Origin of the sequence: Collinsella sp. TF07-1 (assembly GCF_003437235.1) — a bacterium.
Taxonomy (GTDB): domain Bacteria; phylum Actinomycetota; class Coriobacteriia; order Coriobacteriales; family Coriobacteriaceae; genus Collinsella.
In genome coordinates this window covers 51,336-107,292 of sequence record NZ_QSRV01000002.1, presented here as the reverse complement: position 1 = coordinate 107,292, position 55,957 = coordinate 51,336, and the positions used below count along the sequence as shown (strand labels likewise).

Annotated in this window: 57 protein-coding genes and 1 tRNA gene; 45 read left to right on the top strand and 13 right to left on the bottom strand. The window is 59.3% G+C overall.

Features of this window, described 5'->3' with window-relative positions:
• The first annotated feature begins 116 nt into the window (after positions 1-116).
• The 3 genes from DXC67_RS01450 to nhaA all read left to right on the top strand — a co-directional run bounded on the left by DXC67_RS01450 (position 117) and on the right by nhaA (position 3,786).
• Positions 117-1,070: an ROK family protein gene (locus DXC67_RS01450; RefSeq protein WP_233503120.1), complete on the top strand. Its 954-nt coding sequence runs from the start codon at positions 117-119 to the stop codon at positions 1,068-1,070.
• Between the two features lie 166 nt (positions 1,071-1,236).
• Positions 1,237-2,160, top strand: a complete 924-nt coding sequence (locus DXC67_RS01445; protein ID WP_006235927.1) for a manganese-dependent inorganic pyrophosphatase — start codon at positions 1,237-1,239, stop codon at positions 2,158-2,160.
• 267 nt (positions 2,161-2,427) lie between these two features.
• Positions 2,428-3,786: a Na+/H+ antiporter NhaA gene (nhaA, locus tag DXC67_RS01440; RefSeq protein WP_117637073.1), complete on the top strand. Its 1,359-nt coding sequence runs from the start codon at positions 2,428-2,430 to the stop codon at positions 3,784-3,786.
• A gap of 373 nt (positions 3,787-4,159) precedes the next feature.
• Here nhaA and DXC67_RS01435 read toward each other — a convergent pair whose 3' ends face one another.
• A complete protein-coding gene (locus DXC67_RS01435) occupies positions 4,160-4,414 on the bottom strand; it encodes a hypothetical protein (RefSeq protein WP_022093864.1) in 255 nt (84 codons plus the stop codon).
• Positions 4,415-4,563: 149 nt separating this feature from the next.
• Here DXC67_RS01435 and DXC67_RS01430 point away from each other — a divergent pair, with 149 nt between their 5' ends.
• From DXC67_RS01430 to DXC67_RS01400, 7 genes are all read left to right on the top strand, one after another.
• Positions 4,564-5,868 carry an aminotransferase class I/II-fold pyridoxal phosphate-dependent enzyme gene (locus DXC67_RS01430; protein WP_117637072.1) on the top strand — a complete coding sequence of 435 codons (1,305 nt, stop codon included), beginning with the start codon at positions 4,564-4,566 and terminating at the stop codon, positions 5,866-5,868.
• A 65-nt stretch (positions 5,869-5,933) separates the two neighbouring features.
• On the top strand, positions 5,934-6,248 hold the full coding sequence (locus tag DXC67_RS01425) for an STAS domain-containing protein (RefSeq protein ID WP_089572422.1): 315 nt from the start codon (positions 5,934-5,936) through the stop codon (positions 6,246-6,248).
• A 153-nt stretch (positions 6,249-6,401) separates the two neighbouring features.
• Positions 6,402-6,974 (top strand): twin-arginine translocase TatA/TatE family subunit, encoded by a 573-nt coding sequence (locus DXC67_RS01420; protein ID WP_158551263.1) that lies wholly within the window; start codon positions 6,402-6,404, stop codon positions 6,972-6,974.
• Positions 6,974-7,765 carry a twin-arginine translocase subunit TatC gene (gene tatC / locus DXC67_RS01415; protein WP_055285525.1) on the top strand — a complete coding sequence of 264 codons (792 nt, stop codon included), beginning with the start codon at positions 6,974-6,976 and terminating at the stop codon, positions 7,763-7,765. The genes DXC67_RS01420 and tatC overlap by 1 nt, the downstream gene beginning before the upstream one ends.
• Positions 7,766-7,771: 6 nt before the next feature.
• Complete coding sequence (hypA, locus tag DXC67_RS01410) at positions 7,772-8,128, top strand: hydrogenase maturation nickel metallochaperone HypA (protein WP_022093859.1); 357 nt, start codon at positions 7,772-7,774, stop codon at positions 8,126-8,128.
• 55 nt (positions 8,129-8,183) lie between these two features.
• Positions 8,184-8,867: a hydrogenase nickel incorporation protein HypB gene (gene hypB / locus DXC67_RS01405; protein ID WP_117637070.1), complete on the top strand. Its 684-nt coding sequence runs from the start codon at positions 8,184-8,186 to the stop codon at positions 8,865-8,867.
• Between the two features lie 54 nt (positions 8,868-8,921).
• Positions 8,922-11,516 carry a DNA topoisomerase I gene (locus DXC67_RS01400; protein ID WP_117637069.1) on the top strand — a complete coding sequence of 865 codons (2,595 nt, stop codon included), beginning with the start codon at positions 8,922-8,924 and terminating at the stop codon, positions 11,514-11,516.
• 151 nt (positions 11,517-11,667) lie between these two features.
• On the opposite strand, the gene DXC67_RS01395 is transcribed toward DXC67_RS01400, so the two are convergent.
• Complete coding sequence (locus DXC67_RS01395; protein ID WP_117637068.1) at positions 11,668-12,651, bottom strand: zinc-ribbon domain-containing protein; 984 nt, start codon at positions 12,649-12,651, stop codon at positions 11,668-11,670.
• Positions 12,652-12,857: 206 nt separating this feature from the next.
• Between DXC67_RS01395 and tmk the strand changes: the two genes are divergently transcribed.
• From tmk to DXC67_RS01330, 13 genes are all read left to right on the top strand, one after another.
• Positions 12,858-13,541, top strand: coding sequence for a dTMP kinase (gene tmk, locus DXC67_RS01390; RefSeq protein WP_117637067.1), 684 nt, complete (start codon positions 12,858-12,860; stop codon positions 13,539-13,541).
• Position 13,542: 1 nt separating this feature from the next.
• Positions 13,543-14,670, top strand: a complete 1,128-nt coding sequence (locus DXC67_RS01385) for an ATP-binding protein (protein ID WP_117637066.1) — start codon at positions 13,543-13,545, stop codon at positions 14,668-14,670.
• Positions 14,661-16,361 (top strand): regulatory iron-sulfur-containing complex subunit RicT, encoded by a 1,701-nt coding sequence (locus DXC67_RS01380; protein WP_117629902.1) that lies wholly within the window; start codon positions 14,661-14,663, stop codon positions 16,359-16,361. The genes DXC67_RS01385 and DXC67_RS01380 overlap by 10 nt, the downstream gene beginning before the upstream one ends.
• A gap of 102 nt (positions 16,362-16,463) precedes the next feature.
• Entirely contained in the window at positions 16,464-17,270 is an 807-nt protein-coding gene (locus tag DXC67_RS01375; RefSeq protein WP_233503119.1) for a ComF family protein, read from the top strand.
• A 10-nt stretch (positions 17,271-17,280) separates the two neighbouring features.
• Complete coding sequence (locus DXC67_RS01370) at positions 17,281-18,390, top strand: hypothetical protein (protein ID WP_147327733.1); 1,110 nt, start codon at positions 17,281-17,283, stop codon at positions 18,388-18,390.
• 731 nt (positions 18,391-19,121) lie between these two features.
• The gene (locus DXC67_RS01365) at positions 19,122-20,147 is read left to right on the top strand and encodes an ABC transporter substrate-binding protein (protein ID WP_233503126.1); all 1,026 of its coding nucleotides are present in this window, start codon (positions 19,122-19,124) and stop codon (positions 20,145-20,147) included.
• Between the two features lie 317 nt (positions 20,148-20,464).
• Positions 20,465-21,049 (top strand): ribosome hibernation-promoting factor, HPF/YfiA family, encoded by a 585-nt coding sequence (hpf, locus tag DXC67_RS01360; protein WP_035137685.1) that lies wholly within the window; start codon positions 20,465-20,467, stop codon positions 21,047-21,049.
• A gap of 79 nt (positions 21,050-21,128) precedes the next feature.
• The gene (locus tag DXC67_RS01355) at positions 21,129-22,082 is read left to right on the top strand and encodes a DegV family protein (protein WP_117637062.1); all 954 of its coding nucleotides are present in this window, start codon (positions 21,129-21,131) and stop codon (positions 22,080-22,082) included.
• A 98-nt stretch (positions 22,083-22,180) separates the two neighbouring features.
• Entirely contained in the window at positions 22,181-23,260 is a 1,080-nt protein-coding gene (locus tag DXC67_RS01350; protein WP_117637061.1) for an NAD(P)-dependent oxidoreductase, read from the top strand.
• A gap of 5 nt (positions 23,261-23,265) precedes the next feature.
• Positions 23,266-23,694, top strand: a complete 429-nt coding sequence (locus tag DXC67_RS01345) for a hypothetical protein (RefSeq protein ID WP_055310425.1) — start codon at positions 23,266-23,268, stop codon at positions 23,692-23,694.
• Positions 23,695-23,709: 15 nt separating this feature from the next.
• Positions 23,710-24,408, top strand: a complete 699-nt coding sequence (locus DXC67_RS01340; RefSeq protein WP_117637060.1) for a hypothetical protein — start codon at positions 23,710-23,712, stop codon at positions 24,406-24,408.
• A 6-nt stretch (positions 24,409-24,414) separates the two neighbouring features.
• Entirely contained in the window at positions 24,415-25,500 is a 1,086-nt protein-coding gene (locus tag DXC67_RS01335; RefSeq protein ID WP_117637059.1) for an isocitrate/isopropylmalate dehydrogenase family protein, read from the top strand.
• 126 nt (positions 25,501-25,626) lie between these two features.
• Positions 25,627-26,709: a hypothetical protein gene (locus DXC67_RS01330; RefSeq protein ID WP_117637058.1), complete on the top strand. Its 1,083-nt coding sequence runs from the start codon at positions 25,627-25,629 to the stop codon at positions 26,707-26,709.
• A 109-nt stretch (positions 26,710-26,818) separates the two neighbouring features.
• Here DXC67_RS01330 and DXC67_RS01325 read toward each other — a convergent pair whose 3' ends face one another.
• Positions 26,819-27,058, bottom strand: a complete 240-nt coding sequence (locus DXC67_RS01325) for a helix-turn-helix transcriptional regulator (RefSeq protein WP_117637057.1) — start codon at positions 27,056-27,058, stop codon at positions 26,819-26,821.
• A gap of 9 nt (positions 27,059-27,067) precedes the next feature.
• Positions 27,068-27,706, bottom strand: a complete 639-nt coding sequence (locus tag DXC67_RS01320) for a DUF2975 domain-containing protein (RefSeq protein WP_117637056.1) — start codon at positions 27,704-27,706, stop codon at positions 27,068-27,070.
• A 708-nt stretch (positions 27,707-28,414) separates the two neighbouring features.
• Here DXC67_RS01320 and DXC67_RS01315 point away from each other — a divergent pair.
• The 8 genes from DXC67_RS01315 (at position 28,415) to nagA (ending at position 35,106) form a co-directional block, all read left to right on the top strand.
• On the top strand, positions 28,415-28,858 hold the full coding sequence (locus DXC67_RS01315; protein ID WP_117564748.1) for a PTS fructose transporter subunit IIA: 444 nt from the start codon (positions 28,415-28,417) through the stop codon (positions 28,856-28,858).
• A complete protein-coding gene (yajC, locus tag DXC67_RS01310; protein ID WP_117583566.1) occupies positions 28,858-29,139 on the top strand; it encodes a preprotein translocase subunit YajC in 282 nt (93 codons plus the stop codon). The genes DXC67_RS01315 and yajC overlap by 1 nt, the downstream gene beginning before the upstream one ends.
• A gap of 36 nt (positions 29,140-29,175) precedes the next feature.
• Entirely contained in the window at positions 29,176-29,658 is a 483-nt protein-coding gene (gene agaV / locus DXC67_RS01305) for a PTS N-acetylgalactosamine transporter subunit IIB (protein WP_089572404.1), read from the top strand.
• 90 nt (positions 29,659-29,748) lie between these two features.
• On the top strand, positions 29,749-30,549 hold the full coding sequence (locus DXC67_RS01300; RefSeq protein ID WP_089572403.1) for a PTS sugar transporter subunit IIC: 801 nt from the start codon (positions 29,749-29,751) through the stop codon (positions 30,547-30,549).
• A complete protein-coding gene (locus tag DXC67_RS01295) occupies positions 30,539-31,621 on the top strand; it encodes a PTS system mannose/fructose/sorbose family transporter subunit IID (RefSeq protein ID WP_055251210.1) in 1,083 nt (360 codons plus the stop codon). The genes DXC67_RS01300 and DXC67_RS01295 overlap by 11 nt, the downstream gene beginning before the upstream one ends.
• A gap of 185 nt (positions 31,622-31,806) precedes the next feature.
• Complete coding sequence (locus DXC67_RS01290; RefSeq protein ID WP_117564750.1) at positions 31,807-32,538, top strand: GntR family transcriptional regulator; 732 nt, start codon at positions 31,807-31,809, stop codon at positions 32,536-32,538.
• 114 nt (positions 32,539-32,652) lie between these two features.
• Entirely contained in the window at positions 32,653-33,819 is a 1,167-nt protein-coding gene (locus DXC67_RS01285) for an SIS domain-containing protein (protein WP_117637055.1), read from the top strand.
• A gap of 117 nt (positions 33,820-33,936) precedes the next feature.
• Entirely contained in the window at positions 33,937-35,106 is a 1,170-nt protein-coding gene (gene nagA / locus DXC67_RS01280; protein ID WP_022094606.1) for an N-acetylglucosamine-6-phosphate deacetylase, read from the top strand.
• Between the two features lie 75 nt (positions 35,107-35,181).
• On the opposite strand, the gene DXC67_RS01275 is transcribed toward nagA, so the two are convergent.
• Positions 35,182-35,766 (bottom strand): flavodoxin domain-containing protein, encoded by a 585-nt coding sequence (locus DXC67_RS01275; RefSeq protein WP_233503118.1) that lies wholly within the window; start codon positions 35,764-35,766, stop codon positions 35,182-35,184.
• Positions 35,767-35,921: 155 nt separating this feature from the next.
• Here DXC67_RS01275 and DXC67_RS01270 point away from each other — a divergent pair, with 155 nt between their 5' ends.
• The 3 genes from DXC67_RS01270 (at position 35,922) to DXC67_RS01255 (ending at position 38,469) form a co-directional block, all read left to right on the top strand.
• Entirely contained in the window at positions 35,922-36,803 is an 882-nt protein-coding gene (locus tag DXC67_RS01270; RefSeq protein ID WP_117637054.1) for an aldose 1-epimerase family protein, read from the top strand.
• 59 nt (positions 36,804-36,862) lie between these two features.
• On the top strand, positions 36,863-37,798 hold the full coding sequence (locus tag DXC67_RS01265; RefSeq protein WP_117637053.1) for a hexose kinase: 936 nt from the start codon (positions 36,863-36,865) through the stop codon (positions 37,796-37,798).
• 197 nt (positions 37,799-37,995) lie between these two features.
• A complete protein-coding gene (locus DXC67_RS01255; RefSeq protein ID WP_117637052.1) occupies positions 37,996-38,469 on the top strand; it encodes a YhcH/YjgK/YiaL family protein in 474 nt (157 codons plus the stop codon).
• 135 nt (positions 38,470-38,604) lie between these two features.
• On the opposite strand, the gene DXC67_RS01250 is transcribed toward DXC67_RS01255, so the two are convergent.
• From DXC67_RS01250 to DXC67_RS01240, 3 genes are all read right to left on the bottom strand, one after another.
• Entirely contained in the window at positions 38,605-38,970 is a 366-nt protein-coding gene (locus DXC67_RS01250; protein ID WP_117564756.1) for a hypothetical protein, read from the bottom strand.
• A 14-nt stretch (positions 38,971-38,984) separates the two neighbouring features.
• Complete coding sequence (locus DXC67_RS01245) at positions 38,985-39,494, bottom strand: hypothetical protein (RefSeq protein ID WP_117637051.1); 510 nt, start codon at positions 39,492-39,494, stop codon at positions 38,985-38,987.
• 257 nt (positions 39,495-39,751) lie between these two features.
• Positions 39,752-39,827 (bottom strand) — tRNA-Thr (locus DXC67_RS01240).
• A gap of 207 nt (positions 39,828-40,034) precedes the next feature.
• On the opposite strand from DXC67_RS01240, the gene DXC67_RS01235 reads away from it, so the two are divergent.
• Complete coding sequence (locus DXC67_RS01235; RefSeq protein ID WP_117637050.1) at positions 40,035-40,517, top strand: PTS sugar transporter subunit IIB; 483 nt, start codon at positions 40,035-40,037, stop codon at positions 40,515-40,517.
• A 326-nt stretch (positions 40,518-40,843) separates the two neighbouring features.
• Here DXC67_RS01235 and DXC67_RS01230 read toward each other — a convergent pair whose 3' ends face one another.
• Positions 40,844-41,896, bottom strand: a complete 1,053-nt coding sequence (locus DXC67_RS01230) for an aldose epimerase family protein (RefSeq protein WP_117637049.1) — start codon at positions 41,894-41,896, stop codon at positions 40,844-40,846.
• A gap of 206 nt (positions 41,897-42,102) precedes the next feature.
• Between DXC67_RS01230 and DXC67_RS01225 the strand changes: the two genes are divergently transcribed.
• Complete coding sequence (locus tag DXC67_RS01225) at positions 42,103-42,867, top strand: DeoR/GlpR family DNA-binding transcription regulator (RefSeq protein ID WP_233503117.1); 765 nt, start codon at positions 42,103-42,105, stop codon at positions 42,865-42,867.
• A 14-nt stretch (positions 42,868-42,881) separates the two neighbouring features.
• On the opposite strand, the gene DXC67_RS01220 is transcribed toward DXC67_RS01225, so the two are convergent.
• Entirely contained in the window at positions 42,882-43,187 is a 306-nt protein-coding gene (locus DXC67_RS01220) for a type II toxin-antitoxin system RelE/ParE family toxin (RefSeq protein WP_117637048.1), read from the bottom strand.
• Complete coding sequence (locus DXC67_RS01215; RefSeq protein ID WP_117637047.1) at positions 43,177-43,443, bottom strand: type II toxin-antitoxin system Phd/YefM family antitoxin; 267 nt, start codon at positions 43,441-43,443, stop codon at positions 43,177-43,179. Before DXC67_RS01215 ends, DXC67_RS01220 begins: the two co-directional genes overlap by 11 nt.
• A 302-nt stretch (positions 43,444-43,745) precedes the next feature.
• On the opposite strand from DXC67_RS01215, the gene DXC67_RS01210 reads away from it, so the two are divergent.
• Both DXC67_RS01210 and DXC67_RS10350 read left to right on the top strand, forming a co-directional pair.
• Complete coding sequence (locus DXC67_RS01210) at positions 43,746-45,116, top strand: ATP-binding protein (RefSeq protein ID WP_117637046.1); 1,371 nt, start codon at positions 43,746-43,748, stop codon at positions 45,114-45,116.
• Positions 45,117-45,228: 112 nt separating this feature from the next.
• Complete coding sequence (locus DXC67_RS10350) at positions 45,229-45,369, top strand: hypothetical protein (RefSeq protein ID WP_158551494.1); 141 nt, start codon at positions 45,229-45,231, stop codon at positions 45,367-45,369.
• Positions 45,370-45,805: 436 nt separating this feature from the next.
• Here DXC67_RS10350 and lacG read toward each other — a convergent pair whose 3' ends face one another.
• Positions 45,806-47,245 (bottom strand): 6-phospho-beta-galactosidase, encoded by a 1,440-nt coding sequence (gene lacG / locus DXC67_RS01205; RefSeq protein WP_117637045.1) that lies wholly within the window; start codon positions 47,243-47,245, stop codon positions 45,806-45,808.
• Between the two features lie 66 nt (positions 47,246-47,311).
• Entirely contained in the window at positions 47,312-49,087 is a 1,776-nt protein-coding gene (locus DXC67_RS01200) for a lactose/cellobiose PTS transporter subunit IIB (RefSeq protein WP_117637044.1), read from the bottom strand.
• Positions 49,088-49,443: 356 nt separating this feature from the next.
• Between DXC67_RS01200 and DXC67_RS01195 the strand changes: the two genes are divergently transcribed.
• The 7 genes from DXC67_RS01195 (at position 49,444) to DXC67_RS01165 (ending at position 55,875) form a co-directional block, all read left to right on the top strand.
• Entirely contained in the window at positions 49,444-50,448 is a 1,005-nt protein-coding gene (locus tag DXC67_RS01195; protein ID WP_117637043.1) for a LacI family DNA-binding transcriptional regulator, read from the top strand.
• 214 nt (positions 50,449-50,662) lie between these two features.
• Entirely contained in the window at positions 50,663-51,001 is a 339-nt protein-coding gene (locus tag DXC67_RS01190) for a PTS lactose/cellobiose transporter subunit IIA (RefSeq protein WP_006234827.1), read from the top strand.
• A 284-nt stretch (positions 51,002-51,285) separates the two neighbouring features.
• Complete coding sequence (locus DXC67_RS01185; RefSeq protein WP_117637042.1) at positions 51,286-52,299, top strand: hypothetical protein; 1,014 nt, start codon at positions 51,286-51,288, stop codon at positions 52,297-52,299.
• 308 nt (positions 52,300-52,607) lie between these two features.
• On the top strand, positions 52,608-53,036 hold the full coding sequence (lacA, locus tag DXC67_RS01180; protein ID WP_006234830.1) for a galactose-6-phosphate isomerase subunit LacA: 429 nt from the start codon (positions 52,608-52,610) through the stop codon (positions 53,034-53,036).
• Between the two features lie 63 nt (positions 53,037-53,099).
• Positions 53,100-53,624, top strand: a complete 525-nt coding sequence (lacB, locus tag DXC67_RS01175; RefSeq protein WP_006234831.1) for a galactose-6-phosphate isomerase subunit LacB — start codon at positions 53,100-53,102, stop codon at positions 53,622-53,624.
• A gap of 377 nt (positions 53,625-54,001) precedes the next feature.
• Positions 54,002-54,883 (top strand): aldose 1-epimerase family protein, encoded by an 882-nt coding sequence (locus DXC67_RS01170; RefSeq protein WP_117637041.1) that lies wholly within the window; start codon positions 54,002-54,004, stop codon positions 54,881-54,883.
• A 56-nt stretch (positions 54,884-54,939) separates the two neighbouring features.
• Complete coding sequence (locus DXC67_RS01165; RefSeq protein ID WP_117583542.1) at positions 54,940-55,875, top strand: hexose kinase; 936 nt, start codon at positions 54,940-54,942, stop codon at positions 55,873-55,875.
• Positions 55,876-55,957: the final 82 nt, after the last annotated feature.

Sequence of the window (55,957 nt, the reverse complement as noted above, 5' to 3'; positions counted from 1 at the left end):
GGTACCGCGTGTTTCCCCAGATAAAACCTACCAAACAAACCTGTCCCTTTTTGGTAGGTTTTTGCCTTGGGAGCGGTACCATACAGGCAATGTTTAAACGAGAAAGGTGGGCTCCCATGGAACCTAAGCAGTACTATATCGGCATTGACGTCGGCGGCACTTCGGTTAAGGAGGGCCTGTTCGACGAAGACGGTAACCTGCTTGCCAAGGCCAGCGTGCCTACGCCTCCCATCGTTGACGCTGCGGGCTTTGCCGCGGTGACCGAGGCTATCGACCAGGTGGTTGCCAAGGCGCAGATTCCGCGTGCCTTTGTGGCGGGCATTGGCCTGGCTGTTCCGTGCCCTATCCCGGCGTCGGGCGATGCCAAGGTCAAGGCCAACATTGCCATTAACCTGCCCGAGCTTAAGATCGCCATCCAGGAGCACTGCCCCGACGCGGTCGTTAAGTACGAGAACGATGCCAACGCCGCTGCCATGGGCGAGGCCTGGCTCGGCTCTGCCAAGGGCGTGCAGAACGTCGTGATAGTCACCATCGGTACCGGCGTGGGCGGCGGCGTTATCGTTAACGGCGACGTGGTGTCGGGCGTTGTGGGTGCCGGCGGCGAGATTGGCCACATGTGCCTGAACCCGGCTGAGGAGCGCACCTGCGGCTGCGGCGGCCATGGCCACCTGGAGCAGTATTCCAGCGCCACCGGCGTGGTGAGCAACTACCTTGCCGAGTGCAAGAAGGCGGGCGTCGAGCCCATCGAGCTCACCGGCCCCTCCGATTCCAAGGACGTGTTCCAGGCCTGCCGCGAGGGTGACAAGCTCGCGCTTGCCGCGGCCGATACCATGGCCGACTATCTCGGCCGCGCACTGGCGCTTATTGCCAACGTGGTTGATCCCGAGATGTTCCTCATCGGCGGCGGCGCTTCCGCCTCGGCCGATGTCTACCTCGACAAGGTTCGCGAGCACTTTAAGCAGTACGCGCTTTCCGCCTCGCGCGAGACACCCATCAATGTCGCTTCGCTCGGAAACGACGCCGGCATCATCGGTGCCGCCTACGTAGCCCTGCGCGCCGCCGGTAAATAGCTGGTGCAAGGGGGACAGGTTACTTTGCACCAACATGGTGCAAAAGGGACAGCCTTGGCCCCCGTGCCTGCCCCAATTTGTGCCGCGGCCCTTCCATCTCATAGGGTTCGGCGTCAGCGTGCTACCATAGCTACGTCCAAGTACACATATCAAGTGGAGGATATCCATGGCAAACGTTCTTGTCTTTGGTCACCAGAACCCCGATAACGACGCCATCATGAGCGCCGTCGTCCTGTCCCAGCTGCTCAACCAGGTTGAGTATGCCGGCAACACCTACGAGGCCTGCGCCCTTGGTCAGCTTCCGGCCGAGTCCGCCAAGCTGCTCGCCGACGCCGGCATCGCCGAGCCCCGCGTGATCGAGTCCGTCGAGGCCGGTCAGCTCGTCGTCCTCACCGACCACAACGAGTCCGCCCAGTCCGTCGCCGGCCTTAAGGACGCCACGGTCTTTGGCGTTGTCGACCATCACCGCATCGGCGACTTCGAGACCGCCGGCCCGCTGCACTACATCTGCCTACCCTGGGGTTCCAGCTGCACCATCGTCACCAAGCTCGCCGGCGTGCTCGGCGTTGAGCTTTCCGATGTCCAGGCCAAGCTGCTGCTCTCGGCCATGATGACCGATACGCTCATGCTCAAGAGCCCCACCACCACCGATGTCGACCGCGCCGTCGCCGCCAAGCTCGGCGAGCAGGTGGGCGTCGACCCGGTCAAGTTTGGCATGGAGGTCTTCCTCACTCGTCCGTCCGGCTCCTTCACCGCAGCCGAGATGGTCGGCAACGACATCAAGATGTTCGAGCCTGCCGGCAAGAAGCTGCTCATCGGCCAGTACGAGACCGTCGACAAGAGCCGTGCGCTTGGCATGATTGACGAGATCCGCGAGGCCATGCGCGCCTACGCCGCCGAGAAGGGTGCTGACGGCATCGTCCTGTGCATCACTGACATCATGGAGGAGGGCTCGCAGGTCCTGCTCGAGGGCGAGACTGAGGCCGCTCAGAAGGGCCTGGGCATTGCCGACGAGCACGACGGCGTCTGGATGCCGGGTGTCCTCTCCCGTAAGAAGCAGGTCGCTGCCCCCATCATGGCCGCCTGCTAGGTTTAGTTGACCAAACGCTACGACCGGATCGCGGACGCCCCGCGCTCCGGTCGTTTTTTGTGCACGGTGCCGCGTCGTCTTTTGGACAGGCGTGCCCGTGCCGTTGAACAAATAATGTTCAACCTGTGGTTCCGCTTTTCGGCCATGCCTGCGTGCTTGTCGTGCAGGGTAGGCTAGATGCAAGCGTAATACGTTAGAGCGCGGCGCCGCCACTTGGGCGGGCCGTGCTTTTTTAAGACGGGAGCTTTCCCGTGAAAGGAGCCGCCCATGGCAGCAACTGAGCAGCTGTTCAACGTTCGTGAGCGCAAGCGTTTTGAGCGCCACGACATTTGGGAGCGCATCGCCGAGAACGGCACGATTTCCGCCGCCGTTATGGTCTTCGCCGCCATCGCCGCCGTCATTTGCGCCAATACCGATGCCTACGAGGCCATCCATCACTTTTTGGAGACCCCGCTGTATGTGGGTCTGGGCAACCTTACGGCCGGTCTCACCGTTGAGCTTTTCGTCAACGACTTCCTCATGGCGATTTTCTTTTTGTTGGTGGGCATCGAGCTTAAGTACGAGATGACGGTCGGTGAGCTCAAGAATCCGCGTCAGGCCATGCTTCCCATGCTGGCGGCCGTGGGCGGCGTTGTCGTTCCCGCCTGCATCTACCTGATCTTTAACCATGCCGGCGCCCGCAACGGTTGGGCCATCCCCATGGCAACCGATATTGCCTTTGCGCTGGGCGTGCTGTCGCTTTTGGGCAATCGCGTGCCCAACGGCGTGCGCGTGTTCTTCTCGACGCTCGCTATCGCCGACGACCTCATCTCCATCGCCGCCATCGCCATCTTCTACGGTCAGAGCCCCAATCCGTTTTGGTTGGGCGCCGCCGCGCTTGTGACCTGCGCGCTCGTGTGGCTCAACAAGACGCAGCACTACCGCCTTGCCCCGTATTCGGTACTGGGTCTGCTGTTGTGGTTTTGCATGTTCAAGAGCGGCGTGCACGCTACGCTTGCTGGCGTCATCTTGGCCTTTACCATCCCGGCCAAGTGCGGTGTCAAGCTCGATAGCCTCACCGATTGGCTGGGCGAGTGCCTGCCGCTGCTCGATGATCGCTACGACGACGAGGCGCACATCCTGGGCCAGCATGACTTTACCGTCTCGACCACCAAGGTCGAGCGCGTCATGCACCGCGTAACCCCGCCGCTCATCCGCATGGAGCGTCTGATCTCCACGCCGGTCAACTTCGTGATCCTGCCGATCTTTGCGTTCGTGAACGCGCAGGTTCGCCTGGTGGGCGTGGACATGAGCACGCTGCTCACCGACCCGGTGACGCTCGGCGTGTACTTTGGCATGCTGCTGGGCAAGCCGATCGGTATCTTTGGCATGACGTTTGCCCTGGTTAAACTCAAGATTTCCGAGTTGCCGCATAATGTCAACTGGCACATGATCGCCGGTGTGGGCATTTTGGGCGGTATCGGCTTTACCATGTCGATCCTCATCAGCGGCCTCGCCTTCCCGACGGCCCAGTTTGAGGTTCTTGCAGCCAAGGCCGCTATTCTCGCCGGTTCGGTCACCGCAGCCGTGCTCGGCATGATCTACATGAGCGTGGTCTGCAAGCATCCCTCGCCCAAAGACGAGTAAGAGCGCGAAAACCGGCTCCAGAACCGATTCGGGCGCGTTCAAAATGCGGATTCGGGCGGTGCTTGCCGCCTGCCAGACACGCCAGTGGTCAAAAAACGCCGTTTGTGAGTACTGTCACAAACGGCGTATCATTTTAGGTGCGGAAAATAATGAACAAAGTTATAAGAACTGTACGTTAATGAGTGACCATCGACTTCCAATTTGGCGCTAGCTGACGGTGATTAGGAAGTTTCAAGTCGAGTTTTGCCGATTTCGACCAAGAATCGCTGCTACTAAAAAGGTAACAGTACTCATATTTGCCCTTTTTTGGCCACAAGCTCTAAAACAAGCCTCGCCAAGGTCGGGAAGCGGGCCAAATCGCCGGCCTCGAGGCTTATTCCACCGTTCCGTAGACGGCGCCCCAGCCGTGGGCGGCCAAGGCGGAGTTGAGCTGGTCGCAAAGTGACTGGCGGTCGTAGTAGCCGGGCGGCAAAAGATTCACGATCTCCATGAGATCGGGCGCCAGGTCCAAGATTTCGGCCTGTACGATCAGATCCAGGCGGTCGATGGCGTGGCGGTCGTAAAACAGTCCGTCGACCAGGCGCTGCAAGTCGCCGAATTCCTCGGCCTGAAACGATCCGTACTCCATAGTGCCTCCTTGGGCGCCCCACGCCGGCATGCGCGGCGATTCGTAATTGATTGCGATGAACTTAATCTATCACGGCTTCATAACGTTGCGGCGGTGGCGGTCTATACTTAGACGAACTGCAACGTACCGCTTCGCGAAAGGTCGCACCCATGCAGACGATCTACCAGAAGATGGAAACCACCGAACTCGATGCCGCCATCGAGGCGCTCAAAGCCGAGGTCGCCGAGGTCAAGGCCAAGGGCCTGGCGCTCGACATGGCCCGCGGCAAGCCGTCGCCCTCCCAGGTGGACATCTCGCGCCCCATGCTCGATATCCTCAATGCCGACGCCGATCTGCACGACGGCAACGTCGATTGTTCCAACTACGGCTGCTTTGAGGGCATTCCCTCGGCACGCAAGCTGGCAGGGGAGTTCCTGGGCTGCCCCGCCGAGCAGACGCTCGTGCTGGGTTCGTCGAGCCTTTTGATCGAGCATGACATCGCCGGCATGTTCTGGCGTTGTGGCTCGTGCGGCAGCGAGCCCTGGGACGCCTACGAGGCCGCGCACGACGGCAAGAAGGTCAAGTTCCTGTGCCCTGTTCCCGGCTACGATCGCCACTTTGGCATCACCGCCGATCTGGGCATCGAGAACGTCCCCGTCGCGATGACCGACAACGGCCCCGACATGGACGAGATCGAGCGCCTGGTTGCCGCCGACGATTCCATCAAGGGTATCTGGTGCGTGCCCAAGTATTCCAACCCCACGGGCATCACCTTTAGCGAGGACACTGTGCGCCGCTTGGTCGAGATGCCCACGGCCGCGCCCGATTTCCGCATCTTCTGGGACAACGCCTACTGCGTGCACGACCTGTACGACGAGACCGACGAGCTCGCAAACATCTTTGACCTCGCTCGCGCGGCGGGCACCGAGGATCGCGTGGTGGCCTTTGCCTCGACGTCCAAGATCACCTTCCCGGGCGCCGGCATCGGCTTTATCGGTGCGAGCCCCGCGGTCATCGCCGAGTTCTCCAAGCGCCTGAAGGCCGGCCTCATCAGCGCCGACAAGCTCAACCAGCTGCGTCACGTGCGCTTCCTTCCCACCATCGAGGCGGTCAAGGAGCACATGAAAAAGCATGCCGAGTTCCTGCGCCCGCGCTTTGAGTCCGTCGAGCGCAAGCTCACCGAGGGCTTGGGCGACACGGGCTGTGCCACCTGGACGCATCCCCGCGGCGGCTACTTTGTGAGCTTCGATGGTCCCGAGGGCTCGGCCCAGAAGGTCGCCGCGCTTTGCGCCGACCTGGGCGTCAAGCTCACGCCGGCAGGTGCCACCTGGCCTTATGGCAAGGATCCGCGCGACACCAACATCCGCATCGCGCCGAGCTATCCCACGGTCGAGGACCTGGAGGCCGCGCTCGATGTGCTGGTGCTGGCCGTCAAGCTCGTCGCTGCCGAGCTTGCGCGTGCCGAGCGCGCCTAGCGAGTATGGCCCCGCAAGTCCGGCCCAGTACTATCCGCACTTTCGATACGTAAAGGAGCGTATACATGGATTTGGGTATTTCCACCAACCCCACGCCAGAGCTCTACACCATTAAGGTGACCGGTGAGATCGATATCTCTAACGCCGATAGCCTGCGCAATGCCATCGACCTGGCGCTCGAGCAGCCCACTGAGGCCGTTGAGCTCGATTTTGCCCAGGTGAGCTACATCGATTCGACGGGCATTGGCGTGCTTGTGGGCGCCGCACACCACGCAGCTGATCATGGTAAGCGTTTTAGCTGCGTCAACGTGCAGCCCCCGGTGATGCGCGTGGTTCAGCTGTTGGGCGTCGACCAGGAGATTTCGATCACCGCTGCATAATCTTTGCCCCCAAAAGGGCGTGCCGTTTGGCATATGTTTGTGATGCGCTCGGACGTTTTGGCGTCCGGGCGCTATACTTGACCGAATGAATAGACGAGTTCCGGCCGAATGGCGCGGTGCGGGCTCGACTCACATCGAGCCTTGGAGGTATGTGTGTTTGGTATTGGAGAGGGTGAGCTCGCGATCATCGTGGTCTTCGGCTTTTTGCTGTTTGGCCCGGATAAGCTCCCGCAGATGGGCCGCACGATCGGCCGTGCCATCCGTCAGTTCCGCGAGACGCAGGAAAAGATGACGGCCGTTGTTCAGTCCGAGATTATCGATCCGGTGAGCGAGGCCGCGTCGGCCCCGGTCAAGCCCAAGAAGACTGCTGCGACCGACGACCATTCCGATGCGGACGAGGATGCCGCCGAGACGGCAGCGCCCGCCAAGAAGGAGACCTTTGCCGAGCGTCGCGCCCGTCTTGCTGCCGAGAAGGCCGCAAGCGAGGGTGCTGCTGAGGGCGAAGGCGCTGTTGATGAGGCCGAGGGTACAGAGCCTGCTGCTGCCGTCGAGCCCGAGCCTGCTGCAGAGCCCGAGCCCGAGCCGGCAGAGCCCACGACGGCTGACCTCTACGCCCGTCGTCCCCGCAAGCGCAAGGCCGTCGTCGACCAGCTCGCTCGCGAGCTCGAGGTCGAGGACGATGCCGAGGCTGCTGCCGCCGACGCCCCGAAGGGAGGCGATGAGTAATGCCGATCGGACCTGCGCGCATGCCGCTCTTCGATCACCTGGGAGAGCTCCGTCGCCGCCTGACCATCGTGGTCGTTTCGGTGTTTGCCGCCGCCATCGTGCTGTACTTTGCCACGCCCGTGGTGCTCGATATTCTTGAGGACCCCATCCGCTCCTTTGTGCCGGACGGTAAGTTTTACATCACCACCACGCTCGGCGGCTTTGGCCTGCGCTTCTCGCTTGCCATCAAGATGGCCGTGGTCATGTGCACGCCCATGATCATCTGGCAGATCCTGGCATTTTTCCTGCCGGCACTGCGCCCCAACGAGCGCAAGTGGGTTGTGCCCACGGTGCTCGCCTCGACGGTGCTGTTCTTCCTGGGTGCCATCTTCTGCTACTTCATCATCATCCCGGCGGGCTTTGAGTGGCTCATCGGCGAGACCTCGGCTGTCGCTACGGCGCTGCCCGATCTGGAGAACTACGTCAACATGGAGCTGCTCTTTATGATCGGCTTTGGTGTGGCGTTTGAGCTGCCGCTCATCATCTTCTACCTGTCCGTTTTCCACATCGTGTCCTATGCGGCCTTCCGCAGCGCCTGGCGCTACGTGTACGTAGGCCTGCTCGTGGGTTCGGCTGTGATTACGCCCGACGGCTCGCCCGTTACGCTGGGTCTCATGTATGGCGCCCTGCTCTCGCTCTACGAGATTTCGCTCGCCATCGCTCGCGTGGTCATTACCGCGCGCGAGGGCAAGGAGGGCCTGTTCGTGAGCCGTCTGGACCTGTTCTCGGACGACGAGGACGACGAGGAGTAAATCGGTATGCACGAGGTTGGCATTGTCAACGGCATACTCGATACAGTGATTCGCGCGGCGCGTGGGGCGGGGGCCTCGCGCGCCGTTTTGGTAACGCTGCGTATCGGGGATATGACCGAAGTTGTGCGCGAGGCGCTCGACTTTGCGTGGGAGACGTTTCGCGACGAGGACCCGCTCACGCGCGGCTGCGAGCTTGCCGTGGAGGAGGTCCATCCACAAAGCGAGTGTCTGGACTGCGGCGAGGTTTTCGACCACGATCGCTTCCACTGTCGCTGTCCCCAGTGTGGTGGTGCCAACGTGCGCCTACTGCACGGCCGCGAGCTCGATATCGCAAGTATCGAAATCGAAACCCCCGACGATTAGCCCGCTAGCCATCTGGTGATGGGGTATAAAGGGGCCAAAGTAAGGAGCGCTAAGTATGGCCGAGAAAACGATTGATATTGCATCGCCGATTCTGTCGCGCAACGAGCGCCTGGCAGATCAGCTGCGTCAGCGATTTGAGCAGACGAACACCTACGTGATCAACGTGCTGTCGAGCCCCGGCTCGGGTAAGACCACTACGATTCTGGGCACCAACGAGCGCCTGCGTGACAAAGCCGGCCTGCGTTGCGCCGTCATCGAGGGCGATATCGCCTCGGATGTCGACGCCATCACCATGAAGGAAGCCGGCATGTCCGCCATCCAGATCAACACGGGCGGCCTGTGCCACCTCGAGGGCAACATGATCATGGAGGCCGTCGATGCCTTCGACCAGGCCGTCGGTCTGGAGAACATCGACGTCATCTTTATCGAAAATGTGGGTAACCTGGTCTGCCCGGTCGACTTTGACCTGGGCGAGAACCTGTCCATCATGATCCTCTCGGTGCCCGAGGGCGACGACAAGCCCATCAAGTATCCGGGCATCTTCCAACACGCCGGCGCGCAGCTGCTCAACAAGGTCGACGTGGCTCCGGCTTTCGATTTTGACATGGATAGGTATACTAAGACCCTCGATGACCTCAATCCGCAAGCGCCGCGGTTTGCCGTGAGCGCGCGCAAGGGCGAGGGCATGGATGCCTGGTGCGATTGGCTCATCGGGCAGATTGAGCAAGCAAGGGCGTAAGTCGGCCGCCATAAGCGCGGGCGCAGCCGCAGAGACATGAGATAGGAGCCTCTTTTGAAGCTCATCATCGCCGAGAAAAACGACGCCGCGCGTCAGATCGCCGAGCGGCTGTCCACGGGCAAGCCCAAAAAGGACAAGGTGTACAACACCGCCATCTACCGTTTTGAGTGGAAAGGCGAGGAGTGCGTGACGATCGGTCTTGCCGGTCACATCCTCGCGCCCGATTTTTGCGACAGCGTGCTGTTCGATAAAAAGCTGGGCTGGTATTCGGTTACCGAGGACGGCGAGATGCTGCCGGCCGACATGCCCGATGGCCTGGCTCGTCCGCCCTACGACACCAAGCGCAAGCCGTTCCTTGCCGACGGCATTTCCATCAAGGGCTGGAAGCTCGAGAGCCTGCCTTACCTCACCTGGGCACCGGTCATTAAGCTACCTGCCGAGAAGGAACTCATTCGTTCGCTCAAGAACCTTGCTAAAAAGTCCGACAGCGTCATCATCGCTACGGACTTCGACCGCGAGGGCGAGCTGATTGGTTCGGACGCCCTCAACAAGGTGCGTGAGGTGGCGCCCGACTTGCCGGTTGCCCGCGCCCAGTACTCTTCGTTTACCAAGGCCGAGATCACGCAGGCCTTCGATAATCTTGTCTCGCTCGACCAGAACCTGGCCGATGCCGGCGAGAGCCGTCAACACATCGACCTTATCTGGGGTGCGGTGCTCACGCGCTATCTGACGCTCGCCAAGTTCGGCGGCTTTGGCAACGTGCGCTCCGCCGGCCGCGTGCAGACACCGACGCTTGCCCTGGTGGTCGAGCGCGAGCGCGAGCGCATGGCGTTTGTGCCCGAGGACTATTGGCAGATTCGCGGCATGGGCGCCGCGCAGGGCGCTGCCGAGGACGACCGCTTTAAGATCGCGCACAAGACAGCGCGCTTTACCGACAAGGATGCTGCCGAGACGGCGTATGGTCACGTCGACGGCGCCAAGACGGCGACCGTTGCCGCGGTGACCAAGCGCTCGCGTAAGCAGCAGCCGCCCACGCCGTTTGCGACGACCTCGCTGCAGGCTGCCGCTGCGGCCGAGGGCATCTCGCCTGCGCGTACGATGCGCATCGCCGAGTCCCTCTACATGGCCGGTCTCATCAGCTACCCGCGTGTCGACAATACCGTGTACCCTGCGACGCTCGATCTGGGTGCCGTGGTGAACGACCTGGCAAAGATCAACCCGGCGCTGGCGCCCGTGTGCAAAAAGGTGCTCGCCGGTCCCATGAAGCCCACGCGCGGCAAGGTCGAGACTACCGACCACCCGCCGATCTATCCCACGGGCGAGGGCGATCCGTCCACGCTCGACGGTGGCCAGCGCAAGCTCTACGACCTCATTGCCCGCCGCTTCCTGGCAACGCTCATGGGGCCCGCGACCATCGAGAACACCAAGCTCGAGCTCGACGTCAACGGCGAGCCGTTCGTGGCCTCGGGCGACGTGCTCGTGACTCCGGGCTTCCGCGAGGCGTATCCGTACGGACTCAAGCGCGATGAGCAGATGCCGCCGCTGGAGCAGGGTGATACGGTCGACGTGTTCGACATTAAGCTCGAGGCCAAGCAGACCGAGCCGCCCGCGCGCTACAGCCAGGGCAAGCTCGTGCAGGAGATGGAGAAGCGCGGCCTGGGCACCAAGTCCACGCGCGCGAGCATCATCGAGCGCCTGTACGCCGTGCGCTACCTCAAAAACGATCCCGTGGAGCCGAGCCAGCTGGGTATTGCCATTATCGATGCACTGTCGCAGTTTGCCCCGCGCATCACGAGCCCCGATATGACCAGCGAGCTCGACGGCGACATGACCCGCGTGGAGCGCGGCGAGGACACCGAAGAACATGTCGTGACGCACTCGCGCGCGCTGCTGGCCGGCGTGCTCGACGAGCTGCTCAAACATACGCAGGAACTGGGCGACGCCATCAGCGACGCCGTCACGGCCGATGCGCGCGTGGGTACTTGCCCCAAGTGCGGCAAGGACCTGGTTATGAAGACGAGCGCCAAGACCCGTGGCAGCTTCATTGGCTGCATGGGCTGGCCCGACTGCGATGTGACCTATCCGGTGCCGAGCGGCGTCAAGGTAAGCCCGCTCGAGGGCGAGGCGGCCGTGTGCCCCGAGTGCGGCGCGCCGCGCATTAAGTGCCAGCCATTCCGCCAGAAGGCCTTCGAGATCTGCGTGAACCCCACGTGCCCCACCAACTACGAGCCCGACCTTAAAGTGGGCGAGTGCAAGGTGTGTGCCGAGGCCGGACGCCATGGCGACCTGATCGCGCACAAGAGCGAGAAGAGCGGCAAGCGCTTTATCCGCTGCACCAACTACGATGACTGCGGCGTGAGCTATCCGCTGCCGGCGCGTGGCAAGCTCGAGGCGACGGGCGAGACCTGTCCCGAGTGCGGCGCCCCCATCGTGGTGGTCAACACGGCGCGCGGTCCGTGGCGTATCTGCGTCAACATGGACTGCCCGACCAAGGAGAAGAAGCCCGCCCGCGGCCGCAAGACTGCGACCAAGGCGAGCACGGCGAAGAAAACCACGGCAGCAAAGAAGACTTCGACCGCCAAGAAGTCGACTGCCAAGAAGACTGCCGCGAAAAAGACGACCACCAAGAAGGCGGCCGCCGACAAGTAACCGAGCACATATAGACACGGCGGGGCCGGGCGCGCAAATGCAAATGCGAGCCCGGCCCCACTTCTAAGTTGCGGTGAAATAGGGACTGTTTTTGCTGGCAAAAGACCTAATTAATCCCTATTTCACCGCAAGTTCTGATCAGTTGTTGGGATTACTTCACCTCGACAGGCTTGGCGCCGGGATAGCGGTCCTCAAAGTCCTGACGGTACTTGTTGTCATTGGTGCCCGCCACGTTGTCGCCTGCCAGCGGCGCCACGATTTCGTCCTTATGGTCCGCGGGCTTTGCGTACTTTAGACTGATCTCCCAGGCATCGCAGATCGCGTCGATGCGGTTGTCCAGGTCGTCATACAGGGCAACGATGTCTTTCCAGGAACTGTAGTTCTTAGAGCTCATGGGGACGTCCAGGTCCTCGACGATATCGTAGTACTGCTCGATGGTGTCTTCCGTGCGCTCGGCGACGTCGGCGAGATTTTGACGGGTGGTACGGTCCTCTTCCAGATAGCTGCCATTGAAGGCCTGCGCGCAGGCGCGGACCTGGCTATCGAGATCTTCGAGTAGGTCGTAGTACTCGCTCAGACGACGGTAGAGGTTCTGCTCGGAGAGGGTCGCTTCGCCGCCATCCTCGTCGTCATCATCGTCATCGTCGTACAGGCTGTTGGGATTGCCGAGAGGCTTTAGGTCATCGTCGTCGACGTCATGGTGCAGCTTAGCTACCTCGGCAGTCGTCTGCGTGGCGGCGTTGTCGAACGGTCTGATCGCAAAGAAGATGACCAGGGCGATGATGATCGCCACCAGCACAACGATAACGGCGATAAGCGGCCCGGTGCCGCTCTTTTTGGGAGCGGGGGTCTGTGGCGAAGCGGGCGCGTATGCGGGAGCCGGCTGCTGTTGGGGCGAGCCGCTCGCGACGGGTATGCGCTGCGTGGTCTCGACGGCCTCGGTCCTTGCGGCGGGGTCGGGGCTATAGGCGAGGGGGTCGTCCGCCTTGGCTTGCGGCGTATCAAGGGAGCCGGTCTGCTCAAAAGCGGGCTGGCTATCGCTCGCGGCTGTTTGCTCAACGGGTGCACCGCACGAGGTGCAGAACTTGGCATTATCTTCAAGAAGCTTGCCGCACGAGGCGCAATACCGAGACATTGCCACTCCTTTCGCCACATTTCAATGCAATACGACGATTATACCCACTGCCTCAAGAAGCCGGCAGTTAGGGACGTTCCTTATCTGCCGGCAGTTTAGGAACGTCCCTAACTGTCGGCTAATCGTTGGGGCGCGCCTGTCCCTGGGGTATCATGGCTTGGTTGATATATCCGCATTTACGCGCCTTGTAGGAAGGGGCTGCGTCCATGGCTTTTGAGCCCGCTCAACATAGCTTTATCACGCTCGAGGGCGTCGATGGTGCCGGCAAGTCCACGCAGGCGCGTCTGCTTGCCCGCGCGCTCGAACTCGCTGGCTACCAGGTTGTGAGCCTGCGCGAGCCGGGCGGCACCGCCATCAGCGAAAAGATTCGTGCTCTGCTGCTCGACCTCGCCAATACGGCGATGGGCGACACCTGCGAGTTGCTGCTCTACGAGGCTGCGCGTGCCCAGCTGGTGCACGAGGTCATCGCGCCCGCCCTCGCGGCCGGCAAGGTGGTCCTGTGCGATCGCTTCTACGATTCCACGACCTGCTACCAGGCGTTTGCCGATGGCCTCGACCGTCAGATGGTACGCGATGCCAACAACCTGGCTGTCGCCGGTACGCATCCGGCGCTCACGCTCGTCTACCACATCACACCCGAGCAGGCGGCGCTACGCATGGCAGCCCGTGGCGCGGCAGATCGCATGGAGGCAAAAGGCATGGCCTTCCAAGAGCGCGTTTACCAGGGATTTTGCGCCATTGCTGCCGAGGAGCCAAACCGCGTAAAGCTCATCGACGCCACTGCGACCGTCGAGGAAGTCTTCGAGAAGACGATCGAGCAGATTTGCGCGTACGGTCTCGACATTCCGCAAGATGCTGTCGCCGCCGCGCTTGCCAAGGAGGCTGAGTAACATGGCCCCCGCTCAGGCAAGCCTGCTGGCCAAGCTCGACACCCAAGAGCGCGTTCGCGATTTTTTGACCAACGCCGTCGCCAGCGGCCGCGCATCGCACGCCTACCTGTTTTTGGGCGCTCCCGGCGCCGGCAAGCTCGATGCCGCATGGGCGCTCGCCCAGGCCTTCCTGTGCGAGCAGGACGGCTGCGGAGCATGCGACAGCTGCATACGCGTTGCTCGGCATACGCATCCTGACGTGCACTATTACACGCCCGAGAGCGCCACAGGCTACCTCATTGCCCAGATGCGCGAGCTACTCGACGACGTGCCGCTGGCGCCCATCCGTGCCAAGGCCAAGGTCTACATCATCGACCGTGCCGAGCAACTGCGCGCTAACACCGCCAACGCGCTGCTCAAGACACTCGAGGAGCCGCCCGAGGGCGTTATGTTCATCTTGCTGGGCACCTCGGCAGACGTGATGCTGCCCACCATCGTGAGCCGCTGCCAGTGCGTGCCGTTTCGGCTGGTGTCGCCCGCCGTCGCCGCGCAGGCCGTGAGCCGCGCCACCGGCCAGGACCCCGCGCGTTGCCGCATGGCGGTCGCCGTGGCGGGAAGCCCCACACGCGGCATCGAGTTTCTTAAGAGCGCCGAGCGCCAGGACGCCCGCCGTCAGATGGTCCGTGCCATCGACTCACTCATTGCCGCCGACGAGGCCGACGTGCTCAGTCGCGCCAAGTCGCTCATCGTCGCCGTCAAGGCGCCGCTCGCCGAGGTCAAGTCCACGCAGGAAAAGGTACTCGAGCAAAATGCCGACTACCTGTCGCGTGGAGCATTGAAGCAGCTTGAGGACCGCAACAAGCGCGAACTCAACGCGCGCGAGCGTTCGGGTATCATGGAAGCGCTGGCGAGCGCGCGGACGCTCATGCGCGACGTGCTGCTGACACTTCAGGACGAGGCGGCCGACGTGGTGAACGAAGACGTGCGTGACACGATCGGTCGGCTTGCCGCTGCGACGAATGTTGCGGGTGCCACCCAGGCGCTCGAGGCGGTCGCAACCGCCGAGCACAACATCGCCAGAAACGTTACTCCCCAGCTGGCCATCGAGGTCATGCTGTTCGATATCAGGAAGGCACTGAAATGCCGTTAGTCGTACCCGTTAAGTTTACCTACGCCTCGCGCGACCTGTGGTTTGACCCGCAGGACCTGGATATCCTCGAGGCCGATTATGCCATTTGCTCCACCGAGCGCGGAACCGAGATCGGCTTGGTTACGGCCGATCCCTTCGAGGTGCCGCAAGACGAGATCGGTCAGCCGCTCAAGCCCGTGCTGCGCGTGGCGAGCGACATCGACCTGCAGCTTGCCGACGATCTTGCCATCCAGGGCGACGAGGCCATGGTCGATTTCCGCCGTCTGGTCAAAGAACTCGACCTCGAGATGAAGCCGGTGGGCGTCGAGTACCTGTTTGGCGGCGAGAAGGCCGTGTTCTACTTTGCGGCCGAGGAGCGCGTCGATTTTCGCCAGCTCGTCAAGGATCTGTCCTCGACGCTGCACATTCGCGTCGACATGCGCCAGATCGGCGTGCGCGACGAGACTCGCCTGGTGGGCGGCTATGCCCAGTGCGGCCAGGAGCTCTGTTGCACGCGCTTTGGCGGACAGTTTGAGCCCGTCTCGATCCGCATGGCAAAAGAGCAGGACCTGCCGCTCAATTCCTCCAAGATCAGCGGCGTTTGCGGCCGCCTGATGTGCTGCCTGCGCTATGAGTTCGAAGCGTACAAGGACTTTAAGAGCCGTGCGCCCAAAAAGAAGACGCTCATCGATACGCCGCTCGGCAAGGCGCGTATTCAGGAATATGACACGCCGCGTGAGCAGCTGGTGCTGCGCCTGGAGAACGGCAAGGTCTTTAAGGTCAACCTGGCCGATATGACCTGCTCGGAGGGCTGCAAAAAGAAGGCCGCCGAGCAGGGCTGCAACTGCCGCCCCGACTGCGTGACGCGCGACGTGCTCGAGCGCATCGAGTCGCCCGAGATGCGTCTGGCGCTTATGGAGCTCGACCGCGAGAACGGCGTCGACGTGGGCGATGGCCTGTCGAGCGCCGACCGTCTGGCCGGTACGTCGATGCCCAAGCGCCGTCGTCGCGATGCTGAATCCGATGCTCGCGCCGGTCAGGGGCAGGGCGAGGGCCGTGGCCGCGGAAAGGGCCGCAGCAAGGCCGAGGCGCCTGAGGTCGAGGATACCGCCGGTGGCCGTCGCCGCCGCAAGCGTGCGGGCTCTGCCGATGCCGGCGAGGCCGCAGCCGCCGGCAAGAACGGAGCTCGCGAGCGCGAGGTTCAACAGCCCCAGCAGCAAAACCGCGGCGGTGGCATGAACCCCACGCGCCGTCGTCGCCGTCATCTGTCGAGCGAGGAGCGCGAGGACGCCTTCCGCGCCGCAGCTGCTCGCGAGGCTGGTGCCGCTTCCAAGGGCGCCTCGGCCTCCGACGCGCCTGCCGACAAGGGCGGCAAGTCACGTGGCGAGGAGGAGCGCGCGCCGCGTTCGCGCCGTCGCCATTCCTCGGGCGCGCAGCAGAAGCCCTCAGTGCCCTCCGTTGCCGATCAGGTCTCGGATGGCGAGGTCAAGGTCACGCGCCGTCGTCCCGGAGATGGCGGGGGAGCGGCTGCCAAGGCTTCGCGTGGCGCCGCTCGCGACGAGCGCGAGCCGCGCGAGGATCGCGGTGGCGAGGGCTCGGCCGACCAGGGTCAAAAGCGCCGTCGCCGTCGCCGTTCCCGCAAGCCGCGCCAGGATGGTGGCGAGGGCTCGGCCCCGTCTTCGTCTGCACCACAACCGCCTGCCGGCGAATAACGCCCGCGAGCGGATTTAACCAGCCTTGCCCCAATCGCGTCGGGGTACCATAGCGCTGAATCAACAACCCTCCCTGCGATCGAACGTAGGGAGGGTTGTGTCGTGAAGAGACATTTGAATGTGTTGGGATGCCTGCAAGGTGCCGGCGCCCTACCGTTTGCGGACGGATTGCTACCGTTTGCCGAGCGGGCGGCACGCGAGGCGCTCGAGGCATTGTCGCCAACACGATGTGCCGGCTGCGAGCGCGCCGGTGCGCTTATTTGCCAAGACTGCCTGGCTGCGCTCACGCTCATCGACCCACGGCATAGCTGCACCCGATGTGGCGCCCCGTTTGGGGATTTGCTGTGCACTGAGTGTTCGGTCGAGGGCACGTCCTCGGCAATGGCGGAGGCACTCGACCGGTGCCTGGCGTGCTCCGTCTATGCGCATCCGCTGCCGCGCATCATTAAAGCGTACAAGGACGCGGGCGAGCGACGCCTGGCGCCGTATCTGGCGGAGCTGCTCTACGACACCGCCCTGCATGCCCAGGTCGTAGCGCCCGAACGCTTGGGAGGTGTGCTGTCCGGTGCGGATGCGGTGGTGTTTGTGCCTGCGACGGCGGCAGCGTTTCGGCGGCGTGGCTTTGATCATATGGAGGCCATTGCGCGCCCATTTTGCGAGCTGTCGGGTGTTCCCCTGCTCGATGCCCTCGTCAAGTACGGGCATGGCGACCAGCGCGAACTCGGTCGTGAGGAGCGTCGCGAGCGTGCCCAAGGCATGTACGAGACGGTTGAGGACGTGCACGGCCGCCGCTTACTGCTTATCGATGACGTTATCACCACGGGCGCGACCATGGCAGCAGCCTCGGCGGAGCTCAAGCGTGCCGGCGCTGCGGCAGTCGATGGCCTTGCTATCGCACGTGTTTGGTAGGGGTGGTTTTGTGGCAGTGAAGATTGAGCGGCGCAACGAGCCGACAGGCGAACAGCTAGCGGCTTCCGTAATCCTAACAGGCGCTTCAGCGCTGCGCATGATGCGCGCCGAGCGCCGGCAGATGGGCTATATCAGCTGGAAGGACCTTAATCTCGATGAAGAGCGCCGTGTGCTGCGCACGTCGTCGCCCTCGACCGAGGATATCTATCTTCCTGACTTGGTGCGAATTGGAGCCAAAAGTGGCGAGGTGCAAGAAGATCTGTGCTTGCTGGTGGGATCTGCGGCGCAGCGCCGCCGCATGCCTGGCGTAGGCTGGTCCGTGTGTTCCAGGTTGCCCGCAGGCTCGATTCTAGAGGTGGAACCGGGGGTGTACAGCCTATCTCCCGAGGCCCTTTGTGTTGCCGTTGCGCGCGAGGTCGGCTGCATCCAGGCGTTTGCCCTGGCCCAGGAGCTGTGCTCCAAGATTTCACTGAGCGATCGCGGGAAGTATCTGCCTCCCTACACCTCGCCTGTTACGAATAAACTTGCAAAGGACAAGGACCAGCCAGCAGACGTGGGCTACTTTGAAGTCGAGCCGGTGCTGATGCCCGATCGTCTGGCAGATTCTCTCGCGGTATACAAGGGGAACACGGCCAAACAACTGCAGCGTCTGTGTCCCTATCTTTCGGAAAACCTGCGCTCACCCATGGAGTGCATCATGCTCGCTTTGTTTTCGCTTCCGTTTTCCTATGGCGGTTTTGCCTGCGGTCCCTTTAAGACCGACTACAAGATCGAGTTCGATGACCGCGCGCAGGCAATCTCGGGGATGCCTCATGCAGTTTGCGATGCGTATCAAGAGGCAGCCCGGTTTGACCTGGAATACAACGGTGAGCTGGGCCATTCCTCTCGGAGGGGACGTATCCATGATGAAAAGCGCAACACGGGCTTGATTACTATGGGGATCGAGGTCGCAACGGTCAATAACGAGATGCTCTGCGACATGGAGGCGATGGAGGCACTCGCATGGCGCATATACCAACGCATGGGCAAGCGGTACCAAAACCGCGTGGAGGCTCGTCGGAAGAAGCAAGACGCGCTGCTGAATACGCTCCGAGCATGTTTTGGGCTTAAGCCAGCATAGATGTTGGTTTTGAGAGGGGGTCTGTTTATAGGTGCTGTGCAAAAAGTGGCAAAAATGAGTACTGATACAAAATTAGTAACAGCAAAATCTGATATTTGCGGATCGAGAAACGGTAAAAATCGCGAAGATAATAAACAAATGTGGGAAATCAAGGCGCTAAGCAGGGCTAAATGAGCTCGAAACCGGCTCACGAGGTGGAAAATCGCTGCTACTAAATTGGTAACAGTACTCATATTTGCCGTTTTTTGCACACGGCCCCTAAAACGGGCGTCTCGAGGCTCCCCATAGGGGGCGACGAGCTCAATCTGGCCACGTGCAGCCCGTCCTGACCTGCGAAATCTGTACTCGCGATGCGAATGACGCCCCTAACCTTAAACTTTAGCTTGAACTTAGCTATAATGCGCTACGTTCCTACCAGGCTGTGGTTGCGGACGGACGAAATGCCCGTCCTAGTCCAAGACAGACGCGGTCAAAGGGATCCACGTAAGCGACCGCGTGCGCGCGGCGCGATCATGGCGCGTCCTAGATGTAAGCCGCACCGTCCGTTCTACTTTCTTTGGGGCAATACCGCCTCGCGGGCGAGCGGGCCAGTCGTGAGGGTGGCTGCGGCCTCCCGAGCAAACACCCCGGTGCGCAAGTGTGGGGTCAAATACCAGGTCAGCTGGTGGGAACAACCCGATATTCCGCGCAACGCACGGATCGTATACGACACAGAAGGCAGGGTAGTGGACATGGTGAGGGGCAGCTTGATGCACGCGGCTCGGTTAGGTGCTGGGACCGCAGCGGTCATTGCCGTTTTGGGCCTGAGCGGATGCGCGTTCAACCCGCTGTCTACGTTCACGACTCCCACGATCGACCAGATCGAGTACGAGACCGTCACGCCGGCGGTGTCGGACGATGCCCTGGTCACTCCCGGAACCCTGACGGTCGCCCTCGATACTTCCGATGCGCCGCAGGCAATGCAGGGCGCCGACGGCGAGCTTACGGGGTATGCAGTCGATGCTGCCCGCGCCCTCGCAAGCCGCATGGGCCTTAAGGTCGCCTTTGTCGATGCGTCCTCGGCAGGTTCCGCGCTCGGCGACAAAAAGGCTGATATCTTTATCGGCGAGATCAACTCCACGGACGGGGACGTTAGCTCGCTCGGCACCTGCCTGTACGATGCCGCTTCCGTGTTCGGTAAAACCAGCGATGGTGGGTCGCTAAGCGTTTCCACCGATACCCTTAACACGTCTACTCTGGGTGTCCAGATGTCCTCGGCCTCGCAGGAGGCGCTTGCTAAGCAGAGCATCACCGCCAACCAAAAGACCTACTCCAACATCAACGAGTGCTTTGAGGCGCTCGAGTCTGGCGAGGTCGACTATGTGATCTGCGACTCCACAGCCGGCGGCTATCTTGCACGCCTGATGAGCGAGGTCTCCTATGTCGGTGCGCTCGAGGCGCCCTCGACGCTTGGTGTTGCGGGCCTCTCGTCCAATGACGAACTGTGCCGTGCCGTGAGTGATGCCCTCGACGACATCACGGTCGACGGCACGCTCGAGGCGGTTCACTGCGTCTGGTACGGCCAGATTCCCTACGACCTCACCACTAAGACGGTTTCGGGCGCTAACGTGCAGCCGGGCGACTCTGAGTCCAGTGAGACCACGTCCTCCGGCAGCGAGTCCTCCGATTCCAACAATGAGACCGCATCCTCCGAGGACAAATCGTCCAGCCAGGAAGGCACCATCACTGACGACGACATTAACAAACTTAATAGCTAGTTATTGCTAGGGGTGGTGTCTCCTATACGTTGGAAAGGACACCTCTTCACGGTTTCAACACGCACTGCCGGGTTTCCCCAATAGGGGAGCCCGGCTTTTTTATCCCTATAAAACCAGCAGGTCAAAGCCAATTTTCGGGACCAAATAAAAAGTCGCCGACGCCCTCCCATAGCGCACTTTGCCACAGAAAAGTGCGAGACTTCGGTATGCGGTATTAAGCAATCGTTATTCGGGTCTTTAGGAATCCGCGTGATTAAATGCACGGCAATGGGTACATAGCCAGTACAGTAAGTCCCCGAGGCAGATTGGAGCCACGTATGGATATCAAGGTTTCTGGACGCAAGACGACGGTAACCGATGCTCTGCGTGCGCATGTGGATGAGAAGATCGGCGAGGCGCTCAAGGTTTTCGATATCGAGCCCATGACAGTCGACGTCGTGCTTCGTTATGAGAAGAACCCCTCGAACCCCAACCCGGCAATCGTCGAGGTTACGGTTCGCGCCCGCGGTTCGGTGATTCGCGTTGCCGAGCACGGTGCAGATATGTACGCCGCCATCGACCTCTCCGCCGATAAGGTCACCCGCCAGCTGCGTAAGTTCAAGACCAAGGTCGTGGACAACCGCCAGGGCGGTGCCAGCGCCGCGGATGTCGCGCCGGTCGAGCGCGTCGAGGATCTGGCCGACCTGCTGCTGCCCGAGGAGGAGGACGACCTGCTCGTCCGCGAGAAGGTTATCGATGTCACCCCGATGACTGAGGAGCAGGCGCTGGTGCAGACCGATCTGCTGGGCCACGACTTCTACGTGTTCGAGAACGCGACGACCGGTCTCATCAATGTGGTGTATCACCGTAAGAATGGTGGATATGGCATCATCAAGCCCCGCATCGAAACACTTGACGAGTAAAATACGTTAACTTGCATGAGTTAACGGTTGGCGGCCATCCCATGCGGGTGGCCGCCTTTTTACGTAAGGAGTCGCTTTGATGGACAAGGCCGCATCCGCCGGTCATTCGGACCGTTGCCGCATCGTCGTCGATACCTGCTGCGACTTTAGCCCCGAGGTCGCTGCGAACCTCGATGTCGATATCTTGGGTTTCCCCTTCATTATCGATGGCGAGGAGCGCACGGACGACATCTGGTCGAGCATGAGCCCCAAGGAGTTCTACGACCGCATGCGCGCCGGCGCCCGCGTGTCCACCTCGGCTGTGTCGCTCGGTCGCTATATCGAGTTCTTTACCGAGTGCGCCAAAGAGGGCACACCAACGGTCTACCTGTGCTTTACCTCGGCGCTGTCGTCGAGCTACAACTCCGCGTGCCAGGCGGCGGACGCCGTGCGCGCCGAGTATCCCAACTTTGAGCTCTACGTGGTCGACAACGCTCTGCCCTGCGCGACCGGCGCGCTCCTGGCGCTCGAGGCCGTGCGCCAGCGTTCGGCGGGGCTGACCGCCAAGCAGCTGGTCGATTGGGCAAACGAGGCAAAGACCTACGTCCACGGCTACTTTACGCTCGAGAGCTTCGATGCACTGGCTGCCGGCGGCCGCATTCCGCCCGCGGCGGCGCAGCTCACGGCAAAGCTCGATGTCAAGCCTGAGCTCTCCTACGACCTTGCCGGCTCGCTGTCGCTGATCGGCGTCAACCGCGGCCGCAAGAAGGCGCTCAAGTCTATCCTCAAGTCGTTCCGCGAGAACTACGTGCCCGACCGCACCATGCCCATCGCCATCATGACGGCCGATGCCGAAAAGGACGGCGACTGGCTCGAAGCCGCCATCCGCAAGGAGGAGGGCTGCGCCGACGTCACGATCATTCGCAGCTCCGTGGGTCCCACCATTGGCTCGCACGTGGGCCCCGGCATGGTGGCCTGCGCGTTTTGGGGTAAGAACCGCGCCGACAAGGCGTCGCTTTCCGACCGCATCGCCCGCCGCGTGCGCGGTCAGTAGGCAAGCGCTGCGTCCGTAATCGCCCTCGACTCACAGCCCAAACGCTGGCACCGAGTATTCAACCTGGTAACAACACCCAACCCAAAAGGAAAGGTTTCATGGCAAACAAGCTCTCCGTCGCATTCATCGGCACCGGAATCATGGGTGCCCCCATCGCCGGCCACATCCTGGATGCCGGCTATCCCGTCTCGGTCAACAACCGCACCAAGTCCAAGGCCGCAGCGCTCGTTGAGCGCGGCGCCGTCTGGGCCGATACGCCGGCCGATGCCGTGGCGAACGCCGATGTCGTCTTTACCATGGTGGGCTATCCCTCCGAGGTCGAGGAGCTCTACCTGGCGGGCGACGGCCTGCTCGCGTGCACCAAGCCGGGCGCGGTCTTGATCGACCTCACCACGAGCTCGCCCGAGCTGGCGCGCGACATTGCCGAGGCCGCCCAGGTTTCCGGCCGCATGGCGTTTGACTGCCCCGTCACCGGCGGCGAGTCTGGTGCTATCGCCGGCACGCTCACGGCTATCGTGGGCGCCACCGAGAACGATATCGCGCCGGTCCGCGATATCCTTGCCACCTTTGCGGCCAACATCTGCTGCTTCGACGGCGCCGGCAAGGGCCAGGCTGCCAAGCTCGCCAACCAGGTGTCGCTGGGCGCCTGCATGGTCGGTATGGCAGACGCCATGGCATTTGCCGAGCTGAGCGGCCTTGACCTGGAGAAGACCCGCCAGATGATCCTGGGCGGTACCGGCAAGTCCGGCGCCATGGAGAGCCTGGCTCCCAAGGCGCTCGACGGCGACTACAAGCCCGGCTTTATGGTCGAGCACTTCATTAAGGACCTGCGTCTGGCGCTCGCCTACGCCGATGACCGCGAGCTCGCGCTGCCCGGCGCCGACGTGGCCTTTACGCTCTACGACATGCTCGACGCCATCGGTGGTGCCAAGCTGGGTACCCAGGCCATCACGGTCCTCTATAAGGAGGAGGCCGACGCCATCGCCGCCGGTCTGGACTGGTCGCAGTATCGCCCCGAGGAGCACGGTGCCCACGAGGACGGCTGCGGTTGCGGCGAGCACGGCGACGAGCATGAGTGCGGTTGCGGCCACCATCACGGCGAGGACCACGAGTGCTGCGGCGGCCACGGCCATGATGACGGCCACGAGTGCTGCTGCGGCCACCATCACGAGGAGTAGCGCCCATGAGCTGGACGTTCGTGGTGCTTGCGCTGGTGCTCTTTCTCTTTGCGATCTACATCGGCTTTTTGTGCGGCCAGTGGGCGTGCGAAAAGCGCGTCATCACCAAGCGCGACTACTGGATCGCCAACTTTGCAGGAGCGGCGGCAGTCGTCCTGCTGACCTGGGTGTTCTCGCTGTTCCCGCTGGTGCAGTTTGCGCCGATCGGCTGGCTCGGCGGCTTTATCGCCGGTCTTAAGATGAGCTTTGGCGAGTCCGTCGGCCCGTGGCGCAAGCACGACGAGGTTTTTAACGTCAACAAGGCCCATCGCGCCGCCGCCGATGCGGGCGACGCCGAGGAACGCCGCCGTGCGCGTCGCAATGGTGCGGCCGACCGACAGCTCATCTCGGTCACCGATGACAGCAAGGGTGCTGGCAAGCACGCTAAGAAATAGTAAGAAGAGGTAACTATGGCAGAAAACAAAGACGAACAGCTCACCGACGAGGAGCTGGCACAGCTCCAGCTGGCAGAGGAGAACGAGAACGCCGTCGACCGCCTGGTCCAGGAGCTCGGCTGCCCCACGCGCCGCATCCGCCAGTTTGCCGCCCGCGTGCTGCACCTGCTTGCCGAGCGCGATCCGCAGCGCGTCGTGCCCTGCGTGCCCGCGCTGATCGAGGCGCTCGATCGCCCCGAGGCGCAGACCCGCTGGGAGGCCCTCGATGCCTTGGCGGCACTCGCCACCACCTGCCCCGAGCAGATGGAGGACGCCTTTGAGGGTGCCGAGACCGCGCTGTTCGACGAGATCTCCTCCACGCTGCGCTATGCCGCCTTCCGCCTGCTGTGCGTGTGGGGTGCCACGAGTGTCGAGCGTTCGCGCGAGGCTTGGCCCATCCTGGACGAGGCCATCCAGTGCTACCACGGCGACCTTGAGTATCGCGACATGCTCGGTTGCCTGTACGAGTTTTGCCAGGGCGAGATCGACGCCGAGGTCGCAGAGAAGCTTGCGCTGCGCCTTAAGTTCGATGCCGAGAACGGTAAGGGCAGCTATCTCAAGGCCCGTTCGAGCGAGATTTGCGAAATGCTTGTTAAACGTTTTGGCCTGGATCTCTCCAAAAAGAAGAAGCGTGCTAGCGTTAAAAAATCTGACGACGCCGAAGACGAGGAGTAACAGATTATGGCGCACGATGTAGTCCTGATTCCCGGTGACGGTATCGGTCCCGAGATTACGCAGGCCATGCGCCGCGTGGTCGAGGCCACCGGTGTCCAGATCAATTGGAACGTCCAGGAGGCCGGCGCCGGCGTCATGGACGAGTTTGGCACGCCGCTGCCCCAACATGTGCTCGATGCGGTTGCCGAGACTAAGGTCGCCATCAAGGGGCCCATCACCACGCCGGTCGGCACGGGTTTCCGCAGCGTCAATGTTGCTCTGCGTAAGCACTTCGATCTGTACGCCTGCGTGCGCCCCTGCCTGTCGCAGCCGGGCGACGGCTCGCGCTTCCGCGACGTTGACCTGGTCATCGTGCGCGAGAACACCGAGGACCTCTACGCCGGCATCGAGTTCGACGAGGGCGCAGCCGAGGTCGAGGAGCTCTCACAGCTTGTCGAGCGCTCGGGTCAGAAGACCTTTGCCGCCGATTCCGCCATCTCGATCAAGCCCATCTCCATCGCCAAGAGCCGCCGCATTGTGGAGTACGCCTTTGAGTACGCCCGCCGTTGCGGCCGCAAAAAGGTGACGGCCGTGCACAAGGCCAACATCATGAAGGCAACCGACGGCCTGTTCCTGCGCGTTGCGCGCGAGGTGGCCGCGGGCTATCCCGACATCGAGTTCAACGACAAGATCGTCGACGCTACCTGCATGGGCCTGGTTCAGAACCCCAACGACTTCGATGTCCTGGTGCTGCCCAACCTGTACGGCGACATCGTGAGCGACCTGTGCGCCGGCCTGGTGGGCGGCTTAGGGATGGCCCCCGGCTCCAACATCGGTGCCGACTGCGCCATCTTCGAGGCGACGCACGGCTCCGCGCCCGATATCGCTGGCCAGGATATCGCTAACCCCACGGCCGAGATTCTGTCTGCGGCTATGATGCTCGATCACCTGGGCGAGAACGACGCGGCCAATCGTATTCGCGCCGCCGTTTCTGCCACGCTCGACGAGGGTGAGCAGGTCACCGGCGACGTTCGTCGTGCCCAGACCGGCTCCGTTGAGGGCGCTGTGGGCACGCAGGCCTTTGCCGATGCCGTTATCGCGCACCTGGCCTAAGGCATGCAGACTGCAAACGCCTAAATAGTACTTAAGTGTTTGCGTATAACCTGAGAATCAATACGCCCGGCGCTCTGTCGGGCGTATTCTATTGCGGACTATGTTTCCTAACAAGGAGTAACTGATATGGGTCTGATTCAAAAGAAGGACGAGAAGGACGAGATCGACGGCATCCAGATCATCGAGCGCGGCGAAGGCCCCGATGGTGACGAGGACGAGAAGATCGACCTGGTTGCCGGTACGTCTGCCGAGCACATTGCTGCTGGCACGACGGCCGAGGAAGAGGACGCCCGTCTGGAGGCTCAGATCGCCGCAGATGCCGCTGACGAGAACCTCATGCCCGAGGAGCAAGACGAGGACGACTCCGACGCGGACGACCATGCATCCAAGCACAAGAAGACGATGATTGCCGCCTTTGTGGTTGCAGTCGTGATCGCTGCGGTGGTCGGCTTCTTTATGGGCAATGGCGGCTTTGGCGGCAAGGGCGTCGGTTCGTCGACCCTGACCGAGGACCAGCTCGATTCGACCGTGGCAAGCTATAGTTATAGCGGCAAGAAGAGCGACATCACCGCGCGCGAGGCCATCGAGAGCCAGTACAGCCTCGATACCGTCAAGGATAGTAACGGCAACTACACCGCCCCCTCTGCCGACGTCATCCTGTCTTACGTGCGCAACAAGATTCTGCTCGATGCTGCCGAGGACGAGGGCATTACCGTCTCCTCTAAGGAGATGAAGAAGTACGCCGAGGATTCTATCGGCACCTCGGACTACGACACCATGGCCAAGCAGTATGGCGTGTCCAAGGACCAGGCCAAGCAGATCGTCCGCCAGTCCGCGACGCTGCAGAAGCTCTACAAGAAGAAGGTGGGCGATGCTTCCGCGAGCATGCCGACCGCTCCGACCGAGCCTTCTGACGGCAACGAGGACACCGCGAGCAAGGATTACGCCGATTACATCATCAACCTTGCCGGTGACGAGTGGGATAGCTCGAAGGGCACCTGGAAGGACGAGAACAGCACCTACGCTAAGGCCTTCGCTAACGATGCCTTTACCGCCGATAGTGCCACCTATAAGCAGGCCATGACCGCCTATTACACCGCCTATCAGCAGTACTCCTCGCAGGCCTCGAGCGCCAGCTCCAAGTGGACCGAGTATGCCAACGGCCTGTACGCCAAGGCCAACATCAGCATCTACGGCCTGTTTGCTTAAAGGTTGCCCGAGCTTTCGAGCACGAAGTCGAAATATCTGATTGAGCCCGCTAGAACGTCGTTCTGGCGGGCTTTTTGCGTTGAGGGCGTGATTGGCGGCTTAATTATGGCTATTCATCTTTAAGTCCAAAGAGGTTATCGGCTTCATCGTCAGGCATATATTCCAGCACATCGCCCGGTTGGCAGTCGAGAGCCCGGCATATCGCGTCAAGAGTTGAAAAGCGCACGGCAGAAACCTTGCCCGTCTTGATACGCGACATATTGACCTGGGAGATACCCACGCGTTCCGCAAGCTCTTTGGATGAAATCTTGCGTTCGGCAAGCATGCGGTCGAGCCGCAGAATAATCATGGATTCCCCCTAGAGCAACTCGTCATCTTGTTTTTGCAGGATACACCCGTACTGGAAGATGCTAGCAATCAGGCTAATAATTAGGCCTGCAAAGAGCATAGAGAGGTCGAGATGCTGCCCGCCAAGTGCATCCGTAAAGCTGCCGCCAAATCCTGAGAGTATCAGCCCTGTGACTATGGCACCAAAAAGTTTCACGGCGGCGCCGCCGATAAGGAACAAATGTCCTATTTGACGTAGTATGCGGATGCATTCGAGGTCAAAGGGCCTGCCCGCCTTTTCAATGGCGGAGAAAAACCTGTATGCGCTTAGCGCGATGGCAAGCGCGAGGCATGCCATCATGCCGCTCCCTATGGCAGTATGACCGTCGTGCGCGACAAGCATAAGAGGAGTCTGTTCATTGGTGCCGACGAGAGCGAGAATTGGCCCTTCGCTAGCCTCAAGCTCTACGGATTGGAGACAGAACCCTTGGGAGAGGCTAGGCAATATGAGTAGATCGTAGATTGCAATGACTGCGAGGAGTCCCAGAGCGAGCGCCACGATGGTGCAGATTGTGCCCCATTTGCAGTAGCGAGTGAGCTTCCTCAGTTTGGCTATTGCCTGTTCACGGTCGATGGCTTCATTCGATTTGGATACGTTCCAGCGGATCATAGCTCCTCCAACCAATGTCTTGGATGATACTTGTATCTTATATCATACTTAATGATAAACGATAAACAATTACAGATTAGAGTAAGAGTAAGTAATGTTTGTGAGACGAATAGCGAGAGCTTGTGGCATATTTAGGGAGTGAGAGTTTGGCACGTGGGGGATGGACGAGTATCTAAATATCCTGCAACCGCGCAAGTGCTTCATCGGGTCTCCCTAATTCATATGGGAAAACGGCTGCAAACGATTGCAAATAACCGGTGAACGGTCGAAAACTACCGTTCACCGATAATATCGAAACTGGTTCTAACTGGTATTAAGTCAAAAAGACCAATTCACAAATCTTCACAATGACCTGCATTTTTTCTACACGCCATTTTTAGCCACCCTGCGTTGTTTAGACACGAAAAAAGTTCCGATCTTTCGTCAAAGTATTTCGATACGGTTTCAAAACCGCAGGTAGAAGTGTTAACGAGCGGTAAACGGTCGATTTTTTACCGTGAACGGTGCAAAAACGTTTTACTGTATGAATCAACGAAAGCAACCTCTTCTGTGGTGATATAGTGACAACAACACGTCACGTGGTTACTACCAGTTGAGAGACCACTGGTTCTCAAAGAACGCTTTCCAAGAAGCTTTAAGGGCGATTGCCCGTTGGCTTCCGAACATCATCGGACTCAGATCGTACACACCTTCGGAAGGGAAATTTGAATGGTTGGCTTTATTCTTACCGGTCATGGACAGTTCGCACCCGGCCTCGCAAGCGCTATCGCTATGGTCGCTGGCGACCAGCCCGCTTTTACCGTCGTTCCTTTTGAGGGCGACCAGGCTGCTTCCTACGGTGAGGATCTCCGCGCCGCTATTACCGCCATGCGCGAGGAGTGCGATGGCGTGCTCGTCTTTACCGACCTGCTTGGTGGTACCCCGTTCAACCAGGCAATGATGATTGCCCAGGATGTCGACAACGTCGAGATTCTGACTGGAACTAACCTTCCCATGGTTATTGAGCTTCTGTTCCTCCGCGGCAACGCCACGCTCGCCGAGCTTGGCGAGCAGGCCGTGACCGTTGGCCAGACGGGCATCACCGCCCAGACGGTCGCTTCCGTCGCTGGTGCCGAGGAAGAGGATATCTTCGGCGACGAGGACGGCATCTAATGGCCGATTTCGGAGCCAGTGTTCTGAGTTCCTCGGTCGCTCTTTTGGGCCTGCTTGTCATCATGGGCTTGATTTACACCATCTGGTCGCAAATCAACATGAAGAAGAAGCAGAAGTACTTCAAGGAGCTGCACACGGAGCTCAAGCCGGGTCAGGAGGTTCTTTTCGCCGGCGGTATCTACGGAACCGTCAAAGGCATCGAAGGCGAAAAGGTCCAGATCAAAGTCCGATCCGGTGCCGTCGTAGATGTTTCGCGTTACGCGATTCAGGAGATTAAGTAACTGTCGTCAGCAATCAACGAAAGGAAGCTGATCAACATGGCAGAACCCAACATTCTTCTTACCCGCATCGATAACCGACTGGTTCATGGTCAGGTCGCGACCCAGTGGAACTCCACCCTGGGCTCCAACCTCATCCTCGTCGCCAACGACGATGTGTCGACCAACACCATGCGTCAGAACCTCATGAAGATGGCCGCTCCCGCCGGCGTCGCTACGCGTTTCTTCTCCCTGCAGAAGACCATCGACGTCATTGGCAAGGCGAGCCCGCGCCAGAAGATCTTCATCGTGGCCGAAACACCGGAAGACGTGCTTACGCTCGTCAAGGGCGGTGTGCCTATAAAGAAGGTAAACATCGGCAACATGCACATGTCGGAAGGAAAGCGCCAAGTCGCCACCTCCGTCGCAGTTAACGACGAGGATGTCGCTGCGTTTAAAGAGCTGCAGGAATTGGGGGTGGAGTTGGAGATCAGGCGCGTTCCGAGCACGCCTGTTGAGGACACGAGCAAGCTCTTCTCGTAATCCTCATGATCCACGTTGTCAGGAATGAAACCCTGACATTCTGTACGTGAAATCCAAAGTGCGTACATACATTTTGAAAGGAGGAGCAAGATGGAATACTCGATCATCCAGGTCGCTCTGGTCTTCATCGTCACGTTCGTCGCGGCAATCGACCAGTTCAACTTCCTCGAGTCTCTCTATCAGCCCATCGTCACCGGCGCCGTCATCGGTCTTATCCTTGGCGACCTCAACACCGGTCTTCTCGTGGGTGGTACTTATCAGCTCATGACGATCGGCAACATGCCGATCGGAGGCGCTCAGCCGCCTAACGCCGTCATCGGCGGCATCATGGCAGCCATTCTCGCTATCGCTACGGGCCTCGAGCCCAACGCGGCAGTCGGCCTTGCCATTCCGTTCGCTCTGCTTGGTCAGCTCGGCGTTACCCTGGTCTTCACGCTTATGTCGCCGCTCATGTCCTCTGCGGACAACATGGCTCACAACGCTGACACCAAGGGTATCGAGCGTCTGAACTATTTCGCCATGGCTCTGCTCGGCCTGATCTTCGCCGTCGTCGTCACCCTGTTCTTCATCGCTGGCGCCACCATCGGTCAGACCATCGCTTCCGCCATCCCGACTTGGCTGCAGACCGGTCTCTCCGCTGCAGGCGGCATGATGCGCTTCGTCGGCTTCGCCGTCCTGCTCAAGGTTATGATGAACCGCGATATGTGGGGCTTCTTCCTCATGGGCTTTGGCCTCGCGCTCATCACCGTTGCCAACGATTCTCTGGCAACCCCTGCTCTGCTCATCCTCGCTCTCATCGGCTTCGGCATCGCTTTCTGGGACTTCCAGCAGCAGACCGAGCTGAAGGGTGCAGCTGTTTCTGACGGAGGTGACTTCGAAGATGGCATCTAATGAGTATGTGATCCCGGAGCACTACGAGGATCTCACTCCTGCTCCGCAGCTCGACCAGAAGACCCTCAACAAGATGGCCTGGCGCTCCTGCTTCCTGCAGGCCTCGTTCAACTACGAGCGTATGCAGGCCGCCGGTTGGCTCTACTCCATCATCCCCGGTCTGGAGAAGATCCACACCAACAAGAACGACCTCGCGGCTTCCATGAGCCACAACCTGGAGTTCTTCAACACTCACCCGTTCCTTGTCACCTTTGTTATGGGCATCGTGCTTTCGCTCGAGCAGAACAAGGTTGACATCCCCACGATCCGCGCCGTCCGCGTCGCCGCAATGGGCCCGCTCGGTGGTATCGGTGACGCCCTGTTCTGGCTGACGCTCGTGCCTATCACGGCCGGCATCACCTCCAACATGGCCATCAACGGCAACGCCGCTGCGCCGATCATCTTCCTGGTGATCTTCAACGTCGTCCAGTTCGCTCTGCGCTTCTGGCTCATGAACTGGTCCTACAAGCTTGGCACCAGCGCTATTGACGCTCTGACCGCCAACATGCAGGCCTTCACGCGTGCCGCTTCCATCATGGGCGTCTTCGTCGTCGGTTGCCTGGTCGTCACCATGGGTGGCACCCAGATCAACCTCCAGATCCCCAATGGCACCACCCGTGGCCTCTCCGCTACTACCGTGATCGTCTCCGAGAAGGAGGCCGAGAACTTCACCGGTATGGAGGGCATCGATACCGAGACCGCTGAGGCCGGTACCATCGCCATGACCGATAAGGACGGCAACGCCCTCACCGCTTCCGATGCCGACGGCAACGCTGTCGAGTGCGGCGTCACCGATCTGGGCAACGGCATGGAGTCCGTTACCTACGGTACCGTCACCGAGGATCCGGTCAACTTCTCTGTTGCCGACACCCTCAACACCATCGTCCCCAAGCTCGTCCCGCTTATGCTTACGCTGCTGCTTTACTACATGTTCGCTAAGCACAGCTGGACCCCGACCAAGGGCATTCTCCTGCTCTTCGTCCTTGGCATCCTGGGCGCTGGCCCGCTTGGTCTCTGGCCGAGCATCTGGTAAGGCTCTAGCTTGAGGGGTGTGTCCCTACGCGGCTCACACCCCGACCCCTTAAGTCATGTGTATGTTAAAAGCCGCGTGCTCGAAAGAGCGCGCGGCTTTTGTTTTCTTGATGATTCGGGTGTGGCAGACAGATAATGCTTAACACCCTAGGTAGTTAGCCGAATTCGAGCAAAAGGGAGGATAGGATGGCGATCGGAGCGCGTAAGCAACCGCTGTACGATCAGCTGGTCGATATTCTGACCGAAAAGATTGACCATGAATATCGCGCCGGTGACATGATTCCTTCCGAGCGCGAACTTTCGGAGCGCTATGGTCTCTCGCGCACTACGGTACGCCTGGCTCTGCAGGAACTGGAGCGTTTAGGACTGGTGGTTCGGCAGCACGGTCGCGGTACCTTTGTGACCGACCGTTCGGCAAAGGCAACCAATCTTATGCAGTCCTACAGCTTTACCGAGCAGATGCGCGCGATGGGTCGTGACCCCGAGACCACGATTCTCGAGTTTTGCGAGATGGAGGCCGATAAGAATCTGGCCGAGCATATGGGATTGCGTATCGGTGATCGCATTTTTAAGCTCAAGCGCCTTCGTTCTGCCGACAACATGCCCATGATGGTCGAACGCAGCTATCTACCGGTTCGTCAATTTCTGTCCCTAAAGCGACCGCTGCTGGAGCGTAAGCCGCTTTACGATGTGATTGAGCAAGACTTTCAGCAAAAAATACGTGTGGCCGAAGAGGAGTTCTATGCGAGCATAGCCCGTCCCACCGATGCCCACCTTTTGGAAATTGTCGAGGGCTCGCCTGTGCTCGATTTGGTTAGGACTACGTATAACGAGTCAAACGAGGTTGTGGAGTATACGCTCTCGGTTGCTCGTGCCGATCAGTTTAAATACAAGGTTTACCACCAGCGTAGCGACTAGTGTTGGCATCGTTTCCATATGATGATTCTTTGTATTTAACTGGTTACTACCAGATAACCAACCGAAGTGTATAATTGCACGTCAGAGGATTACTTCTAGAGAGAGGTATTAGAAATGTTCGAGAAGAGTGTCGAGGAGCTCACCGAGCTCGGCGCCCAGATCACCACGGCTGAGATTGCTCAGCAGCCCGAGCTTTGGCGTGATACGCTCAACATCTATCGCGAGAACAAGGAGGCCATCGAGGCCTTTCTGGCCGAGGCTCGCGCTATGGGCGAGGGTCGTCTGTCCGTTGTCTTCACCGGTGCCGGTACGTCCGACTATGTTGGCGATACCTGCGCCCCGTACCTGCGTCACGCTGGCAACACTGATCTTTACGACTTTAAGCCCATCGCCACGACCGACATCGTGAGCGCCCCGCGCGACTTCCTGCGCGCCGAGGATCCCACGCTCGTGGTTTCCTTTGCCCGCTCTGGTAACAGCCCCGAGAGCCTTGCCGCCGTTGCCGTTGCCAAGGAGCTCGTCCACAACGTCAAGTTCCTCAACATCACCTGCGCTCCCGAGGGCAAGCTCGCCGTCGAGTCCGCTGATGACCCCAATGCGCTGACGCTGCTCATTCCGCGCGCCAACGACAAGGGCTTCGCCATGACCGGTTCTTACACCTGCATGACCCTGCTCTCCACCCTTATTTTCGACACTGCCTCTGACGAGCAGAAGGCCGAGTGGGTCGAGACCATCGCCAAGATGGGCGAGGAGGTCATCTCCCGTGAGCCTGAGATCGCCGATTACCTGGCTGGCGACTTCAACCGCGTGACCTACTTGGGTTCTGGCTCCTTCGGTGGCCTTGCCCAGGAGAGCCAGCTCAAGATCCTCGAGCTTGCTCACGGTCTGGTTGCTACTTCCTACGACACCTCCATGGGCTATCGTCACGGACCTAAGTCCTTCGTCGACGATAAGACGCTCGTCTTCGTGTTCGTCAACAACGACGCCTACACCCGTCAGTACGACATCGACATCCTCAACGAGATCGGTGGCGACGATATTGCTCAGCACACCGTTGCCGTTCAGCAGGATGGCGCTACCGTCTACGAGGGCGAGTCCTTCACCTTTAAGGGCTACGAGGCGCTTCCCGAGGGCTACCTTGCCCTGCCGTTCGTGATGTTTGCCCAGGCAATCAGCCTGCTCAACTCCGTGCGCGTGGGCAACACGCCCGATACGCCGAGCCCCACCGGCACGGTCAACCGCGTGGTCAAGGGCGTGACGATTCACCCCTTCACCGCTTAATCGCGTCCCCCTGTAAGGGCGCCCGTCCGCTCATAACGGCGGGCGGGCGCTTTTTGTTTTACGTGAACTGGGTATAAGCATCACCACAGTCAACTGCTTTAGAAGCGAGGAGTGCATATGAGCACGTACGCAATTAAGGCTGACAAGTTCTTCTTGCCGGCAGGCCCGCAACTGGGCGGCTATCTTATGGTCGAGGATGGCGTCTTTGGCGCCTGGCAGGCCGACGAGCCCTCTTGCGAGATTAAGGACTACACTGGATCGTGGATCGCGCCGGGTATGGTCGACACCCACATCCATGGCTTCTATAACCACTCGACTACCGATAACGATCCCGAGGGCATCGATATCAGCTCGACCGAGCTCGCCCGTCGCGGTACCACCAGCTGGCTGCCCACGACGTTCACCGATGGCGTCGAGCAGATCAAGGATGCCTGCGCCGCCATCGCCCAGGCGGACGAGGGTCGCGGCCCCGATTTCTGCGGTGCTCGCATTCAGGGCATCTACCTGGAGGGGCCCTTCTTTACCATGAAGCACGTGGGCGCGCAGAACCCCGCTTATCTTATCGATCCCTCCGAGGAGGTCTTCGATCAGTGGCAGGAGGCTGCGGGCGGTCGCATCGTTAAGAGCGCCATGGCTGCCGAGCGCGATGGCGCCGCTGCTTATGCGGCTGCTCTGAACGCCAAGGGTGTGGTGACCAGTATCGGTCACTCCGACGCCACCTACGATGAGTGCATCGCCGCCATCAACGCCGGTGCCAGCTGCTTTACGCATACCTATAACGGCCAGCGCGGACTGCATCACCGTGAGCCCGGTGTCGTGGGTGCTGCCATGTCCACGCCCGAGACCTACGCCGAGATCATCTGTGACGGCAAGCACGTAAATCCTGCCGCCATCAAGGCTCTGCTGCAGGCAAAGGGCTGGCAGCACACGGTGCTCATCACCGACTGCCTGGGTTGCGGCGGCATGCCCGAGGGAAGCTACACCAGTGGTGGCATGGACGTCATCATGAAGGACAACCTGTGCTGGCTCGCCGACGGCAAGAGCATTGCCGGCTCGGTGCTCACGCTTGCCCAGGGCGTCAAGAACATCGTCGACTGGGGCATCGCCAGCGCCGATATCGCCATTCGCATGGCAACCGAGGTGCCGGCACGCTCCGCGCACATCGAGGATAAGTGCGGCAGTATTATGCCGGGTCGCGACGCCGACTTTGTCGTGTTCGACCATGAGCTTACCCTCGTCGAGACGTATGTTGGCGGCCAGAGCGTCGGCAACGCCTTTACCGAGTAACGATAGAAAAAGACGGCGGGCCCGAATCTGCTCGGACCCGCCGTATGGGTTAAACGCTCAAAAGCACCTTTACAGTTACAGCTTGTTAGCAATCTTCTTTGCCGTGCGCTTAACGCCGGCCACCAGGCCTCCTGCAGGATGCTCCTTTTCGTAGGCTAGACGCTTCTCGCGCTTGGCATACTCTTCGACGATGATGTCGCCATACTCGTCTTCGATCTTGTCGAAGAAGTCGACGGCGCCCTTAATTTCCTCAGCGTTCGGGTGCCCCTTTTGGACACCGCCGGTGAGTTTGAACGGCCCCCACGTATCAAAGCCGGGGCAGCCGTAGACGCCCATAAAGATGGCCTGCCTCATGCGGCAGATGCCATCGATATCCTTGCCGTACCACTTGTTTTTGCCACCGTAGGTCATAAGGCCAAACACCTTGTCCTGCGGCTGCAGCACGTTCGTGAGCACGCGTGCCATGTCCTTGTCGATCTCGGAGTAATAGATGCCCGTGGCGACACCGATCAGATGATATTCGTGCAGGTTGGGATACTCGTTTTTGCCGAGCGCCTTGACGTCGAGGGTATCGATTTCGGGGTGTGCCTCGACGATGGCGTCCACGAGCTTTTTCGTATTGCCGTGGTGGCGTGAGGCATAAAGGATGATGGTTCGCATAAGAAGGCCTTTCAGCTGTAATTGCATCAATGTCTGTATGGTACCCCGTTGTATGGTCGGGATACCGGACACATCGACGAGCGCGCGGGTTTGTCCTTTGACTAGGATTGAGGCGGGCGCTTGCATGAAAAAGCAGTTGTCCGAAAGGATGGATAATGGAATACGCTCTTTCCAACGATTCGATTTCTATCAAGGTTTCCACGGCCGGCGGCTCGTTTACCTCGATTGAGGCTGGAGGTCGCGAGTACTTGTGGCAGGGGGATCCCGCCGTGTGGTCCGGCCAGGCACCGATTTGCTTCCCGATTTGCGGAGGCCTGCGTGATGGTAGCGCCATGACGTTTGCCGGGCATCATGTGAAGCTCGCTCGCCACGGGTTTGCGCGCAAACAGGAGTGGAAGCTGCTGAGCCAGAGCGAGAACGAGCTGGCGATGTGCCTGGCTTCGGAGGATAACGCCGCGCTGCTGAGCGATTATCCCTACCCGTTTAAGCTTGTCGCTCGTTATGCACTCGAGGACGCTGCCGTGCGCGTTTCCTATGAGGTGACCAACGAGGGCACCGAGGACATGCCATTCTTTATCGGTGGACACCCCGGCTTTAGGTGCCCGCTCGACGAGGGCGAGGCCTATGCGGACTACGAGCTGCGCTTCGAGAAAGACGAAGCTGCTGAGCTTTGCACTGCCGTCCCCTCGACTGGCTTGATTGACGTGGCCAACCGCTCCAAGAACCCCATGGTGGGAAAGACGCTGCCTCTGTCACATGAGCTCTTCGATTTTGCGGAGACCATCTTTGACGTGCTCGAGAGCCGTCAAGTCACGCTTTCCAAAAAGGGCGAGGACAAGGGCGTCCGCCTGAGCTTTGAGGGCTTCCCATATCTCATTGTGTGGAGCAAGCCCGAGGGCGATTTTGTGGCAGTTGAGCCCTGGGGCGGCCTTTCGACCTGCTCCGATGAGGACGACGTGCTTGAGCATAAGCGTGGCTGCCTTGTCGCCAAGCCCAAGGAGACCATCGTTCGCTCGTTCACGATTGAGATTCTGTAATTCCGTTTTGTCGACTCGTATCGCGAGGCACAAGGAGCCTGCGAGATAAGGAGCTAAAAATGATCCTCACCGTTACGATGAACCCGTCCGTCGATACACGCTATCAGCTCGATGAGCTCATTATCGACGACGTTAACCGTGTGACGCCCGAAAAGACCGCCGGCGGCAAGGGCCTCAACGTGGCCCGTGTTCTGGGTCAGCTGGGCGACGACGTTGTGGCAACCGGTTTGCTCGGCGGCCACATGGGCGCCTACATGGCTGAGCTCATGGACGCCAACGGTATTAACAACGACTTTGTGCCCATCAAGGGCGAGACCCGCATCTGCCTCAATATCCTTCATGCCGGCAACCAGACCGAGCTGCTCGAGAGCGGCCCGACAATTGCCCCCGAGGAGCTCGATGCCTTTACCGCCAAGTTTACCGAGCTTGCGAGCAAGGCCGACGTCGTCACCATCTCGGGTTCGCTGCCCCGCGGTGTCGAGGCAGACTACTATGCCAAGATCACGGGCATTGCCGAGAACGCCGGTGCCAAGGCGTTGCTCGATACCTCGGGCGCTTCGCTCGAGGCCGCCCTTAAGTCCGAAATTAAGCCCGAGCTGGTCAAGCCTAACCTGACCGAGATCAACGGCCTTTTGGGTACGAGCTTTACCACCGACGATGTGGACGAGCTCCGCGCCGCGCTCGCCTCTGATGCCCGCTTCTCCGATATCCCCTGGGTCGTCGTGTCCATGGGCGCTGCCGGCTCCGTTGGCTTCCACAATGGCCGTGCGTTCCGCGCAAAGACGCCCGATATCCCTGCCGTTAACGCTACGGGCTCTGGTGACTCCACTATCGCTGGCTTCGCGCATGCCATTGCTGCTGGCGCGGACGACGAGACGGTGCTGCGTACCGCCAACACCTGCGGCAAGCTCAATGCCATGGATCCCATGACCGGCCATCTGGTCATGGACCGTTGGGACGAGGTCTACAACGGCGTTGTCGTGACCGAGCTGTAAAAGCCTGGGCGTCGGCCCCGGCATTGCTTGCTAGCTCATGCCGACGACAAGTGCGGTAGCATTATGCTGGGGCGCGACGCCGAGTTTGTCGTGTTCAATCCCGACCTTACCCTGGTCGAGGCGTATGTGGGTGGCAACAGCGTCGGTAACGCGTTTGCCGAGTAGCCGCCAAAGAAGCGATCCGAGAGGGGATTTAGATGATTTACGGTGCATTGGGCGATATCGAGGAGTACCGCGGAATTCTCAAGGGCCTCGACGTGCTGATCGACTGGCTCGAGGAGAACGACCCGGCAGAGCTCGAGGTCGGCAGCCATCCGATTCTGGGCGACAAGGTCTATGCGAACGTCATGGCTCCCACGACGCGTCCCGAGGCCGAGGCTCACTATGAGACGCATCAGCGCTATCACGACCTGCAGATCGACGTCGAGGGTCGCGAGGCCTTTAAGGTCGCCACGGGCAGCCTGACGCTGGTTCAGGAGTTTGACGAGAAGGACGACTACGATCTGGTCGATTCCGACGCTTCGATCGCCGGCGATCTTGCCGACGACAAGTTTGCGCTGTTCGTTGCCGGCGAGCCTCACATGCCCACGCTCGAGTTCCCGGGCGATGGCGCACAACCGATCAAGAAGATCTGCTTTAAGCTGCTTGCCGACGCCTACTGGGAGGAGTAGCGAGCTGCTCGGCTGAGTTGTTCGTCTGATGGCGTGATTCCCCTAGGGAAATCACGCTAGGACCCCGCCAAACGGGTTTTCCCTAGGGAAATCACGTTTGGCGGGGTTTTCTGTTTTTGAATAGGGAAGCCTCATTTATTTGCGAAGAACATCGGCTAGCCGCAGGATTGAAATCATCGACCGATAAGTGAGTTCCACTTTTTCGCCCGCAAGCAGTCGTTTCGAGCCAATCTCATCTAGCCCCACAAGCCGAGAAAACAGCGGGCCGCTCATCGTGCCATCGTCAATTGATTCCCTTATGGTCTTCAAAACGTCCGTATCATGAAGCGATGCCGAGCTGTAGGGGGCAACACGAGCGGAACTCTCAATTAACGACGAGACAAAAGGATGGAGATGCTTTGGACATAGTCCATCAAACACCACATCCCCATTGTCGTTCGAGCCGACCAGGCGCCAAGTATAATGATCGACCCAGTCATCCCCGTCATATATGGCGTCCATGAGCAACTTCCCGTCTAGAGAGAGAAACCTATTTGGACATCGGGGCGCAAGACCGCAATCCATATCGGACCTGCAGCAGCTCCAACCCAACGCACCACATAGGTTCCCTTTCGTACATGTGTATCAATCTGCTCTGAAATGCCGGTGCATGCAATTCCAGACCCGTTTGTCGGATAGCAATCGACGTATTTTTGTTTTCCGCTCACAACCTTGTATAGATATATCGTTCCAGCAAAAGAGAAGGGATCGTTCGCAATTTTGTCCGGAAGAACTTGCCACCTCAAAATCCCGCTACCAATATGGTCAAGCTTGACCGTTCCGCCGTCCCCCTCAAAAGTGGCAAGGGGATTTACCCCAGACTGGGAGTCGGCATCGCCCTCCTTAGCAGTTATCAGCAGGTTGCCCGTATAAGACTGCTGAGGCTCACCTTCAGGACAGGCAGCCTTGGCCCAAGAAGGGCCACTCAGGCAGAACAGTCCGAGCAGCATCAATACCAACAAAAGAAAACCCTTAGTTCTTTTCATCTATATCCCCAATGTCTCTCGACATTTGTATATTGTGACCATTTTAGATCTATATGGCCAATTCGAGCCCTCATCATGGCAATTGTTGCAGCTGGGTTTCTTTTCATTAAGATTTCACTTTGGTAAATCCCCGCCCCTAAGCATTAAACCCGAAGTCCACCGAGTGGGCCGCTGTTGACGTGGCGATGCTTGGATTGGCACACACGCACTCAAAATCGAAAACAAAAAAGCCGCCCGAAGGCGGCTATCTTGTGCAATGGAGCCAGCGACCGGGCTCGAACCGGTGACCCCCGCTTTACGAGAGCGGTGCTCTACCAACTGAGCTACGCTGGCGGCCATGTGGTGACGCAACTGAGGCGTCAACGGCTGTCTATGATACGGGACATCGCTCATCCGCGCAAGTGTTCTGACGGCTTTTCTCACTTTAAATGCACTAATATTAGAGGCGTGATGTCTGCAGTGCCCATTTGTTACTTGACCTGCTGTTGAGTTGGTGGTCGACGTCCCGCTCGTATGGGTCTCAAACAGAATGGGGCAGCCATGGCTCAACCCAAGATTCTTCTTACGCGTATCGATGACCGTTTCATTTACGGGCAAGACGTTGAGCTGTGGAACGAAGCCGTGGGTTCCAACCTTGTCCTAATCGTCAACGATGAGATCGCGGCGGATTCGCGCCAATGGGCACCAATGAGGGTGGCGGTGCCAGAAGGCGTTTGGACGCGGTTTTTCTCGGTGCAAAGGACTATCGACATCATTCATACCGCAACGCCGCGTCAATGGATCTTGATCATAGTGGCCTCACCCGCCGATGCGCTCGCGCTGGTTAAGGGTGGTGTGCCAATAACCAAGATCAGCATTGGCCATATGCAGGCAGGGGAGGGCAAGCGCTCTGCAACGCCTACCATTGCCGTAGACGATACGGACATCGCCGCCTTCAAAGAATTGCAAAAGCTCGGCATAGAGCTAGAAATCCGCTATCTCCCCAGTTCCGCCCCCGACCCCATTGGCAATCTGTTCAACTGATCCCTTGGGGACGGAGGAAAACGGATCATTTTGCCCTTGCGAGGGACGCGCGCGATGCCGCCTGTCAAAAACTATGCCCATTTACTACGTTTGATTGGCTATCGTCGAGCATGTCGAATTTGAGATAAACAAAACCGCAGGTATACTGCTCACAAATGTAACAAAAACCGGTGCATGGTCGAGCATCCCGGGCTAAACGTAGTAAATGGGCATAGTTTTGATATGTCACTCATACAGTCACAGAAAAAACGAGCCTAAAAGATGAAAAAGCGCCCGCTGGCGGTGGTGCCGGCGGGCGCTGCTGTGCGATATGTCGCGTTGCGGGCTTAGTGCCTCATAAAGTGGTATTCGATCACATTGCTGTAGGGATGGCCCGGGCCCACAATGCCCTGCGGGAACAGAGGCTGGTGCGGCGTGTCGGGGTACATCTCGGCCTCGAGGGCAAAGCCGGCGCCCCAGCCATAGTTGGCATCGTCCTTGGCGTGCTCGTCGCCCAGCCAGTTGCCGGTGTAGAGCTGCACGCCCGGGGCAGTGGTGTAGTAGTCCATCTCACGACCGGTCCACATCTCCTCGACGTGCATCGCGCGGCGCAGGTTGCGGCCGTACTGATAGCCATCGATGCACAGGCAGTGATCGTAGCCACGGGCCTGCTTGATCTGCGGGTCGTCGGCCTCCATGCCGGGTGCGACGGGGCGAAGCTCGCGAAAGTCAAATGGTGTTCCCTCGACCGGAGCAATCTCGCCGGTGGGGATGTTCTGCTCGTTAATGGGCAGGTAGTGGGCGGCGTTGGCGACAAAGAAATGTTCGCAGTCCATGCCGGCGTTATGGCCTGCAAGGTTAAAGTACGTGTGGTTGGTCATGGACACGTAGGTGGCGCGGTCGCTCTCGCAGCCATAATCGATGCGGAAGACGCCGGTGCGCGTAACGGTAAACACGGCCGTAAAGGTTCGGTTGCCGGGCAGGCCCAGCTCGCCATCCTTAAGCGAGGTGGTCATGCGCACGGCGTTATGGACCTCGTCGAGCTCAACATCCCACACACGTTTGTGCAGGCCGTGCTCAAGGTCGCTGTGCAGGTTGTTGGCGCCCTCGTTGGCGGGCATATGCCAGTCCGTGCCGTCGATGGCGATCGTGGCGCCAGCGGTGCGGTTTGCCACAGGGCCGATGGTCGCGCCAAAGCAGGCGGGGTTGTCAAAGTAATCCTCGAGCTTATCGAAGCCCAGCACCACATCGCGCACGTTGCCGGGAATGTCGGGCACATCGATACCAAGCACCGTGGCGCCATAGTCCATAATGCGAACGCAGATCTCGGGCCCGTCGAGGGTGTAACGATGAACGGGGGTACCGCACGGCGCGGTGCCGAAAAGCTCGGAAGTGATCATTTGGTTCCTAACATCGAGGTATTTCCGACAAACTGTAGCGCGAACAGGCGAGATTATCACTACACCCCACTAAAGCTGGGGGTAATTTTCTCAAAAAAGTGATGATTGGAGCTGTGCGGGCGTTCATTTTTGACGCGTACGAGTCTGATACAATTTGTTCGTTACTGTTTGAATGATATGCGCGCAAAGAACGGCGAGGATTCATCGTGATTAAGGCAGAGCGACAGGATAAGGTTCGTCAGCTGCTCGAGGAGCAGGGCACGGTCTCGGTCAAAGAGATTTCGGATGCGTTGGGCGTTTCGGACATGACGATTCGCCGCGACCTCGAAGAACTTGCGAGCCTAGGCGAGATTGAGCGCGTGCACGGCGGAGCCCGCAGTGCACAGGGCCGTCCGCACGCTATGTTGCGCCATGAGTATTCGCACAGCGAAAAGCGCACTAAGCATGCCGAGGAAAAGCTGCAGATTGCGCGCCGTGCTGTGGAGCTTATCGAGGAGGGCTCGACCATCTTTTTGGGCACGGGCACCACGGTTGAGCAGATGGCCTCGATGCTGCCGACGTTTCGCCTGCGCATTGTGACCAATTCGCTTTCGGTGTTTAACCTGCTCGAGGCGCGCGAAGACTGCGAGCTGTGCCTCGTGGGCGGTATGTACCGTCGCCGCACCGCCGCTTTTGTGGGACCAACGGCCGAGGATACCCTGCGCGCGCTGGGCATCGATGCGGCGTTTATCGGCGCCAACGGCATCTTGGACGGTGACGTGTCTACGTCCAACATGGACGAGGGCCGTATCCAGCAGCTCGCCTTTAGCAAGGCCGACTCGCGCTACCTGATCGCCGACTCCAGCAAGATCGGCAAGCGCGACTTCTACACCTTCTGCCGCCTGGACAATTTGGACGCTGTGGTGTGTGAGCCGGGTATCGCCGCCGAGGACCGCACTGCCATCGAGGAGCACACGCAAGTCATTTGCTAGCGAGTGCCGCCGTGCTAGACCAGGCGGGCGTAGTCCTGTGACTGGTGAAAGACGTGGGCGATATAGATTGTTTCGCGCTCAAACTTGTAAAGACAGGTGTAGTTGTTGACGGGAAACGATCGGTAATTACGTGCCGCCAGCTCTTGCATGTGTGAGAGAGGTCGTAGGAGCGGCTGCTCGCGAAGCAGATCCAGCTGATGTTCAAACTCAGCAACAAAATTGCCCGCCGCGCGTGGATTCATGAGGATTTGAGCAAGGTATCCGACGATACTCTCGTACTCGTATCGTGCGCTTTTGAGTATTACGACGTTATAGGTCATATTTGTCTCGTATCGCGGTTGCGAAGGAGTCGTAGTCGCTATAGTCGCCTTGCGATATCTCGTTTTCTGCCAGCATTATACGAGACAGCAGCTTGGCTTTGGCGATTTCGTCTTGCATGAGGCGATATTGGTCGCTGCTGATGCAGTGCATGGCCTCGTAGCCGTTCTTGGTTACGGTGACGTCGCGCTCAGACTCAACAAGCGCGGTAAATGCAGCGGTGTCCTTCATGTCCCGGACAGGCACACAGGTGGGCATTGGGACCTCCTTTGCGATGGGACATAATTTTACCACGCCGTATCAAATAATCGTTGCCGCCGAATTGTCTCAATCTGTAGCAGGTAGACGTCCAAAACCGGGTTTAGTGTTACAGATCGAGACGGTGCGGCATAGCATCCGTTATGCGTAAAGCTCGGTATTACTGTATGTCTCAACCTTTGCAATGGTCGGTATTTTTGTAACTATAAGCTCATTTAAAGCTCGGTATTTTTGTATTATTAGATATATCTGAAGGTCGGTATTTTTGTAAACTAGCACGTAAATTATGCTGAGGTGAGATTATGTTTAAACGGAAGGCATATGATCGTCTGCAGGAGTGGAAAGAACGCTCGCAAGGGCGCACTGCGGTGCTTATTGAGGGTGCAAGACGCGTTGGCAAAACGACGCTCGTCAAGTGCTTCGCGCAAAATGAATACAAGGATTATCTGTACATTGACTTTTCGGCTGCTAGCAAAGCCACGCTCGATATATTTCTGAACCATCGTGAAGATGTCGATCTTTTTTTACGCATGCTTCAGCTGCAGTATGGTAAGGCCCTCGAACCGAGAGAGTCGCTGGTCATTTTTGATGAAGTGCAGCGGTTTCCCATCGCGCGCGAATACATAAAGCATCTTGTAGAAGACGGCAGATTTGATTACATCGAGACAGGCTCTCTTGTCTCCATCAAAAAGAATGTCGATAGCATTGTCATACCGTCAGAGGAAGAAAGAATCCCTCTCGAGCCCCTCGATTTTGAGGAGTATCTTTGGGCGACCGGAAAAGATCTTTATGCAGAAGAGATCCGTAAAGCGCGCGAATCTCGGACCGCGCTTCCGGACGGCGTTCATGCGACGTGCATGAGATTATTTGATGAGTATATGCTTGTCGGTGGTATGCCTCAGTCGGTCGACTCCTTTGTGGCAGAGAATGATTTTAGAGGATGCGACAGGGTTAAACGGCAGATTATCGCACTGTACAGGGAGGACATTGCCAAGTTTGGAGGTTCGGACGCTAGACGTGCGCGGGCGGTTTATGACGATATTCCGGGTCAATTATCTGCGGCAAATAAACGGTTCAAATTTGACAGCGTGGAGAAGGGGTCCCGTTTTGAGACATATGAGTCGGCGTTAATCTGGCTTGAGGATGCGCGACTGATTAACCGTTGCTATTTATGCAGTGATCCGAGCGTGGGTTACCGCCTGCACGAGGACGCGTCTTCGCTTAAATGCTATATGGCGGACACGGGATTGCTCGTGAGCTTGGCGTTTGATGATGGTCCGGACCTTATGGATGTTCATAGAGACATTCAATTTGGAAGAATTTCAATTAATAAAGGAATGCTAATCGAGAACATCGTGGCGCAGCAGCTTAAGAGTCTGGGGCATTCGCTTTTTTATTACAGCTGGCAGGAGCCTTCCAAAACAGAGGGGAGTCGGCCCAGAACGCGTGAAATTGATTTTCTTGTTTCGCGCGGCTTTGAAGACGCGGCTGGAAAACCGCGGGTCACTCCTGTTGAAGTTAAATCTTCCAAATCGTATTCAACAATCTCGCTCGACGATTTCGGCAGACGATTCGAACGACGAGTCGGAGAGGAGATAGTTCTTCACCCAAAACAGCTCAGGGCTGAAGGGCATAGGATATATCTACCTCTGTATATGACGATCTTTATCTGATCGACGGCATGTGGTCCTGTGGCTCATTGAACCGCAGGACCGTGTATCGTTGGGGGTTTATTGTGATAATGCGCGCAAGCTAAGCCGGGGATCGAGTTTTCGGGATATGTCGGTGAAGTTCCGTCACCGCGGACTGGGTGTCCGTGCGCCCGACGAGGTCGTTGCGTGCCTAGAAGCCCCGAGCTCCAGAAGCCGTACGCTTGTTTCGGGCGTGCTGGTCGAATGCTCCAGCGTGAAAGACCTACGGGTGTAGCTTGCTCGGCCTGTTTGTCTCGATCTGTAACAGCTAGGACTGAAAAACTCGGCTACGTGTTACAGGTTGAGATTTTTCGGCTAGGTCTAATCTATTCATCTCGATCTGTAACAGGTGGGGGCGAAATAACCGGCTAACTGTTATAGATTGAGATTGAGAGGATTGGCCGGTACGTTTGTCTCAATCTGTAACAGGTAGACGCCCAAAACCGGGTTTAGTGTTACAGATCGAGACAATTCGGCCCGGCCCACCCCGTTCATCTCGATCTGTAACAGTTGGGGCCGAAACCGCGGGTCAGATGTTACAGATCGAGACAAATGGTTGCCGACCCGCTCAAACACAAAGGCCGGGGGCGGCGCGCCTTGTGACGTGCCGCCCCCGGCTGAGAAATGGGGACAAGTTATGTGAGCGGGGCAATGCCGCTCGTCGCAAGCCGCTAGTCCAGACGACGGGTTTCCGCCACGTGCTTGTACCAGTAAGCGCTTGCCTTGGGCGTGCGCTTTTGGGTCTCAAAGTCCACGTAGAAGAAGCCGTAGCGCTTGTTGTAGCCGTTGGTCCAGGAGAACTGATCCTGCAGGCTCCACAGGAAGTAGCCGCCCACGTTGACGCCCACCTCCATGGCCTTAAGCAGCCAGCGCAGGTGCTGCTCGATGTAGTCGATGCGCGGCTGGTCGTCCACAAAACCGTCCTTGTAGGGGTCCTTGTAGCCCATGCCGTTCTCGGTGATGAAGATCTGCTTGTAGTTGGGGTAGCGCTGCTTAATGTAGACGAGGAGATCGAACAGGCCCTCGGGATAGATAATCCAGTCCCAGTCGGTGGTGGGGATGCCGGGCTTGTTCACATGCTCGCCAATACCCTTAACGCGCCAGCGGCCGGTGCCTTTCTCGCCCGTACCGTTGTGGTGCAGGTCGTTCTCGCCGTCGTAAGCCTTGAGGAAGCGGCACTGGTAGTTGTTGACACCCAGGTAATCGTTGTAGAGCGCAGCCTCGCGCATGATTTCCAGATCATCGTCCAGGATCTCGATAGTGCCGCCAGAGACCGCAGCCAGGCGGTTGGCGCACTCGAGGGTGTCGGGAGCATAGTCCCCGCGGAAGGTGGCGTCGAGCAAGAACTGGTTCTGCAGCACGTGCTCGTTATTGGCGGCCTTGATGTCGGCGGGGTCGTTCTCGTTGAGCGGATACTTAAACTCCAGCGATTGAATGACGCCGATCTTGCCCTTAAAACCGCCGTTGTGGAAGGCCAGCACGGCCTTGGCGTGGGCGAGCATCATGTTGTGCTCGCACTGGAAGGCCTCGGCCAGATGAGCTTTGACGCCGCCGGGGAAGGTACCCTCGATGTAGGTGTTGGAGGCGTCGGCCCAGATCTCGTTAAAGGTGAACCAGTAGGTCACCTGGTCGGCGTACTCCTTAAAGCAGAAGGTGGCAAAGTCCACAAAGGCATCGATGGTCTCGCGGTTGAGGAAGTCGCCCTTCTCAAAGAGGGGAAGCGGCGTGTCAAAGTGATGCAGCGTGACGAACGGCTCAACATGGTGCTTATGGCACTCGGCGAAGAGATCGTGGTAGAACTGGACGCCCTCGGGGTTGATTTCGCCGGTGCCGTTGGGGAAGATGCGGCTCCAGGCAATGGAGAGGCGAATGCCGTTGATGCCAAACTCCTCGCACAGCTCCAGATCGACGGGGTACTGGTTGTAGAAGTCCGAAGCGGGATCGGGGGAGAAACGGCCTTGGGCTTCCAGAAAGTCGTCCCAGGCAACCTTGCCCTTACCGTGAGTGCGGGTCTCGCCCTCTACCTGGTAGGCAGCAGTGGCGCCGCCAAAGACAAAGTCCTCGGGAAACTGCGCAGGCGGATTGGTGACGCTAGCAGGATTAACGGACATGATGATCCAATCGTCTAAATCGAAGGGCCAGCCGGTCTTGGATGGTCGGCTGGCCCTGAGCGTTACTTACTTCGAAAGCTGCTCGGAGACGAAGGCGAGAGACTTGTCGCCGTTCTGGGAGAGCTCAATGTACTGCTTACCGCGGCAGGCGACGCATTTGTTGCCCACGCGCTCGCAGTCTTTCTGCAGGTCGGCCAGGTAGCTTGCGGCCTGCGGGGCCAGGACGACCAGGTCAAAGTCGGGGAGCATGTCCACGTGGTTGCCATATGCCTCGGCAGCGGTCTCAAGATTGATGCCGCGCTCCTTGGCAGCCTTGGCCAGCGCGTTGGCGAGCAGACCCGAGGTTCCGCCGCCCTGGCAGAGCACGAGCACGCGCTTGCCGTTGAGGTCGCTGGCGGTCGTTGCCTCGGCAGCGGGTGCTGCAGAAGCGGCAGGGGAGTCGACCTTCACGGCCTCGGCAGCAGCGCCGGCGGCAACGCTCTTGGCGTCAGCCTTGCCCTGGAAGGCATCGTTGAGCTTGGCGGCCTTCTCGGCGTTCTTGGCGGCGAGCTCCTCCTGGGAGATCTCGGCCTCCTCGGCGCACTTCTGGGCGTCATAGGCACGGAAGAACGGGTAGTACAGGACAAAGTCGACGACCAGGATGAGGGCGAGCATCACAAAGGCGAGCGGCTGGAAGCCCAAGCCCATGATGGTGCCGATGGGGCCGGGGACGGTCCAGGGCAGGGTGTACATAAAGCCGTTCATGCCCAAGAAGTCGATAAAGATCTTAAGGATCCAGATGTTGGCGATCGGGGCAAAAACAAACGGGACAAAGAAGACGGGGTTGAGCACGATAGGCGCGGCGAACAGCAGCGGCTCGTTGACGGCAAAGCACACGGGGACGATGGCTGCCTTACCGACGGCGCGCATCTCCTGAGACTTGGCCAGGAAGCAGAACATAAAGACCAGGACGAGCGTGGCGCCGGTGCCGCCCATGCAGACGACGAAGTACTGGGCACCCTGGGTCAGGACAGCGGAAGCGTGCTGGCCAGCCTGGAACGCAGCCAGGTTGTCGGTCATGTTGGCAACGAGGGCGGCGGCGATGGCGGGCTCGACGATCGAGGGGCCGTGGACGCCGACGAACCAGAAGAGGCTCATGGCACCGTAGATCACAGCGAGGCCGATGTAGCCGTCGGCGGCGGTGAACAGGGGCTGGAACACTTGGATGACGCCCTGGGCAAAGCAGAAGCCAAAGGCAGCGCGGAAGACGATGTCAAAGACCCAAAAGACGGTGATGCAGACGGAGAAGGGGATGATGTCCTTAAAGGTCTGCGAGATGTTGGGCGGAACCTGCTCGGGCATCTTGACGGTGATGTTGCGCTTAATGAAGAACTTGTAGATGATGCCGGTCACAAACGCAGCGATAAAGGCGGTCAACAGGCCCTTGGAACCAAGGTAGGTGGTGTTGAAGCCGCTGGCAGCGTCCGTGGCGATGGTGTCGCTCGAAAGGAGCAAGAAGCCGATGATGGCCGCGCACATGCACGAGATAAAGTTGATCTGGTTGTTCTTGGGCAGGTCGCGGTTCTGGGCGTCGGCGAAGTGCTTGGCCGTGGTGGCGGCACAGGCGATGGCCAGGATGCCCATGGAGTAGTTGTAGCACTTCCACAGGGCGTTGTTGATGTCATCGGGCCAGTAGAAACCCCAGATGTTGGGGACCGAGGCTACCAGGCAGAAGATGGACGAGAAGATGATGATGGGGATGACGGAGATAAAGCCGTCGCGGATCGCCTTGAGGTACTTGTTGCGGGCGATCGCGTTGAAAAAGGGTTGGCCCTTTTCGATGATGGCGATGAGTTGCTCCATGCAATGCTCCTAAGAGTCGGTGGGTTAGCAACGATAGTAACTTTTGGCGTTCGGTTGCCAAAATGTTGACGTTGCCATTTTGCGACACAAAAAAGACGCGAACCGATGGTTCCTGTGCCTGCGAACCGTCGGTTCCTTATGCGTAAACGTTTGAGCCGCCCGGTGGCTCTGTGTTTGCACAATGGCAACGTTAACATTTGGACTACAAAAGCCGTTCGGGGAAGCAAAAATGTCGGTGAACGGTAGGTTTTGGGTGGTGAGCGTATGGCGGAGGAGGCGTTAGATATACTTAAAGACGTTTCATTTGACTGCGTAGGGTGCCACCAATGGCATCGTTGACATAGAAAGATCGACCTATGGCCGCTGTTAAAAAATCGGTTTCCGTTAAGGACGTGGCGCGTCTCGCGGGCGTCTCGGAGCAGACAGTCTCGCGTACGGTGCACGATTCGCCCAGCGTGCGCCCCGAGACCAAGGAGCGCGTGCGTGCCGCCATGCGCGAGCTGGGGTATCGCCCCAATTTTGCCGGTCGATCGCTGCGCCGCGGCAAGTTCAAGACTGTCGGCGTCGCCATGTTCAACATTACCGGCACCGGCAACCTCGACCGTATGGAGGGCTTTGCCGCCGCGGCCGACAAACATGGCTATGCCATCACCCTCACTAAAGTAGACGGGCATCCGTATACCCTCGAGAGCGCATCGTCGCGCATGAGCGCGCTGCCGGTGGATGGCATGGTTGTGATCATGAACCGCATGCCGGCGGATTTTGGCACCTTTGAGCCGCTGCCCGGTATGCAGACGGTGCTCGTTACCATGCTGGAGCACCCGCTGTGCTCAACAGTCGATAACGACCAGTTCGATTGCTCGCGCCAGGTGGTCGAGTACTTGCTGGAGCAGGGGCACAAGACCGTGCACTTTATCTCGTGCCCCGAGCGCTCGCTTTCGGGCATGCGTCGCGAGGAGGGCTGGCGCGAGACATTGCGCGCGCATGGTATTGAGCCGCCGCGATTCATTCGTGGCGATTGGACGGCACAGAGCGGATATGCCGCCGGCCAGGCTCTGGCGGACGATCCGACCTGTACGGCCATTTATGCTTCCAACGATGCCATGGCATATGGCTGCATCCGTGGGCTCGAGTCGCGCGGGAAGCGCGTGCCCGAGGATGTGAGCGTAGTGGGTGTTGATGACAGCCTGGGCGATATCGTGCCCGACCGTCACCTGACCACGGTGCGCTTTGACAACAAGCGCGTCGGCATGTGGGCGGTCGACAAGGTTGCCGGCGCCGAGGGGGGTGCGTCTTGCGTGGAGCACATGCTGATCCCCGGTATGCTCGTAGAGGGCGATACGGTGCGCGATTTGCGTTAGGGTGCGGTCCTGTTTGGGTTGCCGCTAATTGTGTTCGATATTGTTCAGATTGGTTTAAAAACCGTTCACGGGCGAAAATTGACCGTTTAGAGTTCGAAATTGCGTTTTGCATTGTTCCTTTTTGTTTGAATGTTAATGTTTCTACCATACACAGCGCAGCGCGTATGCCCGGACGCGATGCTCTCCATTGGTTCATATGTGAAAGGAACGCAATATGGCAACCAAAGAAGAAATCTCGATGGTTGGATTCGAGATTGTCGCATACGCGGGCGACGCCCAGACCGATCTGCTTGCAGCGCTCGATGCTGCTCGCGAGGGTGATTTTGAGAAGGCCGAGCAGCTGCACAAGGATGCCAGCGATGCGCTCATCGGCGCTCACGACACGCAGACCAAGCTGCTGTCGCAGGAGGCCGGCGGCGGCGAGATGGAGATGACCTTCATCATGGCTCACGCCCAGGACACCCTCATGACCACCATGATTCTGGAGAAGCAGACCCGCTTTACCATCGATGCCTACAAGCGCATCGCCGAGCTCGAGGCCAAGCTCGCCTAACGAGCCTTCACAACCAAGTCCCCTTCCAAAAACCCTGCCGCTACCCGCGGCAGGGTTTTTCTGTCCTCCTCCAAGTTGCGGTGGAATAGGGACTGAATAGGGGCTGGCGGGCACAAAACAATCCCTATTCCACCGCAACTCATCCCGAGATAGTCATTGGAGATGTTCTTAAATGATTGGTCATTAGGGACAGCCTTGGTGCGCACCGTTGTCCTCCCGTTCGGTTTTTTACTGGGTGGGTATACTTCCATCCGCAATACAGGCCGGAATGAGGAGGTATCCAAATGCCGGACAACGGATCGATTCAAAAGAGAGACGCGCACGAGATGGCTCATGGACGTCCTGTCCAGATAACCGAGCACACGACGGTAACCGAGCTGCAGCCCAGCCTGTCCGATGTCGTGTGCGCAAACAAAAAGCTGCAGATTGGCTTTATCGTTGCGCTCGTGGTACTGGCGCTGCTGTCGGGCTTTGTGGCTCGTCCGCATTTCGCCGATACCAAGACTTGGGACTCCACCATCGAGGTCATCGATCAAAAGAAAGGTAACGTACTGGCGCTCACGACCTCGTGCGTGGCGCTGTCTGCGGGTATTACCGCGCTGCCGGGTGATACAGGAACACCGGTTGCCGAGCAGCTCGCACAGCTTTCGGGTAACTTGGGCATCGTGCTTGCCGTGCTCTACCTCGAGAAATACCTGCTGACCATTTTGTGGTCGGTTGGCCTGGGCATCCTGATCCCGTTTGCGCTGGTGCTCTTTGCGGTGTCACTCGGCATTCACGGGCGCTGGAGCACGAGCGCCGTCCTGCGCCGCGTGGCGACTCGCGTGCTGGTGGTCGCCATGATCGGAATGGCGTTGGTGCCTGCAAGCGTTTGGGTGTCGCAGAAGGTCGACGAAACGTATCGCGTTAGCATCGAGCAAGCCGAGCAAAAGGCGGCCGACGCTGCGGGTGCGGCAGATAGCGACAGCTCCAAAGTAAGCAAGAAAAAGACCGAGTCCACAGAGTCCAAGAATGTGCTTGAGCAGCTTGCCGACGGCGCCTCGGGTCTCGTCACGTCGGTAACCAGTGGTGCCAAACAGATGACCGACGAGATCGTGCAGCAGGTGACCGATCTGATCGAAGGTGTCATCGTGATGATCGTGACCTCGTGCGTGATTCCTCTACTGGTGCTCGTGGCGTTCCTATGGCTAGGACACGTGTTGCTGGGGATCGATATCTCTGGCCCGGCGAACTATTTGACGGGTCGTTTTCTGAGGGCTCCGTCCAAACATGCCAAGAAGAGCGGACAGTCTGAGTAGGCGGCAAAGCGATCCTTGGAAGACCAACCGTAAGAAGGGCGGCCGAGACACGTTCTCGGCCGCCCTATTTGTTTGTTGAATACGTGGCAGGCTAGGTTTTCCCGTTCCCAAACGGTCAGCAATCATCCGTGAACGGTATTTGTTCAAAATAGAACAAAGACAAACAAATAATTGTTGCAGTTGATGTTCGAATGTGTTCAAATAAACATGAACAGTGAAGAACCGCACATTCAGATGCCCGGACCTGAACGCGATTCAACACTTCCAAACAGAAACTACGCACCTGCGTATCTCTCAAGGAGGATGTCATGAGGGTTGTAATCGCTTCCGATGCCGACGGTATGTCGATGAAGGAGTCCATCAAGGAGATGCTCATCGCCGACGGTCACGAGGTCGTCGACTATTCCGAGACCCCTGCCGCGGACTTTGTCGATTCCGCGACCGCCGTTGCCAAGGACCTGCTGGAGCACAAGGATTCCCAGGGCTTCGCATTCGATAAGTACGGCGTCGGCTCCTATATGGCCGCCGTCAAGATCAAGGGCATGGTCGTCGCCAACATTTCCGACGAGCGTTCCGCTTACATGACCCGCGAGCACAACGGTTCGCGCATGGTCACCATGGGCCCGGGCGTTGTGGGCACCGAGGTCGCCAAGAAGATCGCCCGCGAGTTCCTGCGCGCTCAGTACGCCGGCGGCCGTCACCAGATCCGTGTCGACATGCTCAACAAGATGGCCTAACGAGAGCCACCGAGAACTTGAACTTCTATCTCAACTTGTGAATTCAGACGAAAGGACGTTCTGATGAAGAAGACCATCGCAATCGGTTGCGACCATATCGTTACGGACGAGAAGATCTATCTGGCCGACCGCCTGGAGCAGGCTGGCTACAAGGTGCTCGACTGTGGTACCTACAGCCACACCCGTACGCACTATCCCATCTACGGTAAGGCCGTGGGCGAGGCTGTTGCCAGCGGCAAGGCCGACTTTGGCGTGGCCCTGTGCGGCACCGGCATCGGCATCACCAACGCCGTCAACAAGGTTCCCGGCGCCCGCTGCGCCCTGGTTCGCGACATGACCTCTGCCCTGTATGCCCGTCGCGAGCTCAACGCCAACATCGTGGGCTTTGGCGGCAAGATCACCGGCGAGTTCCTGATGGCCGACATCATGCTTGCCTTCCTGGAGGAGCCCTACGAGAAGACCCCCGAGCACGATGCCCTGATCGCCAAGATCGATGCTTGCAACAAAGCCGACGCCGAGGCTCAGGCTGACCCGCACTTCTTTGACGAGTTCCTCGAGAAGTGGGACCGCGGCGAATACCACGACTAAGGAGGTTACGCGGTTTTACCAAACCGCGTAACGGGTCGACGCTGCGCGACGCCCAGGCACCCCATCTCGCCGCTCAAACCGTCGCTCGCGTACATGAAGTACGCGTCGCTCCTCTTTCGCGGCGACCTGGGGCACCTGAGCGCCGCTCGCTGACGTTGGGGGTACCTGTGGGGTTACCGCTGTTGTTGCGAAGCCGTCGGTTCGGTAAGCTGCTCCGATAACACGTTTGCTTGCTTGGCTTGAGTGCTTCGCTCTTGGCGGTACCCGGCATTCTGCAGCTTTTCAATTGACGGCTCGCGTTTCTGTGAGGGGGCGCGGGCCGGTTTTCTATCAGCCCTATTGACTTGGCGGGCTGTCGTAAGAAAGGGAAGGCTCCTATGGAGTTTGTTCTTGATAACGGTTTGATTTGTGTGGCGTTGACCACGGCGGGCGGGTCGTTCACTTCTATTGCGGCCAACGGCCGTGAGTACCTGTGGCAGGGCGATCCGGCGGTCTGGTCGGGCCAGGCACCCATTTGCTTTCCGATTTGCGGCGGCCTTCGTGGCGGCCGCGCGATGACCATGGGCGGCCGCGAGGTCAAGCTTGCCCGCCACGGCTTTGCCCGCAAGCAGGAGTGGAAGCTCGAGGAGCAGGGCGACAGCATGGTTGCGCTGAGCCTAAGCTCTGCCGACCACGCCGAGCTACTCGAGCAGTATCCGTATCCGTTTAAGATCGTCGCGCGCTACACGATCGATGCGGCTAAGGTGGCCGTGTCGTACGAGGTGACCAATGAGGGCACCGAGGATATGCCATTCTTTGTGGGCGGTCACCCCGGCTTTAAGTGCCCGCTCGACGAGGGCGAGTCCTATGACGATTATGAGCTTCGTTTTGAGCAGCGTGAGGCCACCGAGCTCTGTACTGCCGTTCCCTCGACTGGCCTGATTGATGTTGAGCATCGCAGCAAGAACCCCATGATCGACCAGAGCCTGCCGCTTACCCACGAACTCTTCGACTTCGCGGAGACCATCTTTGACGTGCTCGAGAGCCGCGTGGTTACGCTGACCAAGAAAACCGAGGACAAGGGCGTGCGCCTGACGTTCCCCGATATGCCGTACCTGATTGTGTGGAGCAAGCCCGAGGGCGACTTTGTGGCTGTTGAACCGTGGGGTGGTCTGTCCACCTGCTCCGACGAGGACGATATTCTGGAGCACAAACGTGGCTGCCTGGTGGCCAAGCCGGGAGAGACCGTCACTCGCTGCCTTGAGATCGAGATCCTTTAAAGAGCTATCGTATGTTTGGGGTCGCACACGTCGTGCCCCGGAAACAGGAGTTCAATATGATTCTGACCGTTACCATGAACCCGTCGATTGATACGCGCTATCAGCTCGACAAGCTGATCATCGACGATGTTAACCGTGTGACGCCCGAAAAGACCGCTGGCGGTAAGGGCCTCAACGTGAGCCGCGTGCTGCTGCAGCTGGGCGACGATGTGCTTGCGACCGGTCTGCTCGGCGGCCACATGGGTGCCTATATGGCCGAGCTTATGGATGCCGATGACGTCAAGAACGACTTTGTGCCCATTGCCGGTGAGACGCGCATTTGCCTGAATATTCTGCACGAGGGTAATCAGACCGAGCTGCTGGAGAGCGGCCCGCAGATCGCCCCGGCCGAGCTCGAGGCCTTTACGGCTAAGTTCGCCGAGCTTGCAGCGAAGGCGGACGTTGTGACGCTTTCGGGCTCGCTGCCGCGTGGCGTCGATGCCGGCTACTATGCCGAGCTCGTCAAGATCGCCGAGGAGGCGGGCGCTAAGGTGCTGCTCGACACCTCGGGTGCATCGCTGGAGGCCGCGCTGGAGTCCGACGCTAAGCCTGAGCTCGTAAAGCCCAACCTGACCGAGATTAACGGCCTGCTGGGTACGTCCTTTACGATCGATGATGTCGATGCCCTGCGCGAGGCGCTTGCCGCCGATGGCCGCTTTGCCGATATTCCCTGGGTTGTCGTTTCGATGGGCGCTGCCGGTTCGGTGGGCTTCCATGAGGGCCGTGCGTTCCGTGCCAAGACGCCCGCGATTGCGGCTGTGAACGCGACGGGTTCCGGCGACTCGACCATCGCCGGCTTTGCACATGCCATTGCTGCTGGTGCCGACGACGTCACGGTGCTCAAGACCGCCAATACCTGCGGCAAGCTCAACGCCATGGATCCCAAGACCGGCCACCTGGTCATGGACCGCTGGGACGAGATCTACAACAACGTTGTCGTGACTGAACTGTAGGGTTACGCGGTTTTACCAAACCGCGTAACGGCCCGACGCTGCACCTCAGGTTCCGCCGTTCTGCCGAACGGCGGACCGGCCG

Coding starts and splice junctions, on each gene's coding strand:
- DXC67_RS01340 (WP_117637060.1), top strand. CDS start 23,710: ATGGCAGAAAACAAAGACGAACAGCTCACCGACGAGGAGCTGGCACAG.
- DXC67_RS01350 (WP_117637061.1), top strand. CDS start 22,181: ATGGCAAACAAGCTCTCCGTCGCATTCATCGGCACCGGAATCATGGGT.
- DXC67_RS01365 (WP_233503126.1), top strand. CDS start 19,122: ATGGTGAGGGGCAGCTTGATGCACGCGGCTCGGTTAGGTGCTGGGACC.
- nhaA (WP_117637073.1), top strand. CDS start 2,428: ATGGCAGCAACTGAGCAGCTGTTCAACGTTCGTGAGCGCAAGCGTTTT.
- DXC67_RS01315 (WP_117564748.1), top strand. CDS start 28,415: ATGGTTGGCTTTATTCTTACCGGTCATGGACAGTTCGCACCCGGCCTC.
- lacA (WP_006234830.1), top strand. CDS start 52,608: ATGAGGGTTGTAATCGCTTCCGATGCCGACGGTATGTCGATGAAGGAG.
- DXC67_RS01445 (WP_006235927.1), top strand. CDS start 1,237: ATGGCAAACGTTCTTGTCTTTGGTCACCAGAACCCCGATAACGACGCC.
- DXC67_RS01195 (WP_117637043.1), top strand. CDS start 49,444: ATGGCCGCTGTTAAAAAATCGGTTTCCGTTAAGGACGTGGCGCGTCTC.
- lacB (WP_006234831.1), top strand. CDS start 53,100: ATGAAGAAGACCATCGCAATCGGTTGCGACCATATCGTTACGGACGAG.
- DXC67_RS01185 (WP_117637042.1), top strand. CDS start 51,286: ATGCCGGACAACGGATCGATTCAAAAGAGAGACGCGCACGAGATGGCT.
- DXC67_RS01430 (WP_117637072.1), top strand. CDS start 4,564: ATGCAGACGATCTACCAGAAGATGGAAACCACCGAACTCGATGCCGCC.
- DXC67_RS01300 (WP_089572403.1), top strand. CDS start 29,749: ATGGAATACTCGATCATCCAGGTCGCTCTGGTCTTCATCGTCACGTTC.
- DXC67_RS01255 (WP_117637052.1), top strand. CDS start 37,996: ATGATTTACGGTGCATTGGGCGATATCGAGGAGTACCGCGGAATTCTC.
- DXC67_RS01320 (WP_117637056.1), bottom strand. CDS start 27,706: ATGATCCGCTGGAACGTATCCAAATCGAATGAAGCCATCGACCGTGAA.
- DXC67_RS01330 (WP_117637058.1), top strand. CDS start 25,627: ATGGGTCTGATTCAAAAGAAGGACGAGAAGGACGAGATCGACGGCATC.
- hypB (WP_117637070.1), top strand. CDS start 8,184: ATGGCCGAGAAAACGATTGATATTGCATCGCCGATTCTGTCGCGCAAC.
- tatC (WP_055285525.1), top strand. CDS start 6,974: ATGCCGATCGGACCTGCGCGCATGCCGCTCTTCGATCACCTGGGAGAG.
- DXC67_RS01220 (WP_117637048.1), bottom strand. CDS start 43,187: ATGACCTATAACGTCGTAATACTCAAAAGCGCACGATACGAGTACGAG.
- DXC67_RS01425 (WP_089572422.1), top strand. CDS start 5,934: ATGGATTTGGGTATTTCCACCAACCCCACGCCAGAGCTCTACACCATT.
- DXC67_RS01230 (WP_117637049.1), bottom strand. CDS start 41,896: ATGATCACTTCCGAGCTTTTCGGCACCGCGCCGTGCGGTACCCCCGTT.
- DXC67_RS01265 (WP_117637053.1), top strand. CDS start 36,863: ATGATCCTCACCGTTACGATGAACCCGTCCGTCGATACACGCTATCAG.
- DXC67_RS01290 (WP_117564750.1), top strand. CDS start 31,807: ATGGCGATCGGAGCGCGTAAGCAACCGCTGTACGATCAGCTGGTCGAT.
- hypA (WP_022093859.1), top strand. CDS start 7,772: ATGCACGAGGTTGGCATTGTCAACGGCATACTCGATACAGTGATTCGC.
- DXC67_RS01275 (WP_233503118.1), bottom strand. CDS start 35,766: ATGCGAACCATCATCCTTTATGCCTCACGCCACCACGGCAATACGAAA.
- DXC67_RS01190 (WP_006234827.1), top strand. CDS start 50,663: ATGGCAACCAAAGAAGAAATCTCGATGGTTGGATTCGAGATTGTCGCA.
- DXC67_RS01295 (WP_055251210.1), top strand. CDS start 30,539: ATGGCATCTAATGAGTATGTGATCCCGGAGCACTACGAGGATCTCACT.
- yajC (WP_117583566.1), top strand. CDS start 28,858: ATGGCCGATTTCGGAGCCAGTGTTCTGAGTTCCTCGGTCGCTCTTTTG.
- DXC67_RS01355 (WP_117637062.1), top strand. CDS start 21,129: ATGGACAAGGCCGCATCCGCCGGTCATTCGGACCGTTGCCGCATCGTC.
- DXC67_RS01395 (WP_117637068.1), bottom strand. CDS start 12,651: ATGTCTCGGTATTGCGCCTCGTGCGGCAAGCTTCTTGAAGATAATGCC.
- DXC67_RS01325 (WP_117637057.1), bottom strand. CDS start 27,058: ATGATTATTCTGCGGCTCGACCGCATGCTTGCCGAACGCAAGATTTCA.
- DXC67_RS01215 (WP_117637047.1), bottom strand. CDS start 43,443: ATGCCCACCTGTGTGCCTGTCCGGGACATGAAGGACACCGCTGCATTT.
- DXC67_RS01200 (WP_117637044.1), bottom strand. CDS start 49,087: ATGGAGCAACTCATCGCCATCATCGAAAAGGGCCAACCCTTTTTCAAC.
- DXC67_RS01450 (WP_233503120.1), top strand. CDS start 117: ATGGAACCTAAGCAGTACTATATCGGCATTGACGTCGGCGGCACTTCG.
- hpf (WP_035137685.1), top strand. CDS start 20,465: ATGGATATCAAGGTTTCTGGACGCAAGACGACGGTAACCGATGCTCTG.
- DXC67_RS01335 (WP_117637059.1), top strand. CDS start 24,415: ATGGCGCACGATGTAGTCCTGATTCCCGGTGACGGTATCGGTCCCGAG.
- DXC67_RS01250 (WP_117564756.1), bottom strand. CDS start 38,970: ATGGACGCCATATATGACGGGGATGACTGGGTCGATCATTATACTTGG.
- DXC67_RS01345 (WP_055310425.1), top strand. CDS start 23,266: ATGAGCTGGACGTTCGTGGTGCTTGCGCTGGTGCTCTTTCTCTTTGCG.
- DXC67_RS01165 (WP_117583542.1), top strand. CDS start 54,940: ATGATTCTGACCGTTACCATGAACCCGTCGATTGATACGCGCTATCAG.
- DXC67_RS01245 (WP_117637051.1), bottom strand. CDS start 39,494: ATGAAAAGAACTAAGGGTTTTCTTTTGTTGGTATTGATGCTGCTCGGA.
- lacG (WP_117637045.1), bottom strand. CDS start 47,245: ATGTCCGTTAATCCTGCTAGCGTCACCAATCCGCCTGCGCAGTTTCCC.
- nagA (WP_022094606.1), top strand. CDS start 33,937: ATGAGCACGTACGCAATTAAGGCTGACAAGTTCTTCTTGCCGGCAGGC.
- DXC67_RS01435 (WP_022093864.1), bottom strand. CDS start 4,414: ATGGAGTACGGATCGTTTCAGGCCGAGGAATTCGGCGACTTGCAGCGC.
- tmk (WP_117637067.1), top strand. CDS start 12,858: ATGGCTTTTGAGCCCGCTCAACATAGCTTTATCACGCTCGAGGGCGTC.
- agaV (WP_089572404.1), top strand. CDS start 29,176: ATGGCAGAACCCAACATTCTTCTTACCCGCATCGATAACCGACTGGTT.
- DXC67_RS01270 (WP_117637054.1), top strand. CDS start 35,922: ATGGAATACGCTCTTTCCAACGATTCGATTTCTATCAAGGTTTCCACG.
- DXC67_RS01285 (WP_117637055.1), top strand. CDS start 32,653: ATGTTCGAGAAGAGTGTCGAGGAGCTCACCGAGCTCGGCGCCCAGATC.
- DXC67_RS01235 (WP_117637050.1), top strand. CDS start 40,035: ATGGCTCAACCCAAGATTCTTCTTACGCGTATCGATGACCGTTTCATT.
- DXC67_RS01170 (WP_117637041.1), top strand. CDS start 54,002: ATGGAGTTTGTTCTTGATAACGGTTTGATTTGTGTGGCGTTGACCACG.
- DXC67_RS01380 (WP_117629902.1), top strand. CDS start 14,661: ATGCCGTTAGTCGTACCCGTTAAGTTTACCTACGCCTCGCGCGACCTG.
- DXC67_RS01210 (WP_117637046.1), top strand. CDS start 43,746: ATGTTTAAACGGAAGGCATATGATCGTCTGCAGGAGTGGAAAGAACGC.
- DXC67_RS01385 (WP_117637066.1), top strand. CDS start 13,543: ATGGCCCCCGCTCAGGCAAGCCTGCTGGCCAAGCTCGACACCCAAGAG.